This window comes from Pseudomonas sp. IT-196MI5, from assembly GCF_949767415.1.
Lineage (GTDB): Bacteria > Pseudomonadota > Gammaproteobacteria > Pseudomonadales > Pseudomonadaceae > Aquipseudomonas.
Window position 1 is genome coordinate 114862 of record NZ_CATKPZ010000084.1, and the last position, 55343, is coordinate 170204.

56 protein-coding genes, 1 tRNA gene and 1 pseudogene (2 of these 58 only partly in view) are annotated in these 55343 nt (G+C 58.0%); 27 read left to right on the forward strand and 31 right to left on the reverse strand.

The genetic code is table 11. The annotated features are described in order from the left end of the window. Positions 1 to 59, forward strand: the 3' portion of a protein-coding gene (gene hslO, locus ACM6IK_RS28665; RefSeq protein ID WP_414876978.1) for an Hsp33 family molecular chaperone HslO. 844 nt of this gene lie to the left of the window's left edge; the window shows 59 of its 903 coding nt (coding positions 845–903); its start codon lies off the left edge, out of view; its stop codon occupies positions 57 to 59. Between the two features lie 180 nt (positions 60 to 239). After that, positions 240 to 1781 carry a phosphoenolpyruvate carboxykinase gene (locus tag ACM6IK_RS28670; RefSeq protein WP_414876979.1) on the forward strand — a complete coding sequence of 514 codons (1542 nt, stop codon included), beginning with the start codon at positions 240 to 242 and terminating at the stop codon, positions 1779 to 1781. 96 nt (positions 1782 to 1877) lie between these two features. Here the strand turns inward: ACM6IK_RS28670 and ACM6IK_RS28675 are convergent, their stop codons facing one another. The 8 genes from ACM6IK_RS28675 to ACM6IK_RS28710 form a co-directional block, all read right to left on the reverse strand. Next, positions 1878 to 2231, reverse strand: coding sequence for a DUF1493 family protein (locus ACM6IK_RS28675; protein WP_414876980.1), 354 nt, complete (start codon positions 2229 to 2231; stop codon positions 1878 to 1880). Next, positions 2228 to 3505 (reverse strand): type II toxin-antitoxin system HipA family toxin, encoded by a 1278-nt coding sequence (locus ACM6IK_RS28680; protein WP_414876981.1) that lies wholly within the window; start codon positions 3503 to 3505, stop codon positions 2228 to 2230. Before ACM6IK_RS28680 ends, ACM6IK_RS28675 begins: the two co-directional genes overlap by 4 nt. Further along, positions 3502 to 3996: a helix-turn-helix domain-containing protein gene (locus ACM6IK_RS28685; RefSeq protein WP_414876982.1), complete on the reverse strand. Its 495-nt coding sequence runs from the start codon at positions 3994 to 3996 to the stop codon at positions 3502 to 3504. Before ACM6IK_RS28685 ends, ACM6IK_RS28680 begins: the two co-directional genes overlap by 4 nt. A 203-nt stretch (positions 3997 to 4199) precedes the next feature. Further along, a complete protein-coding gene (locus ACM6IK_RS28690) occupies positions 4200 to 4337 on the reverse strand; it encodes a hypothetical protein (protein ID WP_414877038.1) in 138 nt (45 codons plus the stop codon). Positions 4338 to 4870: 533 nt separating this feature from the next. Next, on the reverse strand, positions 4871 to 5542 hold the full coding sequence (locus tag ACM6IK_RS28695) for a DsbA family protein (protein ID WP_414876983.1): 672 nt from the start codon (positions 5540 to 5542) through the stop codon (positions 4871 to 4873). 335 nt (positions 5543 to 5877) lie between these two features. Beyond that, entirely contained in the window at positions 5878 to 6090 is a 213-nt protein-coding gene (locus tag ACM6IK_RS28700; protein WP_007972820.1) for a hypothetical protein, read from the reverse strand. Between the two features lie 242 nt (positions 6091 to 6332). Beyond that, entirely contained in the window at positions 6333 to 7439 is a 1107-nt protein-coding gene (gene aguA, locus ACM6IK_RS28705) for an agmatine deiminase (RefSeq protein WP_414876984.1), read from the reverse strand. Positions 7440 to 7714: 275 nt separating this feature from the next. Beyond that, positions 7715 to 10627 carry an aminotransferase gene (locus ACM6IK_RS28710; RefSeq protein WP_414876985.1) on the reverse strand — a complete coding sequence of 971 codons (2913 nt, stop codon included), beginning with the start codon at positions 10625 to 10627 and terminating at the stop codon, positions 7715 to 7717. A 189-nt stretch (positions 10628 to 10816) separates the two neighbouring features. Between ACM6IK_RS28710 and rfbC the strand changes: the two genes are divergently transcribed. From rfbC to ACM6IK_RS28730, 4 genes are all read left to right on the forward strand, one after another. Beyond that, positions 10817 to 11362, forward strand: coding sequence for a dTDP-4-dehydrorhamnose 3,5-epimerase (gene rfbC, locus ACM6IK_RS28715; RefSeq protein WP_090452547.1), 546 nt, complete (start codon positions 10817 to 10819; stop codon positions 11360 to 11362). A 93-nt stretch (positions 11363 to 11455) separates the two neighbouring features. After that, complete coding sequence (locus ACM6IK_RS28720; RefSeq protein WP_414876986.1) at positions 11456 to 13264, forward strand: sensor histidine kinase; 1809 nt, start codon at positions 11456 to 11458, stop codon at positions 13262 to 13264. Beyond that, entirely contained in the window at positions 13261 to 14655 is a 1395-nt protein-coding gene (locus ACM6IK_RS28725; protein WP_414876987.1) for a sigma-54-dependent transcriptional regulator, read from the forward strand. Before ACM6IK_RS28720 ends, ACM6IK_RS28725 begins: the two co-directional genes overlap by 4 nt. 41 nt (positions 14656 to 14696) lie before the next feature. Then, positions 14697 to 15152 (forward strand): YiiD C-terminal domain-containing protein, encoded by a 456-nt coding sequence (locus ACM6IK_RS28730; RefSeq protein ID WP_108216144.1) that lies wholly within the window; start codon positions 14697 to 14699, stop codon positions 15150 to 15152. A 139-nt stretch (positions 15153 to 15291) separates the two neighbouring features. Here the strand turns inward: ACM6IK_RS28730 and cysQ are convergent, their stop codons facing one another. Both cysQ and nudE read right to left on the reverse strand, forming a co-directional pair. After that, positions 15292 to 16119: a 3'(2'),5'-bisphosphate nucleotidase CysQ gene (cysQ, locus tag ACM6IK_RS28735; RefSeq protein WP_414876988.1), complete on the reverse strand. Its 828-nt coding sequence runs from the start codon at positions 16117 to 16119 to the stop codon at positions 15292 to 15294. Next, positions 16116 to 16682 (reverse strand): ADP compounds hydrolase NudE, encoded by a 567-nt coding sequence (gene nudE / locus ACM6IK_RS28740; RefSeq protein WP_108216146.1) that lies wholly within the window; start codon positions 16680 to 16682, stop codon positions 16116 to 16118. Before nudE ends, cysQ begins: the two co-directional genes overlap by 4 nt. Before the next feature lie 88 nt (positions 16683 to 16770). Between nudE and yrfG the strand changes: the two genes are divergently transcribed. Further along, the gene (gene yrfG / locus ACM6IK_RS28745; protein WP_414876989.1) at positions 16771 to 17433 is read left to right on the forward strand and encodes a GMP/IMP nucleotidase; all 663 of its coding nucleotides are present in this window, start codon (positions 16771 to 16773) and stop codon (positions 17431 to 17433) included. Positions 17434 to 17561: 128 nt separating this feature from the next. Here yrfG and lysM read toward each other — a convergent pair whose 3' ends face one another. Then, a complete protein-coding gene (gene lysM, locus ACM6IK_RS28750) occupies positions 17562 to 18002 on the reverse strand; it encodes a peptidoglycan-binding protein LysM (RefSeq protein ID WP_223544595.1) in 441 nt (146 codons plus the stop codon). A gap of 126 nt (positions 18003 to 18128) precedes the next feature. Between lysM and ACM6IK_RS28755 the strand changes: the two genes are divergently transcribed. The 4 genes from ACM6IK_RS28755 (at position 18129) to ACM6IK_RS28770 (ending at position 23135) form a co-directional block, all read left to right on the forward strand. Next, entirely contained in the window at positions 18129 to 19016 is an 888-nt protein-coding gene (locus ACM6IK_RS28755) for a LysR family transcriptional regulator (RefSeq protein ID WP_414876990.1), read from the forward strand. Between the two features lie 92 nt (positions 19017 to 19108). Further along, entirely contained in the window at positions 19109 to 19948 is an 840-nt protein-coding gene (gene fdhD, locus ACM6IK_RS28760) for a formate dehydrogenase accessory sulfurtransferase FdhD (RefSeq protein ID WP_218429609.1), read from the forward strand. Continuing rightward, entirely contained in the window at positions 19945 to 22293 is a 2349-nt protein-coding gene (locus tag ACM6IK_RS28765; protein WP_414876991.1) for an FdhF/YdeP family oxidoreductase, read from the forward strand. The genes fdhD and ACM6IK_RS28765 overlap by 4 nt, the downstream gene beginning before the upstream one ends. Positions 22294 to 22646: 353 nt before the next feature. Continuing rightward, a complete protein-coding gene (locus tag ACM6IK_RS28770; RefSeq protein WP_218429611.1) occupies positions 22647 to 23135 on the forward strand; it encodes a glycine zipper domain-containing protein in 489 nt (162 codons plus the stop codon). Positions 23136 to 23201: 66 nt separating this feature from the next. On the opposite strand, the gene ACM6IK_RS28775 is transcribed toward ACM6IK_RS28770, so the two are convergent. The 3 genes from ACM6IK_RS28775 to ACM6IK_RS28785 form a co-directional block, all read right to left on the reverse strand. Continuing rightward, a complete protein-coding gene (locus tag ACM6IK_RS28775) occupies positions 23202 to 23636 on the reverse strand; it encodes an acyl-CoA thioesterase (RefSeq protein ID WP_414876992.1) in 435 nt (144 codons plus the stop codon). A gap of 177 nt (positions 23637 to 23813) precedes the next feature. Beyond that, positions 23814 to 25040 carry a 3-hydroxyacyl-CoA dehydrogenase NAD-binding domain-containing protein gene (locus ACM6IK_RS28780; protein WP_414876993.1) on the reverse strand — a complete coding sequence of 409 codons (1227 nt, stop codon included), beginning with the start codon at positions 25038 to 25040 and terminating at the stop codon, positions 23814 to 23816. Between the two features lie 230 nt (positions 25041 to 25270). Further along, positions 25271 to 27205, reverse strand: a complete 1935-nt coding sequence (locus ACM6IK_RS28785) for an ATP-dependent DNA helicase RecQ (RefSeq protein ID WP_414876994.1) — start codon at positions 27203 to 27205, stop codon at positions 25271 to 25273. Positions 27206 to 27473: 268 nt separating this feature from the next. Between ACM6IK_RS28785 and ACM6IK_RS28790 the strand changes: the two genes are divergently transcribed. The 11 genes from ACM6IK_RS28790 to ACM6IK_RS28840 all read left to right on the forward strand — a co-directional run bounded on the left by ACM6IK_RS28790 (position 27474) and on the right by ACM6IK_RS28840 (position 36276). Continuing rightward, entirely contained in the window at positions 27474 to 28538 is a 1065-nt protein-coding gene (locus ACM6IK_RS28790; RefSeq protein ID WP_414876995.1) for a S8 family peptidase, read from the forward strand. 251 nt (positions 28539 to 28789) lie between these two features. Then, positions 28790 to 29080, forward strand: coding sequence for a hypothetical protein (locus tag ACM6IK_RS28795; protein WP_414876996.1), 291 nt, complete (start codon positions 28790 to 28792; stop codon positions 29078 to 29080). A 266-nt stretch (positions 29081 to 29346) separates the two neighbouring features. Continuing rightward, entirely contained in the window at positions 29347 to 29568 is a 222-nt protein-coding gene (locus tag ACM6IK_RS28800) for a tautomerase family protein (protein ID WP_007972813.1), read from the forward strand. After that, a complete protein-coding gene (locus ACM6IK_RS28805) occupies positions 29565 to 30221 on the forward strand; it encodes a DsbA family oxidoreductase (protein WP_414876997.1) in 657 nt (218 codons plus the stop codon). The genes ACM6IK_RS28800 and ACM6IK_RS28805 overlap by 4 nt, the downstream gene beginning before the upstream one ends. 43 nt (positions 30222 to 30264) lie before the next feature. Beyond that, positions 30265 to 30975 (forward strand): SDR family NAD(P)-dependent oxidoreductase, encoded by a 711-nt coding sequence (locus tag ACM6IK_RS28810; RefSeq protein ID WP_414876998.1) that lies wholly within the window; start codon positions 30265 to 30267, stop codon positions 30973 to 30975. 641 nt (positions 30976 to 31616) lie between these two features. Continuing rightward, positions 31617 to 31901 carry a His-Xaa-Ser repeat protein HxsA2 gene (gene hxsA2, locus ACM6IK_RS28815; RefSeq protein ID WP_223457899.1) on the forward strand — a complete coding sequence of 95 codons (285 nt, stop codon included), beginning with the start codon at positions 31617 to 31619 and terminating at the stop codon, positions 31899 to 31901. Further along, positions 31901 to 32203: a His-Xaa-Ser system protein HxsD gene (hxsD, locus tag ACM6IK_RS28820; protein WP_027605113.1), complete on the forward strand. Its 303-nt coding sequence runs from the start codon at positions 31901 to 31903 to the stop codon at positions 32201 to 32203. The genes hxsA2 and hxsD overlap by 1 nt, the downstream gene beginning before the upstream one ends. Further along, entirely contained in the window at positions 32196 to 33653 is a 1458-nt protein-coding gene (gene hxsB, locus ACM6IK_RS28825) for a His-Xaa-Ser system radical SAM maturase HxsB (RefSeq protein ID WP_027605112.1), read from the forward strand. The genes hxsD and hxsB overlap by 8 nt, the downstream gene beginning before the upstream one ends. Next, complete coding sequence (gene hxsC / locus ACM6IK_RS28830; RefSeq protein WP_027605111.1) at positions 33647 to 34813, forward strand: His-Xaa-Ser system radical SAM maturase HxsC; 1167 nt, start codon at positions 33647 to 33649, stop codon at positions 34811 to 34813. The genes hxsB and hxsC overlap by 7 nt, the downstream gene beginning before the upstream one ends. A gap of 118 nt (positions 34814 to 34931) precedes the next feature. Continuing rightward, the gene (locus ACM6IK_RS28835; protein WP_414876999.1) at positions 34932 to 35429 is read left to right on the forward strand and encodes a class I SAM-dependent methyltransferase; all 498 of its coding nucleotides are present in this window, start codon (positions 34932 to 34934) and stop codon (positions 35427 to 35429) included. Between the two features lie 205 nt (positions 35430 to 35634). Beyond that, a complete protein-coding gene (locus ACM6IK_RS28840) occupies positions 35635 to 36276 on the forward strand; it encodes a BRCT domain-containing protein (RefSeq protein ID WP_414877000.1) in 642 nt (213 codons plus the stop codon). 355 nt (positions 36277 to 36631) lie between these two features. Here ACM6IK_RS28840 and ACM6IK_RS28845 read toward each other — a convergent pair whose 3' ends face one another. From ACM6IK_RS28845 to xerC, 3 genes are all read right to left on the reverse strand, one after another. Then, positions 36632 to 37447 (reverse strand): hypothetical protein, encoded by an 816-nt coding sequence (locus ACM6IK_RS28845; protein WP_414877001.1) that lies wholly within the window; start codon positions 37445 to 37447, stop codon positions 36632 to 36634. A gap of 76 nt (positions 37448 to 37523) precedes the next feature. Further along, positions 37524 to 38120: a hypothetical protein gene (locus ACM6IK_RS28850; RefSeq protein ID WP_414877002.1), complete on the reverse strand. Its 597-nt coding sequence runs from the start codon at positions 38118 to 38120 to the stop codon at positions 37524 to 37526. A 74-nt stretch (positions 38121 to 38194) separates the two neighbouring features. After that, positions 38195 to 39151 (reverse strand): site-specific integrase, encoded by a 957-nt coding sequence (gene xerC, locus ACM6IK_RS28855; protein WP_414877035.1) that lies wholly within the window; start codon positions 39149 to 39151, stop codon positions 38195 to 38197. Here xerC and ACM6IK_RS28860 point away from each other — a divergent pair. The 3 genes from ACM6IK_RS28860 to ACM6IK_RS28870 all read left to right on the forward strand — a co-directional run bounded on the left by ACM6IK_RS28860 (position 39140) and on the right by ACM6IK_RS28870 (position 42805). Beyond that, a complete protein-coding gene (locus ACM6IK_RS28860; RefSeq protein WP_414877036.1) occupies positions 39140 to 40843 on the forward strand; it encodes a terminase ATPase subunit family protein in 1704 nt (567 codons plus the stop codon). The genes xerC and ACM6IK_RS28860 overlap by 12 nt on opposite strands. Next, positions 40843 to 41886, forward strand: a complete 1044-nt coding sequence (locus ACM6IK_RS28865) for a phage portal protein (protein ID WP_414877003.1) — start codon at positions 40843 to 40845, stop codon at positions 41884 to 41886. Before ACM6IK_RS28860 ends, ACM6IK_RS28865 begins: the two co-directional genes overlap by 1 nt. A 157-nt stretch (positions 41887 to 42043) precedes the next feature. Further along, entirely contained in the window at positions 42044 to 42805 is a 762-nt protein-coding gene (locus tag ACM6IK_RS28870) for a DNA adenine methylase (RefSeq protein WP_414877004.1), read from the forward strand. Positions 42806 to 42873: 68 nt separating this feature from the next. Here ACM6IK_RS28870 and ACM6IK_RS28875 read toward each other — a convergent pair whose 3' ends face one another. From ACM6IK_RS28875 to ACM6IK_RS28890, 4 genes are all read right to left on the reverse strand, one after another. Beyond that, a complete protein-coding gene (locus tag ACM6IK_RS28875; RefSeq protein ID WP_414877005.1) occupies positions 42874 to 43596 on the reverse strand; it encodes a DUF4145 domain-containing protein in 723 nt (240 codons plus the stop codon). A 171-nt stretch (positions 43597 to 43767) separates the two neighbouring features. After that, positions 43768 to 44025: a hypothetical protein gene (locus ACM6IK_RS28880; RefSeq protein WP_414877006.1), complete on the reverse strand. Its 258-nt coding sequence runs from the start codon at positions 44023 to 44025 to the stop codon at positions 43768 to 43770. Next, positions 44022 to 44339: a hypothetical protein gene (locus ACM6IK_RS28885; RefSeq protein WP_414877007.1), complete on the reverse strand. Its 318-nt coding sequence runs from the start codon at positions 44337 to 44339 to the stop codon at positions 44022 to 44024. The genes ACM6IK_RS28880 and ACM6IK_RS28885 overlap by 4 nt, the downstream gene beginning before the upstream one ends. Before the next feature lie 172 nt (positions 44340 to 44511). After that, entirely contained in the window at positions 44512 to 44745 is a 234-nt protein-coding gene (locus ACM6IK_RS28890; RefSeq protein ID WP_414877008.1) for a hypothetical protein, read from the reverse strand. 110 nt (positions 44746 to 44855) lie between these two features. Between ACM6IK_RS28890 and ACM6IK_RS28895 the strand changes: the two are divergent. After that, positions 44856 to 45018 (forward strand): annotated as a pseudogene (locus ACM6IK_RS28895) (Presumed portal vertex protein); the annotation flags it as partial. A gap of 72 nt (positions 45019 to 45090) precedes the next feature. Here the strand turns inward: ACM6IK_RS28895 and ACM6IK_RS28900 are convergent. From ACM6IK_RS28900 to ACM6IK_RS28940, 9 genes are all read right to left on the reverse strand, one after another. Next, a complete protein-coding gene (locus ACM6IK_RS28900) occupies positions 45091 to 45552 on the reverse strand; it encodes a DUF4145 domain-containing protein (RefSeq protein WP_414877009.1) in 462 nt (153 codons plus the stop codon). 1015 nt (positions 45553 to 46567) lie between these two features. Next, positions 46568 to 46993: a hypothetical protein gene (locus ACM6IK_RS28905; RefSeq protein WP_414877010.1), complete on the reverse strand. Its 426-nt coding sequence runs from the start codon at positions 46991 to 46993 to the stop codon at positions 46568 to 46570. Positions 46994 to 47439: 446 nt separating this feature from the next. Then, a tRNA-Thr gene (locus ACM6IK_RS28910) sits at positions 47440 to 47515 on the reverse strand. Between the two features lie 78 nt (positions 47516 to 47593). After that, entirely contained in the window at positions 47594 to 48418 is an 825-nt protein-coding gene (locus tag ACM6IK_RS28915) for an FkbM family methyltransferase (RefSeq protein WP_414877011.1), read from the reverse strand. A 344-nt stretch (positions 48419 to 48762) separates the two neighbouring features. After that, a complete protein-coding gene (locus ACM6IK_RS28920; RefSeq protein WP_414877012.1) occupies positions 48763 to 49992 on the reverse strand; it encodes a methyltransferase in 1230 nt (409 codons plus the stop codon). Further along, complete coding sequence (locus ACM6IK_RS28925; protein ID WP_108216169.1) at positions 49973 to 50662, reverse strand: ABC transporter permease; 690 nt, start codon at positions 50660 to 50662, stop codon at positions 49973 to 49975. Before ACM6IK_RS28925 ends, ACM6IK_RS28920 begins: the two co-directional genes overlap by 20 nt. Continuing rightward, positions 50659 to 51354 (reverse strand): ABC transporter permease, encoded by a 696-nt coding sequence (locus ACM6IK_RS28930; protein ID WP_108216170.1) that lies wholly within the window; start codon positions 51352 to 51354, stop codon positions 50659 to 50661. Before ACM6IK_RS28930 ends, ACM6IK_RS28925 begins: the two co-directional genes overlap by 4 nt. Positions 51355 to 51426: 72 nt before the next feature. Beyond that, positions 51427 to 52173, reverse strand: coding sequence for an ABC transporter substrate-binding protein (locus ACM6IK_RS28935; RefSeq protein ID WP_414877013.1), 747 nt, complete (start codon positions 52171 to 52173; stop codon positions 51427 to 51429). A gap of 13 nt (positions 52174 to 52186) precedes the next feature. Further along, positions 52187 to 52960: an ABC transporter ATP-binding protein gene (locus tag ACM6IK_RS28940; protein WP_007922616.1), complete on the reverse strand. Its 774-nt coding sequence runs from the start codon at positions 52958 to 52960 to the stop codon at positions 52187 to 52189. Between the two features lie 564 nt (positions 52961 to 53524). Here ACM6IK_RS28940 and gabP point away from each other — a divergent pair. Next, a complete protein-coding gene (gene gabP, locus ACM6IK_RS28945; RefSeq protein ID WP_414877014.1) occupies positions 53525 to 54916 on the forward strand; it encodes a GABA permease in 1392 nt (463 codons plus the stop codon). 77 nt (positions 54917 to 54993) lie between these two features. Here the strand turns inward: gabP and vapC are convergent, their stop codons facing one another. After that, a protein-coding gene (vapC, locus tag ACM6IK_RS28950) for a type II toxin-antitoxin system tRNA(fMet)-specific endonuclease VapC (RefSeq protein ID WP_414877015.1) crosses the window boundary here: on the reverse strand, positions 54994 to 55343 show its 3' portion. The gene runs 58 nt beyond the window's last position; the window shows 350 of its 408 coding nt (coding positions 59–408); its start codon lies beyond the right edge, outside the window — the gene reads right to left on this strand; the stop codon is at positions 54994 to 54996.

The window sequence follows — 55343 nt, forward strand, 5'->3', positions numbered from 1 at the left end:
ATGTCACTCAATTGTTCGCCGGTGCGGGCATCGAGACACCGTCAGATACTCGTCACTAAAACGGTTCAGCGCAGGTAAATTCACTGGCTGCCGCCGGATTAATGCCATTACGACAGGAGGGGCCTACTCTTTTTGGGCTTTTCTGGCATAATCCGGCCCACTTTTTTCGCGGTAGTAGTGCACGACTTTCTACTACAAAAACGTTTGGAGCACTCGGCCACTGGCCGACGGGGAACCTCATGACGCAAGCCAATAACGCCGTGTACACCGATCTGAGTGTTGATGATCTGGTTAAAGAAGCCCTCAACCGCGGTGAAGGCGAGCTTGCCGATACCGGCGCACTGGTTGTTCGTACCGGTCACCGTACCGGCCGTTCGCCAGTCGATCGTTTCATCGTTGAAGAGCCAAGCACCCAGGCCGCCATCGCCTGGGGCCCGATCAACCGCAAGTTCCCGGCCGACAAGTTCGACGCCCTGTGGGCTCGCGTCGAGGCGTTCAACAACGCGCAAGAGCATTTCGTTTCCCACGTGCATGTTGGTGCGGCTTCCGAGCACTACCTGGCCGTGAAGATGACCACCCAGACCGCCTGGCAGAACCTGTTCGGCCGTTGCCTGTTCATCAACCCGGCTCAGTACAACCCGGCGGGTCGTGACGAGTGGCAGGTGCTCAACGTTGCCAACTTCGAGTGTGTGCCAGAGCGTGACGGCACCAATTCCGACGGCTGCGTAATCCTCAACTTCGCCCAGAAGAAAGTGCTGATCGCCGGCATGCGTTACGCCGGTGAAATGAAAAAAGCCATGTTCTCGGTGCAGAACTTCCTGCTGCCGGCTGCCGACGTACTGCCAATGCACTGCGCCGCCAACATCGGCGAAGAGGGCGACGTGACCCTGTTCTTCGGTCTGTCCGGTACTGGTAAAACCACCCTGTCGGCCGACGAAAGCCGTTACCTGATCGGTGACGACGAGCACGCTTGGGGCGAAGGCGTGGTGTTCAACATCGAAGGCGGTTGCTATGCCAAGTGCATCGACCTGTCCGAGAAGAACGAGCCGGTTATCTGGAAAGCCATCAAGCACGGCGCGGTCCTGGAAAACGTCGTCATCGACGACGCCAAGCACGCCGACTACGCCGATGTCAGCCTGACCCAGAACAGCCGTGCCGCCTACCCGCTGGAGCACGTTGCCAAGCGTTCCGAGAAGAACCTCGGTGGCGAGCCGAACGCTGTGATCTTCCTGACTTGCGACCTGACCGGCGTGCTGCCGCCAGTGTCGATCCTCAACGAAGAACAAGCGGCCTACCACTTCCTGTCCGGTTACACCGCGCTGGTCGGTTCGACCGAAATGGGTTCGGGCAGCGGCATCAAGTCGACCTTCTCCACCTGCTTCGGCGCACCGTTCTTCCCGCGTCCGGCCGGCGAATACGCTGAGCTGCTGATCAAGCGCATCCGTGGCTTCGGCTCCAAGGTCTACCTGGTCAACACCGGCTGGACCGGCGGTGGCTACGGCGTCGGCAAGCGCTTCAACATCCCGACCACCCGCGCCGTGATCGCAGCGATCCAGAGCGGCGCCCTGATCGGTACCGAGACCGAGCACCTGGACACCATCAACCTCGACGTGCCAGTGGCCGTACCGGGCGTTGAGACCGGCCTGCTGAACCCACGCAACACCTGGGCCGACGTAGCCGCCTACGACGAAGCTGCCAAAGCACTGGCCGGCCTGTTCATCGAGAACTTCAAGAAGTTCGAAGTGAGCGACGCGATCAAGGCTGCTGGTCCTAAGTTGTAAGTGCTGGCTTGAGCTAACGAAAAAGCCGCCCCTCGGGGCGGCTTTTTTGTGCGCAAAATTCAGTTTTTCGCGGGCAAGTCAGAATGCGTCGGGCCGTTACAGGCCTTCGAGTTCATCCGTGTCCCAGCGTTGGGCCTTGATGGCCCGGTAGAGCATGCCGATGGTCAATGGCACCTTCTCGCCGCGACCCTTGGCTTTTCGTTTTAGATTCACATCGTGGCCATCGGGCTGGAAATAGCGATAACTGTCGAAATCCACGAAATCGATGGCGAAGTGGTCTTCCAGTGTTTCGATCAAATGCCGGGCGTCTGCACCGTTGCAGTCCAGGTCAAAGTTGATCGAGGTGCCGAGGCTGATGGTTTTGCGTTCGGGGAAGCCGAGTTCTTCATGCAGCAGTTGCATGAGTTGCTGCATCAAGTGGTCGTCAGGGAGGTTGGGGGCGAGGATCATTGCGTAGGCTCCGCTAATCGAAATGCAGGCGCCATATTATCCTGCTCGCGTTTCGATAGTCCCAAAGCCCCCGCTAGTGTTGGCCATTGGCTGACAACTTGTTTGAAGCTGTCGATGATGTTTTTTGCATCCGCACGACCGACCCGAAAATACTCTGCCACTTCCCGGGCCAGCTCCAGATCCAGTGCGTTATCGGTATCGGTGATGTTGAGCTTCAAGCCGTCGGCGTGGGCCACCGGGTTCATGTCATAGGCGGCAGACAATCGCCATCCACGATCCGGATCAAGGATGAAACCATGGTTGCGCAGGTGGTCGTCGGTGTTGGAGACCAGGATGTTGAAAACAATCCGAGACCACAACTCTCGAAGGTCAGCGTTGGTTTGCGAGCCATGTTCCATGAGCACTTCGGCTAACTCAAGATAGCTTGCGCCGACGGAGGCATCGTCACCGTCAACGCGATCAGTCATGGTCATGCCTGAGGCAAAGTGCAGTCGGCCACCCCGTTCAGTACGATCGAATCGCTTGACCATGAAGCAGTGATGATCGCTGGCGTAGCGTCGGGCGATGCCGGTCGCGACTCGCAGGCCACAATGATTGGCCAAGGCATTGACCACCAGTTCCCAGGCGCCAATGTCGTAGTCATCACGGGTGCTGGGGAACTTGGCAATCCACAAGTGACCGTGCTCGTCTGCAACGCTGGCCTTGGGGCGGGCGCCACCCAGTGAACCTCCAGGTGCGATCAGCATTCTCAGCCACTCGCGGCCATCGAGTGAGGTGTTGTCCGGATCGTTTTCCAGAGCGCGGCTTGCTTGTTCCAACGTCCGCAGCTCAATGAAGGGTGGGGCGGCCACGCCATCGCGATCATCGAGAAAGTTGCCTTGGTCATTGAGCTTGTAGCGGATTGCACCAACCCGATAGAGGTCATGTACGCCTAACAGGAAATCCGACTCGTGGAGCTTGCTGCCTTTGGCAGCCAGGCCTTCGCGGATATCGCGCTCCAGTCGCCGCTTCATCAACAGTTGACCCCACCGATCCGGGCTTGAATCAGCGAACACGCCAAATCGGCTTTGATGTTGCCCCGGGAACTGACGACCCTCATAGAGCCCGATTCGAGGGTCCAGGGGTGTGAAGTTCAACTCGGGATCAGCTAGCGCAGCGGCGTCGTATTCAAACTCGAAGACGTCCGTGGAACGGGTCTTTCGGGCATGCAAGAAACCGAGACGTCTGGGCCCATTCAAGGATTCCCAATCGGCATACACCGCAATCTGCGTCATTTTTCACCTGTCGCTGGCTTGGTTTTTTTCTTGGTCAACAGACTGGAAAGTGAGTGGGTGTTGAAGGGGAAGTCAGCGGATAGCTCTTCTGTGTGGGTGGTACTTTCAATCACTCCAGTGTCTTTTTCAGGTATTGGAGAGGCTTTTTTTACTGCACTTATTCGGCGTACTCGTCGGTTCGCGTCTTTGGCTGTGGTTGCCTTGGGTTTGAGTTGTGCGTCCTGCAGTTGCCGCCCCACCTCATCGGTTGCCGCGAGTTTGTTCAAGTCTTTTTCCAGACCCAGAACTTGCATGACAGACAGGTAGGCGCCGATGGTCACCCCTGAGCCACCTGATTCCAGAGAGCGCAAGGTTGTCAGTGACATGCCCGACCTCTCGGCGACTTGTTTAGCTGTGAGTTTGCGGCGTAGGCGAGCGAGTTTCAGTCGCTCACCGAACTCGGAAAGTAGTCTGGAAGCGGCGGGCAAGAGTGGAGCTGTCTTCTTGGCCATGTGCCAATATTCCTTCATCAAGACGCTATAACTGCCAGAATAATAGCACTTAAAGAAAAAAGTGAGCGGCGATTGGGTCATTGGAAAGACACCATTCTCGTGACGCTGATTTCCTTTAGGAAGACATGCTAACTGCCATTATTCCAGCTGTTTTAAGTTTAAACAGCCAGAATAATTCCACGTTAGTGTTCTGATGAACGGCGTCAGGCTGGGGCTTTCCAGTTCAGCATGCGTTGTTGGGCGACTTTGAGCAGGTCGCAGCCGTCCTGGGTCAGCAGGTAGAGGGCGTGGGTGATGTGCGGGTTGACACAAGCATCATCTGTGACAGGGACTTTGCCCAAGAGCGCGAAACCGACTGCCTTCAGGTGGCAATAGTCGGCGTTAGGAACCCCGTTGATGACCTGAAAATCAGCGCTCGGGTGAGACCTCTTCTCCCTTGCTTGAGGGAGCACAATATCAAGCAAGCTTCTCAAAAAAAGCAGCCTGCTCAGGCTGCTTTTTTTGTTTGGATAATGGGTAACGTTGATAAACCAACCCGCCGTGCCGGTGTTTGTTCAGCGCCTTTTTGTCACAATTCATGAAGTTCCAAAGTACATACCCACGATCAACATGGATCACTAGCTTTCCTTAATACGGTTGTTACGTGCTGTGTCGAACGGCCGAAACGGCGCTATCGCGCTCTTATTTCAATGCGAAAACAAAAAGGCCCGCCCACGATTCCTCGCGGCGGGCCTTTTATTGTTTTTCAGTCGTGGCGGTCGGCCACAGGCGTTGGGTCGAATCGTAGCTGCGCCCTCAACGATGTGTCAATTTCATGAATCGTCTTTAAATAGGCAAAAAACGTCTAAAAAATTGCTTTACGCGGCAGGAATATTCAATCAGCGCAGCCTTCGAGACCACAGACTGCTACGGAATTGGATGAGTCCTGATCGGGCAGCGACTGGCTCAGCCACTGCGCAAATGCCTGGGGTTTGCCCAGCCATGGCCCGATATCGATCAGGGTGAATTGGTCATTGTGCTCAAGCGCCAGGGTCGGAAAGCCCTGTCCGCCGACCTTGGCCAAAAGAGCCCGGCTGTTCCTGATGTGGCCATCGGTGTCGGCCGCCCTGAAGGCGCTTTCGAAGGCCTGACGGTCCAGCCCCATACCATGGGCCAGTTCAAACAGTACCGACTCATCGGCGATGCGACGCCCCTCCACGTAGTGAGCACTTTGCAAACGTCCCAGGAGCTCCAGTCCGCGATCACCCATTTTCTCAGCAGCCAGCACTGCAGCGATGGGTGGCGCCGAGTCGAACACGGCGCTGTGATCACGCAGCAAACCTTCGAAATAGGCTTCACCGAACGGCTGCCCGCTGTATTCGGCGATACGCCGATCGTGGGGCATCACGTAATTGCGCAGTTGTGGCGAAACCTTTTGCCGATTGGCACCCGTCATCATGCCGCCGCCGTGGGCAATCACGGGCAGTACAGCCTGGGCGGCCTGCACCAGCGGTTTGGCACCGTAGCACCAGCCGCACAAGGGGTCGTAGATGTAGTGGAGGATCATGGCAAGGCTCCGGCAAAAATCGATGCCGGCAGATTAGTCCTGAGTTCATGACTGAAAAACACTGGAACGGCTTTCAGTCTGTTTCAGGAATCGGTCGAATGCTCCCCCAGGAACGAGCCGGGTGCCGCGTAGCCTGGGGGACCGTGACCTGAACATCGCAAAACTTGTAGGAGCTGGCTTGCCAGCGAAGAGGTTTGCACATTCAACATTGATGGTGCATGACCGATGGCCCTCGCTGGCAAGCCAGCTCCTACAGTCGTTCATACAAAACACGTGCAAAAAAAAGCGCTGCCATCCCGGCAGCGCTTTTTTTGATCAATCCGTTGTTGTTCTTCTTATCCTTCCATTACATCCCACAACGCATCCAGTTCCGCCTCGCTGAATAAACCAGCAGGGTAACGCTCGATCATTGTCCGGCGCGGATCAGTTTCGCTGATCTGACGCATTCCATTGGACTTGAACCAGTGCGCCAGGATCTGGAGCGATTCGCTGTTTACTGCCAGGGGATGCAACGCCTTGTCGCTCACTACGTTCACTTCGGCGTTCATTTCAGCGCTCTCTCCCGGTTTGTGAGCGGCTAACTTATCCAAGGTTTATGACAGAACATCGAAGTCCTCCCCACCCCGAGTACAACAGCAGAGATACAAGAGCTGTGCCAAGGTTTCTGAAGTGTGGCCAAGCGGATACAAAAAAGCCCGCAGGCCTGTAGGGCCGCGGGCTCCGTGCAACGCTGGTGGCTAATCGACAGCCTGAGGGATTTCGCAATCAACTCAAGCTGTTACGACCTCACTCACTCCTTGTGCGGTGCGGGTTGTTGCTGGGTAAGGCAGTGAATATTGCCGCCACCCAGTAACAGTTCGCGACCAGGCACCATCACCACTTCATGCTGTGGGAACAGGTTCTGCAAGATTTCTTTCGCCGGGCCATCCTGCGGGTCGTCAAAGCTCGGCGCGATGATGCCGCCGTTGACGATCAGGAAGTTCACGTAGGAACCGGCCAGACGAACAGTCGGGTTACGCTCCTGAGTACCGTCCACCGGATCGACACCGGCGCACTCTTGCTCGGTCGCAAACAGCGGACCCGGGATCGGCATTTTGTGCACCGTGAACGGGCGACCCTTGGCGTCGGTGCTGCTTTGCAGCACGTTCATCGCCGCCTGGCAGCGCGGGTAGTTAGGGTCCTGTGGGTCATCGGTCCAGGCCAACAGCACTTCACCCGGACGCACGTAGCAGCAGAAGTTATCCACATGGCCGTCGGTTTCGTCGTTGAACAAGCCATCCGGTAGCCAGATGATTTTATCCACAGCCAGGTTCGCACTCAGGACCGCTTCGATTTGCGCGCGACTCATGTGCGGGTTGCGATTGCGATTGAGCAGGCATTCTTCGGTGGTGATCAGGGTGCCTTCGCCGTCGACGTGAATCGAGCCGCCTTCCAGCACGAAGCCTTCGGTGCGGTAGCGCGGGCTGCGCTCGATCTCGAGGATCTTGCCGCCGACCTGCGAGTCACGGTTCCACGGCGAATACAGGCCGCCGTCGAAACCGCCCCACGAATTGAAGTCCCAGTTCACACCACGAACTTCGCCACTGTTGTTGATGACGAAGGTCGGGCCGGTGTCGCGGACCCAGGCATCGTCACTGGACATTTCCACTACACGAATATTCGGCATGTCCAGACGGGCACGGGCGTTTTCGTACTGGCCGGCGGAAACCGCCACGGTCACCGGTTCGAAACGCGAGATGGCCTTGGCCACTGCCACATGCGCGGCTTGCGCCGGTTTGCCACCCAGGCGCCAGTTGTCCGGGCGCTCGGGCCAGATCATCCAGGTCTGGGTTTGGGGGGCCCATTCGGCTGGCATGTAGAAGCCGTCGGCGCGAGGGGTGCTGTTCAACGTGGTCATGGCTCAGGACTCCGGAGTGGCATTGATGCCTGACAGAAATGGAAGCGCATTGGTACACGCCGTGGACTGCGTCACTTTATATCCGATAAATATCGGCTTTTAAAGCGTCTTAAATCCACCGTTACAAAAAAAACCGATTAAAAGCCGATATCAATCGAACCAAGACTACCACCCCTGTGGGAGCGAGCTTGCTCGCGATGAAGCCATTCCAGTCACAGACTTTTCGACTGAAAGACCGCTATCGCGAGCAAGCTCGCTCCCACAGATGTAGGTGTTTACAGGCCTTCTGCGAGCACCTTCGACAGCATGTCCACGAAGAAATCCACGCTCTGGCGCGAAGTGACCATCGGCGGCTTGATCTTGAGGATGTTCAGGTAGTCGCCGGTCGGCTGCATGAAAATCCCCAGCTCACGCAAGCGATCGCACAGTGCGGTGGTTTCTTCGGTGGCCGGCTCCAGGGTTTCGCGGTTGCGGATCAGTTCGACGCCCAGGTAGAAACCGGAACCGTGTACCGCGCCCACTAACGGATGAATATCGATCAACGCTTCGAGGCGCTTCTTGAAGTGCCCGCCAACGACCTGGGCGTTCTCCCAGAGTTTTTCTTCTTCCATCACATCCAGCACGGCCATGCCGACCTGGCAACTGACCGGGCTGCCGCCGGCGGACGAGAAGAAGTAACCCTCGGCCTCCAGCGCTTCGGCGATTTCCCGGCGGGTGATGACCGCGCCCAGTGGCTGGCCGTTACCCATGCCCTTGGCCATGGTAATGATGTCCGGTACCACGCCTTGCTCTTCGAAGCCCCAGAAGAAATCCCCCATGCGCCCGTAGCCGACCTGCACTTCGTCGGCGATGCACACGCCGCCCCGGGCGCGCACCATTGCATAAACCTGTTGCAGGTAACCCGGAGGCAGCGAGATGCCGCCGGCATTGCCATACACCGGCTCGCAAATGAAACCGGCCAATTGGCGATTCTGCTCGGCGATTTTCGCCAGGTTGTGTTCGACGCTGCGCACATAATCCGGCGCGCTGTCGGGGCCACGGAATTCGCCGCGATAGGTGTTTGGCGCCGTCACCGGGTGCACCCAGTCCGGGCGGCTGCTCAAGGCCTTGGGGTTGTCGGCGATCGAGGTCGACACCGAGTCGGCTCCCACCGTCCAGCCGTGGTAGGCCTCCAGCACGCTGAGCATGTCGCGGCCGCCGCTGTAGGCCCACGCCAGGCGAATCGCCAGGTCGTTGGCCTCGCTGCCGCTGTTGACCAGGAACACGCGGTCCATACCGTCAGGGGACAGCTTCAGCAAACGTTCGGAGAACTCGGCCACGGCCGCGTAGTTGAAGCGCGAGTTGGTGTTGAGCAACGACCACTGGCGGCTGGCGACGGCGGCCATGCGTGGATGGCCGTGGCCCAGCACCGCCACGTTGTTGAGCATGTCGAGGTAGGAGCGGCCCTGCATGTCGATCAGATGGTTGCGCCAGCCGCGCTCGATGCGCGGCGGGTCGACGTAATAATGTTTTTGCGTACGGGCGAAACTGGCGTCGCGCCGGGCCAGCAAGGTCGGTCCGTCGAGCTCGGCTTCGGCATCACAGGCCAGCCCCAGCAGTGCTGCCGGCGAAGGGCACAACGCTTGCCAGGCCGCCGCGCGCGAAGGTGCACAGAACAACGGCGCATCGATCGACGCGCCACGGCACAGTTGCACGATCAACGGCCCGTTGACCGAGCCCAGTACCTGGCCTTTGACCAGTGCCGCGCCGCTGTGTAGCGACGGCGTGACGCCCCAAAGCCGCACGCTCAATTGCGGGCCGTCCAGTTGCAGCACGCCCGCCGATGGGTGATGCACCACCCCGGCAAACGGTGCTTCGACCGCCGTGCCCTGAGGCACGCGCAATTCGACGTGCAACGGGCAAGTGTCCGGTTCAGCGGCGCTGTCCGGGCGGGTGTGGGACAGGCGGTATTGCCCGTAACGACTGGCCGCCAGGCCATGTGCCGCAGCGGCTTCATCCAGCAGGTGCTGATCGACGCCTTCCTGCTCCCAGTTCCCGGCCTCGAAATGCGGACTGAGCACACCCAGGTCGATCAGCGCGAACTCACGCCCCACCAGGGTCGGCAACAGCGGCGCGAAGCCTTCGCTGCCGATGCTGGGCAGGTTCTGGCCGACGGCGGTGAGGATCGCCGCTTCCATCAACGCCAACGGCACCGACGTGGCCACTCGGAAGATTTCCCATTCATGGACCAGGTTATCGCGGCTGTAGGCATTCCCCGGATCGATGCTGACCTGCTGTTCGCCGCTGAGCACCAACACCGCCGCGCGGGCGACGATCAGCGGCCACAGCGCCAGCAGTTCTTCGTGCTGCAACGGATTGACCGCGTGATACGCCTGTACCGCCGGCAAAATGCAGAACGGATCGCCCTCGCCATGATGCAGCAGCGCGGCGCAGGTCACCGACAGATCGGTAATGCGCCAGGTGCGCACCAGGTCACCGAAATCGATCACGCCTTGCAGCTGCCAATGGCGCTGCGCATCGCGCTGCCACACTACATTGTCATCGGTGATGTCCATGTGAATGGCCTGCACCGGCAGTCTGTCTTGCAGTGGCTGCAAATGCCGTTCGGCTTGCGCGGACGCTTCGACGATCAGTTTGCGTTGAGCCTCATCCTTGATCACCGGCAGCAAGTGCGCGATCAGGGCGTGCGCATGGCGAGCGTCCCATTGCAGGGTTCGCACCAGACCCGGATGGTCGAAATTCGCCAGGGCCAGGTCCATTTCACCGCACAGACGACCGAAGCCAGACACCACCGTCGGATTGAAATGACTGAGGCTCGTCAGTGGCTGGCCTTCGATGTAGTCGAGCAGGCGAACGTGCACGGCCTGGCCACCCACGTCCAGCGACAGCAGGTCTGCACCGTTTTTCGCCGCGATGACACGCGGGACATGCACATCGGGGTGCTCGCCCAGATGCTTGAGCCCGGCGTGTTGCGCCTGAAGCTCAAGTACCGAGTAGTCGCCACGGCAGATTTTCAGGACGAAACGCCCCCGCTCGCTATCGACGCGGTAGTTCAGGTCTTGCTGGCTGCCAAGGGCCTGCAACCTGCCGCTGACCCCGTAATGTTCCTCCAGCAGCTCTAGCGCTTGCTCCGCAGACACCTGCGGGCTGGGCAAACTGGCGCGATGAATCAACGTGGCGAGCGGCATACAACGACCCCTGAAGTTTTATTAGGCGCCTATATCGCCACTGCTTCGGGCGATACGCAACCCCCGGAAGCGGCATGGGATCATTTGTGGGAGCAAGCCCGCTCACACAGGTTTCGTTCTGGTACTCGCCTCGGTCGGCGCTTTGCGCAAGAATGGCGGCCATTCAACGCACACTGCTGGAGAGCCGCCATGAATGTAGTGACCACCGACCTGCCCGGTGTTCTGATCCTCGAACCCAAGGTCTTTGGTGACGAGCGTGGTTTCTTCTACGAGAGTTTCAACGCCCGGGCCTTCAAAGAGGCCACCGGACTGGACACTGAATTCGTTCAAGACAATCACTCCCGTTCGCAGAAGGGCGTGCTGCGCGGTCTGCATTACCAACTGGAAAATACCCAGGGAAAACTGGTTCGCGTCACGGTCGGTGAGGTGCTGGACGTGGCCGTAGACATCCGTCGCAGCTCACCGCACTTCGGTAAATGGGTCGCTGTGCGCCTGTCTGCCGACAACCATCGTCAGCTCTGGGTCCCGGAAGGTTTCGCCCACGGGTTCGTGGTATTGAGCGAGTTTGCCGAGTTCCTTTACAAAACCACCGACTACTACACGCCCTCCGCCGAGCGCAGCATTCGCTGGGACGACCCGGACCTGGCCATCGACTGGCAACTGCAGGGCACGCCGCAGCTGTCGGCGAAAGATCAGGCCGGCGTATTTTTCAAGGACGCCGACGTTTTTGCCTGAAAGACCGGCTGAAGCTCGCCTATCAAGATGCACCTGACCCAAGGCGGGCAAGCCTAGGCATAATGCGCCTGTACCCACAGGCGCATGCTGCTCATGAAACCGACTCTCCCTCCCAGACCCCGTTGGCGCAGCCTGGCCCTGCTGGCGCTGTGCCTTGCACCGTTGCTGTGGCCGCTGCAGCATCTCGCCGAGCGTTACTACCGCAGCGAGCTGGCCAGTCAGAATCGTCAGACCCTCGATCTCTACGTCGCCAACCTGCTGGGTACCCTGCATCGCTATGAAGTGTTGCCACAGATCCTCGGCGACCTGCCGGCCTTGCGCGCCGTGCTCGGTGCGCCGGACGATGGCGTCACCCAGGGCAACGCCAACCGCCTGCTGAAAAATATCGCCACCCAGACCGGCGCCGAGGTCATGTACCTGATGGACGCCAATGGCAAGACCCTGGCCGCCTCCAACTGGGACAAGCACGACAGTTTCGTCGGGCGCAATTTTTCCTTCCGGCCGTATTTCAGCGAAGCCATGGCCGGGCGGCTCGGGCGCTTTTTCGGCCTGGGCACCACCTCCGCCAAGCGCGGCTACTTCTTCGCCGCCGGCGTGCGTGATGGCGAAAAAATCGTCGGCGTACTGGTGGTCAAGGTCGACCTCGACCACACCGAAAGCCTCTGGGGCAATACCCCGGAGCAACTGCTGCTGACCGACCACAACGGCGTGGTCATTCTCACCTCGCGACCGGAGTGGCGATTCCGCTCGACCCGCCCGTTGAACGAGGAGGAAGGCAAAGCCATCACCGCGATTCAACCCTATCCAACCCGCGAGCCAAAACCGCTGAAACTCAATCCCAATGCCTGGCTGACCCAGACCCAGCAGATCGCCGAAACCGGCTGGGACGTCAGCATCCTCGCCCCGCGCACCTTGATCGACCGCCCGGTGCGCACGGTGGTGGCCATCGGTGGTGCAACGTTGCTGGTGTTGATGTTGCTGCTCGGCCTGATGATGCAGCGCCGCCGCCATTACCTCGAACGCATTGCTTTCGAAGCCAAGGCCCGGCGCGAGCTGGAAGGTCGGGTCGCCGAGCGCACCAGCGATCTCGAAGGCCTGAACCGGCGCCTGAAACAGGAAGTGCTGGAGCGCGAACAGGCTCAGCAGGAGCTGGTACGCGCCCAGGACGATCTGGTGCAGGCCGGCAAATTGTCGGCACTGGGCACCATGTCGGCGAGCATCAGTCACGAACTCAATCAGCCGCTGGCAGCGATTCGCAGCTACGCGGAAAACGCCGAGGTGCTGCTCGATCACCAGCGCACCGACGATGCCCGCGGCAACCTCAAGCTGATCAGCGAATTGACCGGCCGCATGGCCTCGATCATCGCCCACTTGCGCGCCTTTGCCCGGCGCGACCGGCATGCCCCGGAAAGCGTCGCCCTGCAACCGGCGCTGGACGATGCCCTGGCCTTGTTGGCCAAGCGTCGACGCAGCATGGAAGTCGAGCTGATCCGCGACTTGCCCGCCGCCACCCTGTGGGTCGAGGCTGGGGAAACCCGCCTGCGCCAGGTACTCGGCAATCTGCTGGCCAACGCCCTGGATGCCCTGACGGAAAAAGGCCCGCCACGTAAACTCTGGCTAAGTGCCCAATCCACGGCCGATGGCGTCAACCTGTACATTCGCGACAACGGCCCCGGCTTTTGCATGGAAGCCCTTGGGCGCGCCAGCGAGCCGTTCTACACCACCAAGACCCGAACCCAGGGCCTCGGTCTGGGTCTGGCGATTTGCGAAACCCTGATGCGCGCCTTCGGCGGTGAACTGTCGTTCGCCAATCACAAGGAGGGCGGCGCCCTGATTACCCTGAAGCTGCGCCCAGGCGCACCGGGCGTGAGCCTGCAACCGTCCGAGGACCGAAGTGCATGACCATCGACAACCGCATTCAGGTCGTGTTGATCGACGACGATCCCCACTTGCGCCAGGCCCTGAGCCAGACACTGGATCTGGCGGGCCTGAAAATCCTGCCGCTGGCCGAAGCCAAGGGCCTGGCCGCGCAACTGGAGCGCGACTGGCCGGGTGTGGTGGTCAGCGACATCCGCATGCCCGGCATGGACGGTCTCGAACTCCTGACCGAACTGCATGCCCAGGACCCTGAGCTACCGGTGCTGCTGATCACCGGCCACGGCGATGTGCCACTGGCGGTGCAAGCCATGCGCGCCGGGGCCTATGACTTTCTGGAAAAACCCTTCGCCAGCGACGCCCTGCTCGACAGCGTGCGCCGCGCATTGGCCCTGCGCCGGCTGGTGCTGGACAACCGTAGCCTGCGGTTGGCCTTGAGCGACCGCAATGAGCTGAGCGCCCGCCTGGTTGGCCACTCACCTTCGATGCTGCGCCTGCGCGAGCAGATCGGCGCCCTGGCGGCGACCAAGGCCGATGTGCTGATCCTCGGCGAAACCGGCGCTGGCAAAGAAGTCGTGGCCCGGGCGCTGCACGATTTATCAAGCCGTCGCAACGGTCCGTTCGTGGCGATCAACGCCGGTGCCCTGGCCGAATCAGTGGTCGAAAGCGAGCTGTTCGGCCACGAGCCCGGTGCCTTCACCGGTGCGCAGAAACGCCGCATCGGCAAGTTCGAATTCGCCAATGGCGGCACGTTGTTCCTCGATGAAATCGAAAGCATGAGCCTGGATGTGCAGGTCAAATTGCTGCGCTTGCTGCAAGAACGGGTAGTCGAACGCCTGGGCGGCAATCAACTGATCCCGCTGGACATCCGCATCATCGCCGCCACCAAGGAAGACCTGCGCCAGGCGGCGGATCAAGGACGTTTTCGTGCCGACCTGTATTACCGCCTGAATGTCGCGCCATTGCGGATTCCACCATTGCGCGAGCGGGGCGAAGATGCGCTGATGCTGTTCCAGCATTTCGCCGATGAAGCCAGTGCCCGCCACGGCTTGCCGCCCCATGAACTGCAACCGGGACAACGTGCCTTGCTGCTGCGCCACACCTGGCCGGGCAACGTGCGCGAGCTGCAAAATGCGGCCGAGCGTTTTGCCCTCGGACTGGAACTGGCCCTCGACGACAACACGCCGCAAGGCGGTGCTGGCAACAGGGTCGAAGTCGTCAGCGGCGGTTTGAGCGAGCAAGTGGAGAACTTCGAAAAAACCCTCATCGCTGCTGAACTGGCACGTTCGCACAGCTCCGTGCGCAGCGTCGCCGAAGCCCTCGGCATTCCGCGCAAGACCCTGCATGACAAACTGCGTAAACACGGTCTGAGTTTTGCCGACAGTGGCGCCTCGGCCCATCCTGACGACCTCGACTGAGCTACCGTCCAATCATCCACTTCAAGCAAGAGGCCCCCTGAATGAGCCGCGACAGTCGACAACTGGAATCAGTCCTCCATCACGACATTCCCCTCACCCGGGACATGGGCCTCAAAGTGCTCGACTGGCATGACCAGCAACTGCGCCTGCACTTGCCGCTGGAAGCCAACGTCAACCACAAGAGCACCATGTTCGGCGGCAGCCTGTATTGCGGCGCGGTCCTGGCCGGTTGGGGCTGGTTGCATTTGCGTCTCAAGGAAGAAGGCATTACCGACGGGCACATCGTGATTCAAGAAGGGCAGATCAGCTATCCGCTGCCGGTGACGGGCGATGCCAACGCCATTTGCCAGGCGCCGGATCCGGTGATCTGGAAGAAATTCCTGACCACCTTCCAGCGATACAGCCGAGCGCGGTTGACGCTGCATACGCGGGTCGTCAATGAAGGCCGTGATGAGGATGCGGTGAGGTTTATCGGGCAGTACGTGTTGCACCGGTAAATCAGGACCGCCGCAAAACCTGTGGGAGCGAGCTTGCTCGCGATGGGGCCGTCCAAGCCAACATTGTAGTTGCCTGACACACTGCCATCGCGAGCAAGCTCGCTCCCACAAGGATTTGCATCAACGCGTGAAAACGATCTTATGCGCGCGCCAATTCCAGCAGCTTCTCCCGCCAGGCCGCCTTCGCCGGCAACGCCAGAAAGAATGGGTTCAACAGCGACTCCCGCGCCGGATAGCTGAACGGCTCACCGCTCAACTCCAGCACCTCACCGCCCGCGCCTTCCAGCACACCTTGCGCTGCCGCCGTGTCCCACTGCGAAGTCGGTGCCAGGCGCGGATAGCAATCCGCCGCCCCTTCGGCCAGCAGGCAAAACTTCAGCGAGCTGCCGACATTGGCCAGTTGCAGCTCGCCAAGGCTGGCGCTCAACCCGGCCAGCAAACGCTCTTGCTCCGGGCTCGAATGGCGACGGCTGGCCACCACGGTGAACGACTCGCCGGGCGCTAATGCATCACGCACCTTGATCGCCACCGGCGTGCCACCTTTATCGCCGCGCCAGGCACCGAGGCCGGCGCCACCGACGTAAAAACGCCCGTTGGTCGGCATCGACACCACGCCGAACACCACTCGACCGTTTTCGATCAGGGCAATGTTGACGGTGAACTCTTCGCTGCCGCTGATGAACTCCTTGGTGCCATCCAGCGGATCAACCAGCCACCAGCGCTGCCATCCGGCCCGCACGCTTTGGGGGATGTTGGCGTCCTCTTCGGAGAGCACCGCAATGCTCGGGTCCAGTTTCGTCAGCCCGGCCAGAATCAGGTGGTGTGCGGCCAGGTCAGCAGCGGTCACCGGCGAATCATCAGCCTTCGCCGTGACGGCCGTGCCTGTGCGCCAGAACGGCAGGATCGCCTCACCGGCCTGCAAGGCCAGCTCGATGACCGGTGCCATCAACGGATGCGGAAAGTTCATGGCTGGAACGCTCCGCGCTGAGTCAACAGGTCTCGGGCCAGGTACAGCGCCGCCAAGGCTCGGCCTTCAGTAAATTGCGGGTTTTGCGCCAGCGCCGAGAGTTCACGCAGATTGATCTTGTCCACCCGCATCGGCTCGGGCTCGTCGCCTTCCAGACGCTCTTCGTAGAGGTCGGTGGCCAGCACCACCTGAATCTTCTGGCTCATGTAGCCGGGGGACAGCGACAGCTCGGTCAGGTGCTCCAGTTGCCGCGCACCGAAACCGGCCTCTTCCTTGAGCTCACGCTCGGCCGCCGCCAGCACGTCTTCACCCGGCTCGATCAATCCCTTGGGCAACGACATTTCATATTCATCGGTGCCACCGCAATACTCCTCGACCAGTACCGCATGCTCGGCATCGAGCATCGCCACGATCATCACCGCGCCGTACCCGGCACCCTTGCCGACCAGGCGTTCATAGGTGCGCTCCACGCCGTTGGAAAAGCGCAACTTCAGCTCTTCCACGCAGAATAATCGACTGGTGGCGACAATTTCGCGGGCGAGTATGGTGGGTTTCTGGCGCATGCAAAGCTCCTAGGCGTGAACGCGCTACTATAACGCGGCTTTCCCGATTGTTTACGCCAGAAATCTTTCTACTGCCCGAGACGTTGCCATGCCTTCATTACCCTGGTCCGACATCGATACCGTTCTGCTGGACATGGACGGCACGCTGCTGGACCTGCATTTCGACAACCACTTCTGGATGGAGCACCTGCCCCAGCGTTACGCCGAACTGCACGGGGTCAGCCGGGCCATGGCCAAGATGGAATTGCAGCCGTTGTTCGAGCGCAATGCCGGCCAGTTGCAGTGGTACTGCCTGGATTTCTGGAGCGCCGAACTGAAGCTGTCGGTGCGCGACCTGAAACTGGAAACCGCGCACCTGATCGCCCTGCGCCCGGATGCCGACACCTTTCTGGCGGCGATCAAACGGGCCGGCAAGCGCGTGGTGCTGATCACCAATGCCCATCGGGATGCGCTGTCGTTGAAGCTGGAAAAAGTCGAACTGGCGCCGTACTTCGAGCGCTTGATCAGCTCCCATGACTACGGCTTCCCCAAGGAAAACCCGCAGTTCTGGGATGCGTTGCAAGCCGACATCGATTTCGATCCGGCGCGCAGCCTGTTCATTGATGACACCTTGCCGATTTTGCGCAGTGCACGGGACTTTGGCGTGGCGCATTTGCTGGCGGTGCGTGAGCCAGACAGCCGCAAGGGGCCGAAGGATACGGCGGAGTTTGCGGCGGTCGGGGATTATCGGGATTTGATTGCTGGGCTTTGATACCGAGGCGCCTGCTTCGCGGGCAAGCCACGCTCCCACAGGATCTGCGTCGTTCGCATCCTTCGTGAACGGCTCAGATCCTGTGGGAGCGTGGCTTGCCCGCGATGGCCATCACGCGGTTTGACGACTTACTCAGGAATCCGCAACGACTGCCCCGGATAGATCTTGTCCGGGTGCGACAGCATTGGTTTGTTGGCCTCGAAGATTTTGTTGTACTTGTTGGCATCGCCGTACACACGCTTGGAAATCGCGCTGAGGGTGTCGCCCTTCACCACGGTGACAAACACTGCGGCAGCAACGACAGGCCCGGTCACGGTAATCTGATCATCCACACTGCCAACCCCGGCAATATTGCCCACGGCCAACAGGATCTTTTCCTTCTCTTCCTGGCTCGCCACTTCGCCCGTCACCGTGACCTTGTCACCCTCGACCGTCGCGTGCACATTCGGGTTGCCCAGGCCGACCTTGCCGATGTGTTCCTTCAACTGCTCACTGGCATTGGCGTTGCCTGGCGTCAGCAGATCCAGCAGCTTTTCGCCTGCCTCCTTCACAAAGCTCAAAAGACTCATGGTGCATCTCCTTGGGTTTGGGGTCCAGACGACAAAGCCTAGACCACGACCATCACTTGCGAATCCAGCCCGACCAATGACCCCGCTTGCGATAGAATCGGCCCCTTCCCGCGCCCAGGAGCGAAGATGGACATCAAGCAGCTGAAATTCCTCATCGCGCTCGACGAAACCCGCCATTTCGGTCAGGCCGCCGCGCGCTGTCACATTACTCAACCGACACTGTCGATGCGCCTGCGCAGCCTCGAAGAAGAACTCGACCTGCCGCTGGTCAATCGTGGTCAGCGCTTCGAAGGTTTTACGGCGCCGGGCGAGCGAGTGCTGGCCTGGGCGCGCACGGTGCTGGCGGCGTACGACGGCTTGTACGCCGAGGCGGCCGCCTGTCGCGGCAATCTGGTCGGTACGTTGCGTCTGGGCGTGGTGCCGCTGTCGAGTTTTGATCCGCTGCCGCTGCTGCAACGCCTGCACGGGGAGCACCCGAACCTGCGCTTCGAGCTTTCGGCGCTGAGTTCGGAGCAAATACTCGAACAACTGGCGAACAATCGCCTGGACCTCGGTGTTTCCTACCTGGAGCGCCTGGACACCGAACATTTCGACTCCCTGGCCTTCAGCGAAACCCGCATGGGTCTGCTCTACGACCAACGCTTTTTCAGCTTTGGCGAGGCGCCGCTGAGTTGGGAATCATTGATCGAACTGCCACTGGGCATGCTCTCCAGCGGCATGCATTTTCGCCAATCCATCGACCACAACTTCCACAGCCGCGGGCTCACCCCGCAGCCGCTGTTGCAAACGGATGCCGTGCATCAACTTTTACAAACTGTGCACGGTGGCTTGTGCTGCGCTGTGATGCCGTTGGACGGAGGTCTGGAAGAGCTGACCGATCATCTGCGCCTGCAACCGATCGAAAACGCCCAGACCGTAGGCCGGCTGGGGCTGATCATGCGTCGTAGCGCGCCACGCTCGGCCTTGGCGGAGGCCTGTTTCGCGATTTATCGACAATCGTTGCCCAGTGCTTGATCGACAGTATCTATCGGTACATCAGTACTAACGATTAGACGTGACAAGTTGTCACGCCTAGTCTTAAAGCTGATCAAACCGTCGGTGATGCCATGAACACCAAGCGCCCAGCCTGCGCGGCGCCTGCCCTCGAAACGCCCGCGCCCGCCGCCAGCCAGACGTACAGCTACAGCAACCTTGAAGACACGGAGTCGACCAGCACCGCGCTGGCCGAGGAGGTCGCGCTGGCGATTGCCTACAACGGCATCAGCCAGGCCGTCATGTTGGTGACACCCACGGACCTCGAAGACTTCATTGTCGGTTTCAGCCTGGGCAGCGGGATCATCGAGGACGCCACTGATATTTATGACCTGCAACTGACCGGCTCTGGTTCGGCGCAATACGCGCAAGTGACCATCGCCAACCGCGCCTTCTGGAACCTCAAGCAGCAGCGTCGGCAACTGGCCGGCACCAGCGGTTGCGGGCTGTGCGGCGTGGAAGCCGTAGAGCAGGCACTGCCCGAGCTCCAGGTGTTGCCCGGCGCACCCTTGCCGCCTGCCGAATGGCTCGACGGCCTGCGCCAGCGCATCGGCGCGTTCCAGCCCCTTGGCCAGCACAGTGGTGCGGTACATGCCGCGGTGTTCATGAATGATCAGGGCGAGTTGCTGCTGGGTCGCGAAGACATCGGCCGGCACAACGCCCTCGACAAACTGATCGGCGGATTGATCCGTCAAAAGATCCCGACTGCTGGCGGGCTGGCGATTGTCACCAGCCGCTGCAGTCTCGAATTGATCCAGAAAGTCTTGCGCGCCGGCATCCAGACCCTGGTCAGCCTGTCGTCGCCCACGGGCCTTGCCGTGCAATGGGCCCGTCGCCACAACCTCAACCTTATCCATCTGCCACAGAAGAATGCACCGCGGGTCTACAGCCCAACGTTGGAGAAACAAGCGTGAGTCAACACCGTCAAGCCGACCAGACACCTGTCCCTCGCTACAAGCCCTACAAAGGCCCGGCCGGTGGTTGGGGCGCACTGATCAGCGTCGCCCAGGCCTGGTTGACCAGCGACAACGCGCTGAAAAACCTGCGCATGATGCTCAAGACCAACAAGAACGGCGGCTTCGACTGCCCTGGTTGCGCCTGGGGTGATTCCAAGGAAGGCGGCATGGTGATGTTCTGCGAGAACGGCGCCAAAGCAGTGAACTGGGAAGCGACCAAGCGCCGGGTCGATGCAAAGTTCTTCGCCAAACACAGCGTCACTGCGCTGCTGGAGCAAAGCGACTACTGGCTCGAGTATCAGGGCCGCCTGACCGAGCCGATGAGCTACGACGCCGAAACCGACCGCTACAAGCCGATCAGCTGGGACGACGCGTTCGCGCTGATCGCCAAACACCTGAACGGCTTGTCGAGCCCGGATCAGGCCGAGTTCTACACCTCGGGTCGGGCCAGCAATGAAGCGGCCTTTCTCTATCAGCTGTTTGTGCGCGCCTATGGCACCAACAACTTCCCTGACTGCTCGAACATGTGTCACGAGGCCAGCGGTGTCGCGTTGTCGCAAAGCATCGGTGTCGGCAAAGGCACTGTGACCTTCGACGATTTCGAGCACGCCGACGCGATTTTCGTCTGGGGCCAGAACCCTGGCACCAACCACCCACGGATGCTCGAGCCGTTGCGCGAAGCGGTGAAGCGCGGCGCTCAGGTGGTGTGTATCAATCCGCTCAAGGAGCGTGGCCTGGAACGTTTTCAGCATCCGCAGCACGCGATCGAAATGCTCACCAACGGCGACAGGCCAACCAACACCGCATTCTTCCGCCCGGCCCTGGGCGGCGACATGGCGATCATGCGCGGTATGGCGAAATTCCTCCTGCTGTGGGAACGCGATGCGCAGAAAACCGGCGCCCCGGCAGTGTTCGACCACGACTTCCTCAATGAACACTGCGTCAATGTGCTGGAGTACCTGGCGGTCATCGACGACACCTCGTGGGAGCAAATCGTCGAGCAGTCGGGCCTGACGCTGATAGAAATCGAACAAGCGGCGCGTATGTACGCCAAGGGCAAGAACGTCATCATGTGCTGGGCCATGGGCATCACCCAGCACCGGCATTCGGTGGCGACCATCCAGGAAATCGCCAACCTGATGCTGCTGCGCGGCAACATCGGCCGGCCCGGTGCCGGTCTATGTCCGGTGCGGGGTCACAGCAACGTGCAGGGCGACCGCACCATGGGCATCAACGAGTGTCCGCCAGTGGCGTTCCTCGATGCCTTGGAGCGTCGCTTCCAGTTCAAGGTGCCGCGCCACAACGGCCACAATGTGGTCGAGGCGATTCATGCGATGGCTGAAGGCCGGGCGAAAGTCTTTATCGGTCTGGGTGGCAATTTCGCCCAAGCGACGCCGGACAGCCCACGCACGTTCCAGGCCCTGCAGAACTGCGACCTGACCGTGCAGATCAGCACCAAGCTCAACCGCAGCCATTTGATCCACGGCAAGGACGCGCTGATCCTGCCGTGCCTGGGCCGCACCGACATCGATATCCAGACCGAAGGCCCGCAAGCGGTGACGGTGGAAGATTCATTCAGCATGGTCCACGCCTCCAATGGTCAACTGCAGCCGCTGTCGAACCAGATGCGTTCGGAACCGGCGATCCTGGCCGGCATCGCCGCCGCGACCCTGGGCAGCCACCCGGTGGACTGGAACTGGCTGGTGGCCGATTACCGTCGTATCCGTGACCTGATTGCCGAGACCATTCCAGACTTCAAGGACTTCAACGAGAAGGTCAGGAATCCGGGCGGTTTCTACCTGGGCAGCAGTGCCGGTGCGCGCAAGTGGAACACTGCATCGGGCCGGGCCAATTTCAAGCCAAGCATCCTGCCCGGGGATCTGGTGCACGAACGCACCCGCGCCACCGGAGTGCTGCCGGATCTGATCATGCAATCGATGCGTTCCCACGATCAGTACAACACCACGATCTATGGACTCAACGACCGTTATCGCGGCGTGAAGGGACAGCGCGACGTGTTGTTCGTCAACGAAGCCGACATCATCCGCCTGGGCTTCAAGCCGGGGCAGAAGGCGGACATCGTTTCGCTCTGGGACGATGGTGTTGAACGTCGGGTGAAAGGCTTCACGCTGCTGGCGTTTGATATCCCGGCCGGGCAGGCGGCGGCCTACTATCCGGAAGTGAACCCGTTGGTGCCGCTGGAAAGCACCGGCGATGGCAGCCATACGCCGACGTCGAAGTTTGTGGCGATCCAGTTGAAAGCGGCGAGTGAGACCGGGTTGATCATGGCCAGGTCTGCGTAATGTGTTGTCTGAACTGGCCCCATCGCGAGCAAGCTCGCTCCCACAGGGATTTCAGTCGAACGCAGATTTTGTGAACAACAGAAAAACCTGTGGGAGCGAGCTTGCTCGCGATGGGGCCAGACCAATCACCAAAAACTCCGGACCCTGCGCTTTCCTTTCGCCCACAAAAAAGGCCGTTCTCTCACGAAAACGGCCTTTGCGAAGTAGTAAAAGACCGGCAAAAAAACGTTAAGTTCCGCCCGAAAAACAGTAACTTGCAATATTGTATACAGGTCGTGTTATTCGTCGGATTTCGATTGTCACGCCCATTCCAGAGCCTCAGGATCGCGCCGTCATCCCCTTGAGGTTCCTCCATGAAGTTCTCCTCCATTCTCTTGTTGTCCCTTGGCCTGGTCAGCGGTATCGCGTCTGCTGGCGGTACCACCGAAGCCGGTGTAGGCGGCGCATTGGGCGGGGTTCTAGGCTCGGTCGTCGGTCAGTCGTTAGGCGGCAGTACAGGTTCCACCATCGGCGCAGCCCTGGGTGGCGCGGGTGGTAGCGCCGTCGGCGCAAACAAACACAGCCGTGGCGAAGCAGCCCTTGGCGGTGCGTTGGGCGCAGCAGGCGGTAACGTGGTCGGCCGCAGCATGGGCGGCACCACCGGCAGTCTGATCGGTGCCGCAGCAGGCGGCGGTGCCGGTGGCGCGCTGGGTAACCACATGGGCAAAGATTACGATGATGAAGACGGCGGTGGTCGTTCGTATCGCGACCATGACGATCGTCGTTACTACCGTGACGACCATCCGGGCCGCGGCCATGCCTATGGCCATCGCAAGCACCACCACAGGTATTACCGCGACTAAGGCCTCGAGCGCCTCGCTGGTGAGCACAACAAAAATCGCAGCCCAAGGGCTGCGATTTTTTTTGCCTTACTGAACCACCAGACGCTCCAGCGCCCCGCGCAACCCTGCCGGAATCGCCACGGGTTGATTCGACGCACGATCGACAAACACATGCACGAAGCGCCCCGCCGCACAGGCTTCATCTTCCCCTTGCTTGAACACGGCCAGCTCGTATTGCACCGAACTGTTGCCCAGCTTGCCCACCCGCAGACCGATCTCGATGCGGTCCGGGAAGGCAATGGAAGCAAAGTAATCACAGGCCGAACTCACCACGAATCCCACCACCTCGCCGGCATGGATATCCAGGCCGCCGGATTCGATCAGGTAGGTGTTCACCGCCGTATCGAAGAAGCTGTAATAGGTAACGTTGTTGACGTGACCGTAGGCGTCGTTGTCGTGCCAGCGGGTGGTGATGGGTTGGAAGTGCGGGTAGTCGGTGCGTTGGATTGCCGGGTTGGACATCAGTGTCAGTTCCTGGAGTGAGTCCTGCAGTCTAAGGTGAAACCGCGTTATCGTTCTTCGCGAGCAGGCTCGCTCCCACATTATTTGATCTTCGGTGAACACAGATTTTGTGTATGACCGATATCCAATGTGGGAGCGAGCCTGCTCGCGAAGGCGCCCTCACAGGCGCAACATCAATCACTTGTCAGCAAAGCCCTTGCCAGCCGCCGCCAGCTCACCAATCAACCGCGCCGGTTGCCACTGATCGCCCTGACGCGTCTCAAGGTCGATCAAGCGCCGGTGAATGTCCGCCAGTCCCTGCTGATCCGCCCAGGCCATCGGCCCGCCCTTGTCCGCCGGGAATCCGTAACCATTGAGGTAGACCAGATCGATGTCGTGAGCCGATCCGGCAATGCCTTCCTGCAGGATCTTCGCGCCTTCATTGACCAGTGCCAGCAAGCAGCGCTCGAGAATTTCTTCCGGGCCGACTTCGCGGCGATGGAACCCCAACCCTTCGCTGACTTCCAGCACCAGCGCATCCACCTGTGGATCGTGTTCGGCCTGGCGACTGCCCGGCTCATAGTGGTAATAGCCATTGCCACTCTTCTGGCCAAAGCGCTCCATTTCGCACAGTCGGTTATCCACCTGAACCTCTGGAGCGTCCTGCCCGACACCGGACAGTTGCCGGGCGCGCCACTGCAGGTCGACACCCACCACGTCGAACATGCGGAACGGCCCCATGGCGAAACCGAACCCTTGCAGCGCTGCGTCCACCTGGTAGGGATAAGCGCCTTCCAGCAGCATTTTTCGCGCTTCGAGCACGTAGGTATTGAGCATGCGGTTGCCAATGAAGCCGTCGCAATTGCCCGCCACCACACTGACCTTGCCCATGCGCTGGCCGAGCGCCAGTGCTGCGTCGAGAACGGCCGGTGCAGTCTGTGCGCCACGGACGATTTCCAGCAGCTTCATGATGTGCGCCGGACTGAAAAAGTGCAGGCCCAGGACCTGCTGCGGGCGCCCCGTAACCGCAGCAATGGCGTCGATGTCCAGCGCCGAAGTATTGCTCGCCAGAATCGCTTCGGGTTTGAGCAGGCCATCGAGCGCGCGGAAAATTTTCTGCTTGAGCTCAAGGTTTTCGTACACCGCTTCGATGACCAGGTCGACATCGCGGATGGCCGTATAACCATCCGCCGCCGTAACGCGCGCCACACGGGCATCGGCTTCGCTCTGGTCAATGCGGCCCTGGCGCACGTTGCGGGCATAGGTGTCCGCCACGGTGGCCAGCGCCTGCTCCAGCATCTGCGGGTTATTGTCGAGCCACTGCACGGCCACTCCGGCGTTGGCCAGGCACATGACAATGCCACGGCCCATGGTGCCCGCGCCGATGACGGCGGAGCGCTGAATATCCAACGGTGTCCGGCTCATGTTTTGTTCTCTTGTTGGCGATCCGAAGACAGCCATCACCATAGTCAGGCACCGCGATTTTTTGAAATTTATTCCTGTGATGAGCAACATTCAGCGGATGGATGTGCCCCTGCCAGGCACTGAGATCCTTGTAGGAGCGAGCCTGCTCGCGATGGCGGTATGTCAGTCACCATCACTGTTGAATGTTCCGGCCTCATCGCGAGCAGGCTCGCTCCCCCATTGACCGTGTTTCAGCCTGCCAGATGTTGCTCGGCCCACTCCCGCACCCCGGCATACGGATAATCTTCCAGCGCCGCAAACCCGGGAATCGACCGCGCCTTGAGCTTGGTGAACAGCGGCACGCTGATCCCGCACAGAAACCGTGTTACGCGTTCAGCCGAGGGCACGTTGCCCGTGTGCTGCTTGTGCCTGTGGATAAAATCGCCACACAGCACCTCGAAATTTTTATCCACAAGCGCTGGCAACACCGGTGGTGCGGGCAACCGCGCCACTTGCCCGTGACACACCGAACAATGCCCGCATTGCTGCGGTGCATTGTGGTCACCGAAATACTCGGCCAGGCGATAACCCAGGCAACGGTCGGTGGCGAACAGATCCAGCATCGCGTGAATCCGCGCGACTTCGGTGCGCTCATGCCGAGTGAAATAGCCGTGCAGTTCCTCGCTCAGCGCGACGTTGTCGAACCCGCTTTGCAGCACGCTGTAGACCTCGGTCATCTGCTTGCTTTCGAGCTCCACCCAGCCCTTCTCCTGGAAGTAATCCAGCGCCTTGACCACCCGACTGCGCTCGGCCTGGTGCTGCTCGTACAACGCCTCGAAATTCACCGTGGCCCAGGTCCGGGCGCGGCTGGAAGTCTGGATGATCGCAGCGACAAAATCCCTGCGCTCGCCTTCGAAACGCGCCAATAGCGCCTCGGGCTCCAGCAAATATTTGAAGCGGTACTCGGCGTAGTATGCGTAACGCGGGGCGATCAACCCGCGCAACTCGAGTTGCACCAGCAAGGTCTTGAGCGGCAACTGGCGAATATTGCTCTGATCGGCCAACGGTCCCAGCAGAAACTCCCACTGGCCTTCGGGTGCGGCGGCATGCATCTCGTCAAGCACGCAACGGATACCATCCAGCTCGGGCGTGTCGCCGTAGACGAAATTCTCCAGCACGTTGAGGCTGTCGCGGTTGGCCAACACCAGGCAGTCCGACGGCTGCCCGTCACGCCCGGCGCGGCCGATTTCCTGGCTGTAGTTTTCGATGGATTTTGGCAGGTCGAAATGCACCACGTTGCGGATGTCACTCTTGTCGATGCCCATGCCAAAAGCGATGGTGGCGACGATGCAATTGGACTGCCCGCCCATGAAGCGACGCTGGATCGCTTCCCGTTGCTCATGGGGCAACCCGGCGTGATAAGCCTCGGCCTGAATGCCGTTGCGGTTCAGGTGTTCGGCGATGTGCTCGGCGGTTTTTTGCAAGGTGACATAGACGATGCCCGGCTGGTCCGGACGCTGGCTCATCCACTCGACCAGGCGCCTGCGCTTGTCCGCTCCGCGAACCGGCTCCACCAGCAAATTCAGGTTCGGGCGATAGAAACCGGTGGTCACCACGTCGGCGGCGGCGATGGCGAATTTCGCCTGCATGTCGGCGATGACCTTGGGCGTCGCCGTTGCGGTCAGCAGCAGCACCTGCGGGATGTTGAACTGGCGTTGATAATCGGGAAGCTTGAGGTAGTCCGGGCGAAAGTTATGACCCCATTCGGAAATGCAATGTGCCTCGTCCACCACCAACAGCGAGATCGGTACTTGCTGCAAAAAATGCCGGAAGCGCTCGTTCTTCAGGCGCTCCACGGAGATCATCAAAATCTTCAGCTCGCCGGATTTAGCCCGAGCCATGACGTCGCTGGCGTCGTCGCGGCTCTGGGCCGAATCGATACTGCCCGCCGAGATACCGTGGCGTTGCAGGAACGCCAGCTGATCCTGCATCAACGCCAGCAACGGCGAGACCACCAGCGTCAGGTGCGGCAGCAACAGCGCCGGCAATTGGTAGCAAAGGGATTTGCCGGAACCGGTGGGGAAAATCGCCGCCGCCGAACGCCCGGCCAGCACGGCACTGACGGCCGTCTCCTGACCGGGTCGAAATTGTGGATAACCGAAAACCTGTTCCAGGGTGTTGTGCATAAGCTGTCACTCCGTTGACCACTGCAGAGCCAAAAGACTAGTCGGCGATCGCAGCGAATCGAGAAAAGGTCGGGGCATAAACGATACGGGATGATACAGCCTCAACGCAGCCCTGCTGGCGCCACAGATTGAAACACACAGAGCACTTTGCCACCTGACGCCCCGTCTCCCCCCACAGGTATGGTTCACCCCCACACCCGTAACGCTGCGCGAAGTCTTCATGACAACAGGAGGTCTGATGTGCGCGGCCCCTGCCGAAGGACCGACCATGTTTCAACGAATTGTTTTTCCATTTGCTCTGTTACTGCCAGTGCCGCTGCTGCTCAGTGGATGTCTGACCACGCCCGAAAAGCCCGGAATCAAACCAGACACATTCGAAACGGCCGAGTATCACGCTCAAAAGGGGTTGGCGGTCGTCCAGGCATCAAGCCTGTACGCACGTGGCGGCACCGGCCAAGGCGTCCCCGTCGCATTGATTGACTCAGGCCTGAACGCCGAACTGCCAGAATTTCAAGGCAGGGTCCGCGACCCGGGCTTTGACTATGTCGAGAATCGTCCCGGCACCCATGATCGCGTTGGCCACGGCACTCAAATGGCCGGCATTCTGGCCGCCAACAAAGACGACCGGGGTATGCACGGCGTTGCGTTCAACGCTCAACTGATCCCCTACCGTTTCGGTGACGACAACGAACCCTTCTTCTTCGACAGTGAAATTTCCCGCTCCTGGCAAGCCGGGTTCGATCTCGGTGCGCGCATATTCAACAACTCGTGGGCCAATGCCATTCCAGCAACGGAAATCACCGAGGCACGTTACAAACAGATCATGCCCGAGTCGCTGACGAGCGCGCGAAAACTGGTTCAGCAAGGCGCGGTATTTGTGTTTCCGACCGGTAATGAACTCAAACGAGAGCCGCTTGCAGAGCCGGGTTTACCCCTTGCCATCCCTGAGTTGGAAAAGGGCTGGATCGCCGTCGTTGCATTGAAAAACGACGGCAGTGCCATCAATGGCAAATCTAATTATTGTGGTGTCGCAGCAGGCTGGTGCATCGCTGTCCCTGGTGGGGACTCAGGCGCAGACCAGGGATTGCTGACCACTGGCAAGGACGGCAAATACGTCCAGACTGCCGGTACGTCCCCCGCCGCCGCATTGGTCAGTGGCGCGTTGGCGGCAGTCCAGAGCCTGTACCCCGAAATGAGTGCACAGCAAGTGCGCAACCACTTGCTTGAAACCGCAAACCGGACCGGCCTCTACGCCAACAGTGAAGCCTACGGCCGAGGATTGCTCGACCTTGATGCGGCGTCGCGACGTCCTCCCGCACCGGCAGTCGATTGAGTCCGGCCCATCGAGCACCCTACATATCTTTCTGCGCAGCTTTGTAGGAATCATCTCCTGTAGAAGCATTCCTCGATAAAACCCGGGGGGGAGCGTAGGAGCATTCCTCCCCGGGCAGTAAACGCCCTACAGAACCTGTCCATTGCGGCTGTATTGCTCTGCTTCGCCACACTCTTCATAGTTTTAGCGCGGCTGAAACACTGTGGCGGCCTGCCGGATCACCTCCGATCTCTTACAGGACTGAGACATCAATGCCCTCGCTAAAGACATCTACTGAACGCTATCAGTCGCTTAAATCCAGCTACAGCGAAACCCCGGTGCTGGTCATCGATACCGAGGCCGATCCCGTCGAGATCCTCGACGCCGCCCGACAACGCATCCGCGCCGCCAGCGACCTGCTCGAAACGCTTTATTGCACGTGTTTCAAACAGGCCGAAGCGAGTGACATCCCCAAGATCATCAGCGCCCTGTACCTGCTAACCCAGGACGGCAACGACATGCTCGACATCGCCCGGCAACGCTTGCCGAAACTCAGCGGCTGAAGCACCACCACAATCCCTTGTAGGAGCTGGCTTGCCAGCGAAAAACGATAACGCGGTGCAGCGCGGATATTTATGCTCTCGCAGTGCATTGTCATGGCGGCTGTGTGCGGGACGCCTTCGGGCGAGCCGGGAGTCCTGCAGCACTAATTACACCACGTAACGAATGAAGTTCCCGCCCCCACCTTTATCCCCTCCCGCCAACCCCCTACATTCACCTCCAACGCCTCTCCCATCATCCCGACGGGAAGGTCACTGGAGTTTCCCTCATGCCTTTCGTAACCGTACGCATCACCCGCGATGGCGTTACCACTGAGCAGAAAGCTCAGGTGATTGCCGAAATCACTGAAACACTGGAGCGCGTCCTCAATAAACGCCCTGACCTGACCCACATCGTGATCGAGGAAGTCGATACCGATAACTGGGGTTACGCGGGCATCACCACCACCCAGTACCGCAAGCAACTGGCCGAGGCAGAGGGGAAATCATGACGCCCTCCGTCACCATCGATTTCATCTCCGATGTGGTGTGCCCCTGGTGCGCATTGGGGGCGACGGCGCTGGACCTGGCGATCGAGAACCTGGCCGGGGAGGTCTCGGTCGAGCTGACCTACAAGCCGTTCGAGTTGAACCCGGACATGCCGGCCGAAGGTGAGCAAGCGGTCGAGCACCTGATGCGCAAGTACGGGAGAACGGCCGACGACATCGCCGCCGGCAAGGCCATGCAAATCGCACGCGGCGAGGCCATCGGCTTCAAGTTCGATCTGGAGAAGCGCACGCACTTCTACAACACCTTCGATGCGCACCGTTTGTTGCTGTGGGCGTTGCAGGAAGGCCGGCAAGTCGAGCTGAAGAGGGCGCTGCTACGGGGCTATTTCAGCGAAGGCCAGAACCCGAGCGATCACCAGGCGCTGGTGCGTCTAGCGACCGAAGCGGGGCTGGATGAGGCAAGTGCGCAAGAGGTGCTGGCGTCCGGCGCGTTCGCCGATGAGGTGCGAGAGCTTGAAGCGTACTACCGGCAGCACGGCATCAATTCGGTCCCGGCCATGGTGCTGAACGGTCGACACCTGGTGTCCGGCTCGCAATCGGTCGAGTACTACGAACAGATGTTGCGACAAATGGCGAACGCCCCGGCCGAAGCCTGATTACAGATTTCTACCCCACTTTTAATTGTCAGAGGTCTTCATCATGAGCAGTTCGAAAAAAGTCATCGTAATCACCGGCGCGTCCCAAGGTCTTGGCGACGGCATGGTCCAGGCCTTCCGTGAGCTCGGTTACCGGATCGTCGCCACATCACGCTCGATCAAACCGTCCACCGATCCGGACATTCACACCGTGGCCGGTGACATCGGCGAGCCGGAAACCGCCCAGCGCGTCATCCGTGAAGCGATTTCCCGTTTCGGTCGCATCGACACCCTGGTCAACAACGCCGGGATCTTCATCGCCAAACCGTTCACCGCATACACCACAGAAGACTACGCCAATGTGCTGTCGGTGAACCTCAATGGCTTCTTCTACATCACCCAACTCGCCATCGCCGAGATGGAAAAGCAGGGCAGTGGCCACGTCGTCAACATCACCACCAGCCTGGTGGACCACGCCATCGACGGAGTGCCATCAGTGTTGGCATCGCTGACCAAGGGCGGCCTCAACGCAGCAACCAAATCCCTGGCCATCGAATACGCCAAGCGCGGGATTCGGGTGAACGCAGTCAGCCCGGGCATTATCAAGACCCCGATGCACGGCGAAGAAACCCACGCCGCACTGGGCAACCTGCACCCGGTCGGGCGCATGGGGGAGATCGATGATATTGCGCAAGCGGTGGTGTATCTGGATGGCGCGAAGTTCGTTACCGGCGAAATCCTGCATGTGGATGGTGGTCAGAGCGCGGGGCACTGAAAGCGCTTTTTTAAAGCTCGGAAACAACAAAGCCCCTGCATTGCTGTAGGGGCTTTGTTTTGTATGGGCACCAGACGAACGGTAGTGACCGACGGGGCTAGGTTTTCCGGGCGTCTGGATTTCGGTGGAAAATTCGGCGTACCCCAACTAGTAACTATTAATAAATCAGCTGGTTATGGTGTTCGGTGGAATCGAACTCGGGACTTTTAAGATGTCACCACGCTGTCGGTCTGCAAGTAAACCATTCAGAGCCGCATACGGAATGGTAAACCTCCTGAGATCGAACGTTGTCGATCATCCCCTCCGTTAAAAATAGGCAGGAGTCTTCCAGAACCTACCCGTGGCGACAGGCAGCAGACGGCCGATTGTGTTGAAAAAGTCGGCTTCGGTTTCCACGGCAGAAAAGTATTCCTCGCCCAATGTCGCCTGGAATTTATGGCTCTGCATTATCTGTCGGGAAGCTCGCTGAAGAACTCAAGGAGGTGCTTAAGGCATAAATCCAGCGGAAGAAGCCATACGCTGCTAGCCTTCGAGGATGCCTGATATCGGAAAAAGGCTGCATCAATCGATTGCACATTGACATCATAGAGAAACGCGCCGAAACTCAAAAATAACCCCATCAGCGATAGGGATATCTCATAATGAAAAAGCGTCCTTTTCTGCTTCCTCTGGCTACTCTGGCCGCAGCCATTGTCACAGAACAAGCTTCAGCGATAGCTACCCATGAGGTTGTCGAGCCCAGTACCGACGCCACGAACACGCTCCAGGCCGATGCCCAAGGCGAAAACCTTTTGGTACGCAGTGGCAATGATCAATTCACCTTTGTTCTCAAACGCGGGGACCAAGGTCAGATGATGGCTTACCACAGTTCTCACAGCTCTCACGCCTCTCACGTTTCTCATGCCTCCCATACCTCGGGCTCCTGATGGCACTCTCGGATATGCTTGTCTTTGACGAGCGGCTTTATGACGCGCAGGTTCTGCAAAAAGCCGCTTATCGCTCAATCAATTCGCTGACGGTTGATATCACATCAACAGGGGGGCAATTTTTCTGTGCCTTATCCTCGAACATTGGTGTTGACGAGACTTCCTTTCTGACTGCCGTTCAAGAGTTCAAGAAGGACGTACTCGACTACCAACTGCGCCACCAGCTGAATGCTGAGACGCAGCCGATCAAGAACCTGATCCTTGGGCTGGCTTTTTCAAAAACCGGGCTGACTAGTGAGTAAATTCCAGAAGCTGGAGTTCTACGCGCAGCAACACACCTATGAGTTGCTGCCCTTCAAGTTTGACCGCCTGAATGACGATGAGTACGTCATCACCAACATGGTAGGCGAGTTTCACGTCATACCGGCACCGATGCTTGAGCCGATCATAAGCAAGTCGCTTGCACTTTCATCAGAACTGATCGCTACGCTGCGGTCCAAACAGTTCATTCGCTTCACCAACGAGCAGGCGCCACTTCAGCTTCTGGCTCTCAAGATTCGCACGCGCTTGTCCAGACTGGCCCAGTTCACCAGTCTACATATCTTTGTTGTGACCCTTCGCTGCGACCATAGCTGCCCATATTGCCAGGTATCGAGACAGTCGGAGAACAAAGGCGAATTCGACATGACCACGGAGATGGCAGACAAGTCGTTAGATTTCGTTTTCAGATCTCCGAATTCGGCCATCAAAATTGAATTTCAGGGGGGCGAGCCGCTGCTGAACTTCGAGATGGTGAAGTACGTCGTTCTTGAGGCAAAAAAACGTAACCTCAAGGAAGGACGTGACCTGCGGTTCGTCATTGCGACTACTTTATCGTTACTGACGGATGACATGCTCGATTTCTGTAAGCAGCACAACATCGTGCTTTCATCTTCTCTCGATGGGCCAATGGATTTGCATAATGCAAATCGCCCACGCCCAGGTCGAGATAGTCACCAGCGTTTCGAGGAAGGCTTGAAGAAAGCCCGTGCGGCCCTCGGCTATGACCAAGTGTCAGCCCTGATGACAACCACAGATAAGAGCCTGCCACGAGCACGTGAGATCATTGATGAATACTTGCGCCTAGGCTTTGATGGCATCTTCCTGCGCACGCTTTCCCCTTACGGCTTTGCTATCAAGACCAAGAAATTCATGTCGTATGACACGGAGCGCTGGCTGGAATTTTACAAGGAAGGTCTTGAGTACATCATTGAGCTAAACAAGTCGGGCATACGATTTGTTGAGCAGTATTCCGCGATCGTGCTGACAAAAATGCTGACATCAGGGGACCCCGGGTTTGTTGATTTAATGAACCCTGCCGGTGCTGGTATCGCAGCCATCGTGTTCAACTATGACGGATCGGTCTACGCCTCAGATGAAAGCCGTATGCTTGCCGAAATGGGTGATCATACGTTCCGGTTGGGGAGCATTCTTGAGCATTCATATGAGGAGATCATCCTCTCGGATCAGCTTCTGGATGCACTGGAAAACTCCTTCACTTTAAGTGCCCCCATGTGTTCTGACTGTGCATTCGAACCTTACTGTGGCGCTGAGCCTGTCTACCATCACGCAATACACAAGGATGTGGTGGCAAGAAAGCCTGAGTCTGCTTTCTGCAAACGGAATATGTCGATCTTCAAACACCTCATAGAACTGATGGGAAGCGATGAGCAAACGAAACGGATTTTTATGGGGTGGGCCAACCGATGCTGAAGCTCGGCGGAAAGATTATCCGAATACATGCGGTTGATGTTGATAAGACCATCGCCTTGGCCAAAGTATCAACCAGTCGGAATTTGCCTGAAGTTTTGCGACGAGAAATGGCCTACCTGGTTTCCGATAACCAGATCCCCCAAGGATTCGCGCACTATCTGCTGGTTGAGAAACATCGGTATCTGGTTGATGCGCTCCCTTTGAACTCTGATTTTTCAATTCTGCCGAATGACTACAGCTATATCGGTGATGGCGACGTTATCCGGCTTTCAGCGGATCGTCAGAGCATCCGAGTGTTGTTTCGTGCATCGTCGCCCCACAACAGTATCCTGGTCACAGAGCAGTGTAATCATTACTGCCTCATGTGTTCCCAACCGCCGAAAGCCGCTGATGACTCATGGATACTCGACGAAATCGAGAGCCTGATTCCGCTGATTCCAAAAGATACCCGCGAGCTGGTGTTTACCGGAGGCGAGCCGACGACCAGCCGGGAGCGTTTCCTTAATATTATCAACCTGACAAAAAGTTATCTTCCAAGAACCGCGATTCATATACTCTCGAACGGGCGCAGTTTCAAGGACCCAGCGTTCGCTGAACGGTATGCGCAGATTGAATTGCCCGACGCTATGATCGGAATCCCTGTCTATTCAGACGATCCAACTCTGCATGACTACATTGTCCAGGCTCAAGGCGCGTTCGATGAAACCATTCAGGGCATTCTCAATTTGAAGCGCTTGGGCCAGAAGGTTGAGATCCGAGTCGTCATTCACAAGCTATCGATACAACGCCTTCCTGAACTATGTGAGTTCATCGCACGCAATCTTTTGTTTGTTGACCATGTCGCGCTGATGGGCCTTGAGATGATGGGTTTTACCAGAGCCAATCTTGATGAGCTGTGGATCGACCCATTCGAGTACAAAGACACGCTCAGCAAATCGGTTGGCATTCTGGCCAAGTATGGCATGCATATCTCGGTCTACAATCATCAACTCTGTCTAGTGAACTCAGACATTTATCCCTATTACCGCAAATCAATCAGTGACTGGAAGAATGAATACGCCACCGAGTGCGAGGTATGCACTCGCAAGTCGGACTGCGGAGGATTTTTTTCGTCAGGGATCAAGCATGGCTACAGTAAGAGCCTAATACCTTTTTGTTAATCTACGTTAAAGGTCAGCATCAAGATTATTCTGTAATTTATTGCGCTGCGGAGTAAATATAATTATAGAAAAATACAGTCGACATAAAAAGCCAATATCCAATGAGCCATCAAGTTTTTTGGCGAGAGAGATATCAGGGCTGAATTTACCTGAAGGGTCTCTTGCTCTTGATTTGGGGTGCGGCTATGGTCGTAATTCCATCTTATTATCAAGGCATTTTGCGAATGTAATAGCCGCTGATTTTTCTTATAAAGGTTTCAGCGACTTATGGTATTTAAGTTGCAAAAACATACACCCGGTGATCCTAGATTGTAGGCAATTGCTGCCGTTTTTAAATAATGCATTCTCAGCTGTCATAGTTGTTCATTTATATCATGAAAATTTAATTGCTAATTTGATTGATGTAATCCAGCCGGACGGTTTTTTTATTTATGAAAGCATTGCTGGCAATGGCGAAAACTGGCGAGAGCTGAGTCTTTCCGGAGAAGTGAAAAGGCTTTTAGAAAAACAGTTTATTATCAAGCATTACTTAGAGCGACCTGTAGGTCCTGATAAAAAAAATGCCACCGTGAAAGTGGTTGCCCAGAAAAAACATGAATCGCTCGTAGCTTTATAGGCGCGTCTGATCGTTGGCTTCGGATTCAGACTGTGTGAAAACGCCGAGGATTGACTGAGCAGGAAAGGGGACGAAAGGGGACGGATCTATTTTCCTGATTAAAAATGGGGTGTCTGCGCGCAGTGGTGCTAGCTTTGAACACAACATCTACTTGCTTGCTAATGCTTCGGTATCGAGCTAGTACCCACCTCAAGGAAAACCCGTAATGGATCTACACCACGAGTTTGAGAGTAGCAAATTCTTCAACCGCGCCCGAATCGATCGACGTGCCGCCGATGCCTTGGTCGGGTTGGCCGCTGGGATTACGGCTGACAGTGTTGTGAACATCACGGAAGCGGTTTTTCTAAAGCAATGGTTGGAAAACAATATCGCGCATCTGAACGATCCGGTGATCAATCTGCTGTATTCGCGTTTGGCGTGCATGCTTCAGGACAATGCTCTAGACATGGATGAGTCCCTGGAGCTGCTTAACATTCTGCGTGGTTTTTCTGGAGTGGGCATTGAGAGACCAAAGGTTGGCGGTGCTGTTGCTGTTACTCCTACGGACCTTCCTTTCAATTCACCGATCCCTGATTTGGTGTGGGACGGCCGGATGTTTGTATTTACTGGTGTCATGGCCTTTGGGCCGCGTAAGGATTGTCAGGCGCTGGTCGAAGAACGAGGTGGTTTGATTGGGGGCAGTGTGAGTAAGAAGGTGCATTACCTGGTGGTTGGTAGCGTGGGTAATGAGCAGTGGCGCCACAGTACTTATGGAACGAAGATCATGAAGGCAGTGGAGTTGCGTGAGGCGGGAGCTTCGATTGCCATTGTGGGTGAGGATCATTGGCAAAAGATGCTGTTTGGTTGAGGTTGCTTCGTTGTTGGTGTTTTGGGAAAGGCACCCTTTTGTCTTGGCCCGCAGATCGTCGGTGGGTTTGACGGCCTCATCGCGAGCAGGCTCGCTCCCACAGATTCCGGTGTGTGGACAAAAAAGTGGACGCTCCAGAAACAACAAAGCCCTCGTATTTCTACGAGGGCTTCGTTTTGTATGGTGCCGGCACCAGGAATCGAACCCGGGACCTACTGATTACAAGTAAGGGCAACTTTACTTATAAATCAGAGCGTTGCGCCAATTCATTTTACGTAGGCGGCCCGCTGCAAGCCTTGTATGGCGCGGGGCCATGCGTTTGATTTACGTAGGTTTTTTTGCCCAGGAACTTACGTCATTGCTCCACGCCTGAGCCGTCCTCATCGAATAGGGTGGTCTCTGCAACCCGCGCTTTCAAAGTATGTGCGTGACCGGTTGCGGCGTTCACAAACCCATGAGCCTTATCTGCGTCAGGGAACGTTCGACCGAAAACGCCGACAGCAAAAATCCCCGTTTCAATCACGAATTTTGCTGTCATCACGGCAAGGGTGCCCCATGGGTGGAGGACGTTCCATCGAAGGACGGAGCTACCATCTGCGCAGTCGGAATTAGCCAAATTTGAGTAGAGCGCCTGTTTGTTTGGATGTGCACCAAAATCGATTGATGTTTGATGAAGGTGCTTCGCCCATTTGGCAGGGCCTTCGAATGTTTCCGAAAACACTGAATTAATCGATGAAAATTGGAATTCCCTACCCCACTTTCTCCGCTCAGTTGGCTCTGTAGGTTTATCGTGCCAGCGCTTAGCTGCGTCCGGAGTTACCGCCAGATACCAGCCATACAATGCTGACTCCATTGTTGCCCGACTAGTTGAAAATGCGGACAAGCACTGCCCCGAGGCCGCCAGGCGCGCTGAAGCCAAAAAATGGCTATTAGCTGTCAAGAACAGGAGTAGAGCCGATGGATCTTCAACTTTTACGATGTGTCCGCTCGCGTAATCGCAGCATCTCGAAAGGTCAGCGGCAATTGCGCTCATCAGTTCGTGCCATACCGAAGCCTGGTCGATTGTTGCTATTTCGTTCTGAATCGCAACTGACTGAAAACTGGCTAAGAAATCCTCAGTCGAGCCTGGCGGAGTTTTGAAGTCGGAGGGGTTTGATTCTTTCACCAGCATGTCCTATTCAAATTCTACGGTTACGGTGGGGTGCTTTTCGGCGGGGGGACTCCAGTCAGTTTCTCCTCTACACGTGTTAATGAGAAAAACAGGAAACAGACCATGCGCAGTAAATTGCGGCGAACAGACAACCGAGGCCGGCAAAGGTTATAGCTCCAAGGCCCCAAGCTTTAAACATGGTGAGATTTTCTGCTGCTGCCTCACCAGTCAGATTTGCAACCAGTAATTTTGCCATCGCTAGGTTGTCGTCGATCATTCCTATGCACCGTTCGATCATCGCACTAACCCACTCCGGGGGCATGTCCTGGTGATGCTTTGAAAGCGAGTGAAACGATGTTTGGAATGCTGTTATCTGCCCGTAAACGTATGCGACATCCCGCGCTAAATCTGGCTTAAGTAAACCGATTTTTGCGGTGTTAGCGTCAAATATGGGGTTTGAGGATTGTGGAAACTCGGGAAAGGGCAGTTGGCCACCCTCTCTGACGATGGAGAGCATTCCTTTTAGTCCTATGTGTAACTCTGGTATGGATTTCAGTATTGAATCAAGCTCTCCTGCCAGTGCTCCTGCGACAGATTGACGGTCCCTATAGCGGCGAAAGTCTTCCCCCCCGATGGCACTAATTGCTGCGCCTATTATGGTTCCCACCAATCCGCTCAATACCACTTCCATCATCACTAAAGATCCTTTTTTTCTGAACTCTAATGGCTCGTATTCTGCACTGTGTCAGGCTTTTTGGTGTGCATAGATTAATCGGCTGAGGGATTTACGATTGGTACGCTAAGGTCATAGATATCCATCATCGCTTCGTCGCGGTGACCCGATGCTTCCTGCTTATCGGCTCTGTTCCCGACGGTATCGGTGATTCCCCTGCGTTTAAAGTCATGCATCCCAAAGCGCTGATCGGCGGTGATAATCTCAGCTTTAATTGCTTGGGTGATGAAACGTTGCCAAGCAGTATCTAGGCTGGATTTTTGCAAAGCACCTCCATGGGCTGCTGTGATGATCGGGCGCTGTTCTGCGGCGATCGGCACCGGAACACGCTTCTTGTTCCAAATATCGGAGCGGGTTTTCTTGGCGCTGTCCCAGGCTGCGCGGAGGCGTGGTGTCCAGCGAACGATGTTGTCTCGGCTACCTTTGCGTCTATTGGTCAAGATCCCTTCGGGGGTTTCGTTTGCGTCGGTCAGAGTCACCGTCTCGATGCCACGCAAACGACACAGGTAGCTGATTTCCATCACATACCAAAGGTATGGCGCACACGCGCCGAGCTGGCCGCGTGTGAGCTGGCCCTGTTGCAGGGCGTATTTCATAAGCGCTTTCATGGCTGTCGTATCAGGGAGACGGCGCTGCTTGCGTTCTTTCGGTGCTTCTATGCCCTGAGCAGGGTTCGTCTCGACGTAGCCACGATTTTTCCCCCACTGCATTATTCGGCGTAGATAGCGAAGAGCGTGCGCAGCTTTTGACGGCGTTCCTGCTTCGGCGATTCGGTCGATGACCCGCTGCACCAACGGCGCGGTGAATTTGCGTACTGCCAGTTCCCCGAGCGGTTTTTTCAGTTTGGTGGGAAATTTCAGCAGTACATTTCGTGAGTACTCGTAGTCTGCCTGGGTCTTGGGTTTTAGGATCTTGAACTGGTCGCTCTTGTGGAACTGTTCGCATAGGTAACGCAGGCAGTCCCGGTCAATGCCAAGCACCTGTATTGGCAGGGATACCGTGTGTGCGAGATTGCTGAGCTGATCGGCGAGAAGGAAAAGACCCTTCACAGTTGGAAAGCTCGCGACGAATGGGATCGGGCTACACCGCTCGAGCGTATCCAGGCAGCCACTGAGGCCCGTCTGGTGCAACTGATCCTCAAAGACCCCAAGTCCGGTTCGGACTACAAGGAAATCGACCTGCTCCACCGGCAATTGGAGCGGCAGTCCAGAATTCAGCGCTACCAGGACGGCGGTACCGAGACAGACCTCAACCCTGAACTGGCCAAGCGAAACGCCGGGGAGAAGCGTAAGCCCAAGCGCAACGACATCCCAGAGGAAGCGGTCGAGAAGTTGATCGAGGCGTTTCTTGATGGTTGCTTTGATTACCAGAAGGACTGGTACCGCGCGGGCAATCAGCGTACCCGAGCTATTCTGAAAAGCCGTCAGATCGGCGCGACCTACTACTTCGCCCGGGAGGCGTTGATCGATGCGCTGACCACCGGTCGCAACCAGATCTTCCTGTCAGCCAGCAAGGCGCAGGCCCACATTTTCAAGGCCTACATCCAAGCCTTCGCCCGAGAAGTGGTGGAGGTTGATCTCACCGGTGACCCGATCATTCTGCCGAACGGCGCCGAGCTGCATTTCCTCGGTACCAACGCCCGGACCGCCCAGGGCTATCACGGCAACTTCTACTTCGACGAATTCTTCTGGACCTTCAAGTTCAACGAGCTGAACAAGGTCGCCTCCGGCATGGCGATGCAGAAGCAATACCGCCGGACGTACTTCTCGACGCCAAGTTCGATGGCGCATGAGGCCTATACCTTCTGGACCGGGGAGCGCTTCAATAAGGGCAAGCCGACCGCCCAGCAACTGAAACTGGATGTCAGCCACGATGCGCTGCAGCAGGGCAAGCTCTGTGACGACCGGATCTGGCGTCAGATCGTCACCATCCTGGACGCAGAGGAACGGGGCTGCGACCTGTTCGATATCGACGAGCTGCGGCTCGAGTACGACGCGGCGGCGTTCCAGAATCTGCTGATGTGTCAGTTTGTCGACGACGGCGCGAGCATCTTCCCTCTGAATATGCTGCAGCCGTGCATGGTCGACAGTTGGTCGATCTGGACGGACTACCAGCCCTTTGCTGCCAGGCCCTTCGCTGACCGGCAGGTCTGGGTTGGGTATGACCCGGCAGAGTCGGGTGACACCGCCGGCCTGATCGTGGTTGCGCCGCCATTGGTACCAGGTGGCAAGTTCCGCGTGCTGGAGCGGCACCAGTTCCGTGGGATGGACTTCGCCGCTCAGGCGGAGACGATTCGCCAAGTCACGCGCCGCTATTGGGTCACCTACATCGGTATCGACACCACCGGCCTCGGCAGCGCCGTGGCGCAGCTGGTGCGCCAATTCTTCCCCGCGTTGCGGACGTTCTCCTACAGCCCCGAGGTCAAGACCCGTCTGGTGATGAAGGCTTGGGACGTGATCAGCAAGGGGCGGCTGGAGTTTGATGCCGGTTGGACAGACCTGGCCCAGTCGCTGATGGCCATCCGCAAGACCGTCACCGCCGGCGGGCGTCAGTTCACCTACACCGCCGGCCGAACTGACAACACCGGCCACGCCGATCTGGCGTGGGCGCTCTTTCACGCCTTGCACAACGAGCCGCTGGAGGGCCAGACCGTGGCCAACACCGGCTTCATGGAGATTTTCTGATGAGCAGCCCCCAGGAACAGCCGACCACGTCGCAACCAACCGAAGGTGAACTCCTGGTCAAAGCCGGGGGCGGCCAGTCGATGGCATTCACCTTCGGCGATCCGGTACCGGTGCTCGATGGCAGGGAGATTCTCGACTACCTGGAGTGCTGGTCCAACGGCCGCTGGTACGAGCCACCGGTTTCGCTGGATGGCTTGGCGAAGTCCTCGAAAGCGAGCGTGTATCTGCAGTCGGGCCTGATCTTCAAGCGCAACGCCTTGGCACGCACGTTCATTCCGCACCGATTGCTGAGCCGCCAGGCCTTCGAGCAGATCGTCATGGATTGGGGCTGGTCGGGAAACCTCTACCTGGAGAAGCGCGACAACATGCTCCGGCAGGCCATTGGCTTGAAGCCCTGTCTGGCGAAGTACATCCGCCGAGGCGTTGACCTGGACACTTACTACCAGGTGCAGGGCTGGAAGGACGAGCACGAATTCAAGCCAGGAAGTGTGTGCCATCTGCGGGTGGCGGACATCAACCAGGAAATCTACGGGCTACCCGAATGGCTCCCGGCTTTGCAGAGCGCGTTGCTCAATGAGAGCGCCACGCTGTTCCGTCGCAAGTATTACCAGAATGGCAGCCATGCGGGCTTCATCATGTACATGACCGACGCCGCCCAGAATGAGGACTTCGTCACCGATTTACGAACGGCGATGAAGAACAGCAAAGGCCCGGGCAACTTCCGCAACCTATTCATGTACGCACCTGGTGGCAAGAAGGACGGCCTGCAGCTGATCCCGATTAGCGAGGTGGCGGCCAAGGATGACTTCGGTGCGATCAAGAACATCAGCCGCGACGATCAGCTCGCCATGCTGCGGATTCCACCACAGCTGATGGGCGTGGTTCCGCAAAACGCTGGGGGGTTTGGATCGATCCGCGATGCGGCTCAGGTTTGGGCTGTCAACGAGCTGGAGCCGGAGCAAGCCAGGCTGCTGCAGATCAATGATTGGCTGGGAGAGGAGGTGGTGAGCTTCCGGCCATATGAGGTACCGGCGCAAGGGTGAAACCCCCGGCGCAGTGAACGAGGCGACGGGCTGGTGCGTCAACACCAGCCCGACGTCGAAACGCTCGAGCTAGCCGAGTGATCCAACCGAGGCCTCGCCCCTCTGCGCAGGGGGTGCGAAGCCTAAGCGAATCCATAGACAGAGACAAGGATCACTTATGTCGCAACCTATTTTCCCGTGGATGGGCGGCAAGCGCCGCATGGCAAAACACATTCTCCCTGAGTTCCCCGAGCACGAATGCTACGTCGAGCCCTTCTGCGGTGGCGCAGCGTTGTTCTTCATGAAAGAGCAGAGTCATGTGGAAGTTATCAACGACTTCGATGGTGAGGTAGTCAACCTGTACCGGGTGGTGGCGCATCACCTGGAGGAGTTGGTCCGGCATTTTCGCTGGTCGCTGGTCAGCCGAAAGATGTTCGAGTGGAGCAACATGCAGATCCCGGAAACGCTGACTGACATCCAGCGGGCTGCGCGGTTTTTCTATCTGCAGCAGCAATGCTTTGGTGCCAAGCCCACGGGCCGCACCTTCGGGACAGCGACCACTTCGCCGCCCAGGCTGAATCTGTTGCGTATCGAGGAAAAGCTCAGCGAGGCGCACTTGCGGCTGGCTCGGACCACTATTGAGCACCTGGACTGGAAAGAGTGCATCCGCCGGTACGATCGCCCGCACACTTTGTTCTACCTCGATCCGCCTTATTGGGAAACCGCGGGGTACGCACCTGGAGGCTTCAACTTTGACCAGTACCAGGTCATGGCTGAACTGGCAGTATCGATCAAGGGCCGCATGGTCATTTCAATCAACGACCATCCACAGATCCGGGAGGTGTTCTCGGGACTCCGCCTTAAGGAAGTGCCGTTCCGGCATATGGTTGGGGGGCAGGGTGGTAAGCAGGCCAATGAGCTGATCTACTTCAACTGGTAAACATTTTGCTGTGATTGACTTTGACTAAGGCCGCTATCCTGCGGCCTTAGTCGTCTTGTATTGGCATTTTATTTTGAAGGGGTATGTCTTGATGTAAGTTTAGCGGCCAGGTGTGCGACTCGCGCTGATCGCTCATTTATAATTTCGTCTAGGGTGTGTTCAAGAATTTCGAATGCATCAAGCAGATCCTGTAAGACGACATCTCCGTCGTGACTACCTGCATTGCCTAGCCATTTTAGTGCCATCAATTGCGCCCCAACAGCGGGGTTTGCTTCAGTGAAAATCTCGACGCGTCGGTGGAGCTTTAGATCGTACCGTTTGCCGTCTTTGGTATCAGCTTGTTTAGGGACTTTTACATGGTCCATCAGTAACTCTAGAGCAACCCTGATCCGACCAGCGCACGACTCTCGGCTGGTCCACAATAAAGAAAATGCTGAAGTAAGTTCTTTTTTTACTAATTCTGGGCACTTTGTGGGTAAGTCAAAAACTTCTGGCATTGGAATGCACATTTTCGGGTAGTAGCGCTCGTCCCAATCGCGGCCTTCCTCATCATTCCAAAACTCCTCTAAACCACCTGTTCCCGAAATGGAAAAGTCCTGTCCGCATCTTTCGTTCGAGCATTTTCCCCACGCAACGAAAATTAATTCGATCCAGTCAGGATCCCAGGCTTCGTGCCCTCGCGAGTTTTTTGAAGTTGTCGACTCATGAGAAACCAAGCTGTCTCGTACTAAAACTGTGTGGCCCGACTTGCATATAGGGCATTTCCACGCTGGCATCCAGTGACTAGACATCGAGCGATTCCAAAGTGATCGATCCATTTTTTGGCCCTAGTTATTTCCGCCATTATTCGTCAAATCTCGACGTCAAGCCCGGCCTGCCGGTGACCTTGGCCAAGAGGCATTCGCGCACGACGTTTTCTTACATCAGGGCGCGAAACATTTTTTCCTGAATGCCTTCGCCGATCACTGCTCCAGCACCACCAGGCGCACCGTCGCCGCCTGCTCAAACACCAGATACAGCCCTTCCAGGCTCGCCGCGTTCAACGCCCGGACCGTTTCCAGGCCAAGGGCAAAGCCTTCGGCGCGGTCCGCCGCGCGCGTGCAGTCGGCCACCGTGCGCGCCTGGACGATGGCGCTCAGCAGTTTCAGCGCCCGGGCGCGCACCGCTGACGGCAGGTTCAGCGCGGCCAGCGGGTCGCTGATTGGATTGCCGTTGCTCATGCGTAGATCGCTTCGGCTTGCGCCGTAAACGCCGCCGCTTGCTCGGCGCTCAAGGCGCCGTCTTTGACAAACTGACTCAGCCAGCCATTCAGGCCGGGCAAACCGCCCGCCGCTTTATGCGACAGCTTATAGCCCAGCGCAATGACCATGCCGCGTACCTGTAACTCGTTACGGATAGCGGTTTTCTGGTAGTCCAGCGCCTGCAAGATGTCCGCTGTGAGTGCCGCCTCGCCCGGATGGGTTTGGTGCAAATCGGCCACGCGCTGCTTGAGGAAATTGGCTTCGAAGTCGGGATCAATATTGTCGACAGTCACGGCGCATACCTTTTTCGAATGAGTGGCCCCCAGTGTGTAAAAACACAAGGCCGGGGTCTGGCCCTCCAGTCTAGGAGGCGCTGGTTTCCTCGGCCACAAAAAAAAGCCCCCACGCTTCTCTCAAGTGTGGGGGCCGATTCAACATAAACGGCGTTATTCGTAAAGGATTGCTCTACCCTTTCATCGGCACCTTGCCCACCGTCGGTATATATCCAACCGCTGGTGTCGGCACACTTTCCTTTTCTGGGCCCTGCTCAGACTTGCCCAGCACATAGGCCACATGCGCCAGGCCGGAGTTATTGGCACTGGGCACCACGGCCAGCAGCGTCCAGCCTGCCTTCAGCTTCTTGTTGGCCTCCCCTGCGCCGGCCACCTGCACCACTTCTGCCGCTTCACTCATTTGCATCGGTGTCGCTCCTTTTGATGGGATAGCTACTGGCAGTGTAGCCGCTGGTCGAGGATTCCTTTCGGGCAGAAAAGCTTGACCGGTTATCAGTGATCAGGTTTGACCCGGCGCGCGCCGTGGTTCCGCAAAACGCTGGGGGGATCGATCCCTGATGCGGCTCAGGTTTGGGCGGTCAACGAACTGGAGCCGGAGCAAGCCAGGCTGTTACAGATCAATGACTGGCTGGGAGAGGAGGTGGTGAGCTTCCGGCCGTATGAGATTCCTGCACCCTAAGTAAAATCAGTTCGCTGGGTATATGTCACCCAATCTTTGAAGTGTCAAAACGCTCAGCGAACGATCAATAATTCAGTTGCTTGTGCGCCCTGCAGCATCCTTTTTTTCTGCGGCCGCGCGGGCTCCCTCAGGAGTGATTTTGTATAGAGCATCCAACTCCCTCGGCTCGGTTATACCTTTCACCACGATAAGGTTGATCATGAGGAACATCTTAGAGGCGACCAAATCGACATCCTCTGCAGCCATTTCTCCTGGATGGACCGCGTTGTTTCCTGTGATCCTAACGGTATCGGCCACGTTGATGAGCCGCTGCGGCAAAACATGCTTCTTGGCCAGCTCCCTAATATCCACGTCAATTTTATCGCCTTTTTCCCCCAGGTGAATGCACAGCTTCTGGAGCGCCAAGCGTAAAAGAGCTGCTGCTGCCCTAGGCGATCGCGTGAAGATAGCCGCAGCTTCAACATAGTCCGCTTTGACATCCTCAGGCATGTCTGGCGTTGGTAATGGCGCACAAGTCGAATCCGGATAGATCATGTTTTCTGTCGTATTACGCCAGACCGATGACTCATTGCACCTCGCGCAGGTAGATACATGGAGGTACACGTCGTTTCGATGGTGGTCGATCAGTGAACGCCAATGCATATGCGAATAGGTACCGCATAGCGGACAGTGAAAGGCTTTTGAGCCAAATTCAGGGGGGACTATCTCCACGCTTAACTCCTGGTTGAGCCATTAAAAACCAGATCCTTGCACATCGGTGCGTTCCTTGCGAAATATCGTCCAGTGTGGGGCTCAGCGTTTAGCAGTTTGCCCAGCGCGGCCGCGGTCGGCAACTCGGTCAGCACCTGGCGCGCGCAGTCGTCCCCCCGCCACGCCTGCGGGCTAAATGTGTCGTTTTTTCTGCATACCTGCCCCCAGCCCAAGCCGGTCCAGGCTGGGGGCTGTGTACGCGAATGTGGGGCGGAAAAAGCCTGCAGATCCCTGCAAGGGTGGGGTAAATGCAAAGGGTGGCGAGGACGAAGCTCGGCGGCGATTTTGAGAAGTGGCTCGGGAAAAGGGTTAGTTTTTGAAAATGGGGTGAGAGGTGTGTCGCAGGCCCCGTATTTACTGGGGCTGAGAGCTAACTTTGGGGGGTTAGTTATGGTTAGGTTGAAAGTTAGTAAAATGCAACGTGTTGATTTATAAGGATTTTATTTATTGGTTTTTTAACATCTATAAAGGTTAGGAAATTACTCTGTACTAACCAGAACCTAACCTAGAGCAGTCGCCGCAAAGCCGCGCCAATCAAGGCCTTCAGGCCGATAAGAAAAAAACTAACCTTCCTAACCGTTTTCCGAGGGGTCAACATGAAATCGGGTGGCGAGTATGGGAAGAGGGGATTTGATCAATCCTGCACTGGCGAAATTAAATGTCACCAATGCAGGCATTCAGCGTGTTGTCGTTGCTTGCGAGTGCCGCTGGTGGATTTGTAATGCGTGGAGGTGGCGTATGGAATTGAGTCCATAACCAGATTTAGAGGTGCTACCAGGTGATGAGGGACCCGATTGGGTCATTCCTCTTCTTTTTCGCCTGGACGCAGGAGGTAAGCGGGTTTTGGGAGCTCGAAGGGTGGATGGAAATCCCAATCGACGATTGTGGTGTATTCCGGCGTGTGACGACGAAGATGCAGATACCAGCGTGACGTGTAGTCCCCGTGGCCATTTGTAGTGTCGTAGGTAGGCAGGCCGATGTGGTAGTGCCAGAGATTCCATTTCTGAACGAACTGGACCTTCTCGCGCCACTGTGGGTCGTCGGTAGGGATGTCGCAGGAGGATTTGAGACGACCTTGCATATTGTCAAGGCCGTTCGTTTCAACGGCGGTAACGAAGTCTGAAATGAAACGTGCGTCGTTAGCCGGAAGCATAATGAAGATACGGGAAAAATGGACGCTAAAATCTACTTCGTGTCGATCTCGCGGAGTTTTTCCCGAATCCATTCTATGCGCTCTTCGTGGGTCTGACCGCGCGGGAACGAAATCGTACCTCCCTCGAGTGCGGCGGTCATACGCTGCAGATCGAAGTTGAATTTCCCCGCGTTTTTACGTGATGTATCCATTTGGCTTCTATGCATGTTATGGCCCTTCTGTGGGTCCACAGGCGCTGACCGATTCTCATCGTCAGTACGGTCTTGCTAGTGCCCTAGGTTTGACAGCGAGCGCTGTTGGAGTTCACCAGATCGCACGTAACAACCCTAGTTATTGCAAGGCTAACCACTTCCCAGCGGTTGAGTAAACTTAAGCACACCAGAAGATTTTTGGCTACTGAGTAATTAATAGCTACAAAGGCAAGGTGCATTGCCCGGTGTCCGACCGCTTATTACGTCTCTTGTTACGTGCGGAGGACAAACAAAAGGCCTGCATCGCTGCAAGCCTTTGTTTTTAAATGGTGCCGGCACCAGGAATCGAACCCGGGACCTACTGATTACAAGTCAGTTGCTCTACCATCTGAGCTATACCGGCGTGTCAGGGCGACGATTATAGCGATTGGTTGGCTTCTGTAAACCCCTGAATTCTGACTATTTTTGTTCGGGCTTCAGGTCAGGCGCGCAGCAGGGTTTTCTTGAGTTTCTGAATGGCTTGCCAGGTTCGACTGTTTTGCATTGCGCGCAGCTGTGCTTCGGCCTGTTCGGCGCGTTGCAGGGCGGCGGCGAGTTGGTGTTCGGTGTCGCCGAGGGGGTGGCTGAAGTTGTGGCCTTTGCAGAACTGGAATTCGTCCAGGTTGCACGGCGGGATGTCGAAGGCGGGTTTGAGGTTCAGGTGTTCTTCGGCGAGGTAGTAGGTGTTGATGCCGTCGAACAGGATGGATTGGTAGCCGGCGTCAATGACGAGGTTTTCCCAGGTCTGGTCGCGGGCCCAGGGGGTTTCGATGAGGATTACCCATGGTCGCCATTGGCTGAAGTCCATGCCGCGCAGGACGGTTTCTTCGTGGCCTTCGACATCGATTTTGAGGAAGTGAATGGCGCGGCCCCGGGCATGTTCTTCGCAGATGGAGGTCAGGGTGCGGGACTTGATCGTTTGGCTGCGCACGTCCATGCCGGCGTCTTTGTGCATTTTGGCCATGGCCGGGTCGAGGGTCGAGAGGCCGGTGCCGGCGATGCCGTAGAAGGTCAGGTCGTCAGCACTTTCCCCGGCCGCGCACTGCAGGTTGGTGTCTTTGGGGCGTTGCTGGCACAGGGCCTCGTAGTAGTTGGGCATCGGTTCGACGTTGATGCCGGTCCAGCCGTGGTCGTAGAACGCCTTGGTGACCGAGTCGTGGGTGGGATGGTTCGCCCCCACATCGATGTAGAAGCCGTTCTCGACAGTCTTGAGGGCGCGCCACAGGCGTATGTCTTCGAAATTCTGTGCGTAGGAAATGAAAGTCACTGGCGCATCCTGTCGGAAGAATGTTCTTGTTCGTGGCCGCGCATGCTGGCGCCCTGGCGTTTGTGTATATCAAGAGAAGTGCAGCGGTGCAATTTCCCCTGTCAGCGGTCCGGGATTAGGCATTTATGTCGTTTTCATTAAATGCTTATGCACAATGCCATCGGCAGCGCACTGGGTTTAGGTCGAATTTGTGGATCCGTTCTCATTTGTCCGCAAATACCTGTTTTTTCGATTTTTTATCCGGGTGTACGAAAAATGAACAGTCAGGTTTAAGCCCTGAAACAGGCATGGATATTGGATCCACGATAATTCCATCAACAGAGTTATCCACAGGAAGGATGGGTTTAAGTGCGTTCGGCCAGGAGCAGGAAATTACGCGGCGTGAGCGGGGTGTCGCAGAAGGTGCCGACGCGGACGCTGTAACCCTGTTCGGCGAGGAAAAGTGCCCGGTCAAGGACCAGCCAAAGTTCCAGCGGGCGTCGGAAAAGTCCGCGTAGTAGTTCAAGGTTGCGCACTTCGGCCAGACGCTGCCATCCGGCGGCCTCGAGGGTTGACCAATCTTGCGCGCCGATTGTGGATAACTCTTTTAGCGCGGCCAGGTGATGGCAGTAATCGGCGAAGGGTTTGTCCAGCCAGGCGCTGGGCAGGGAAGGGGTTGGCAGGTACTCGTCCATGCCGCGCAGTTGCCGTTGCAGCAAGTCGAAGCCCAGACGCCGGGCCATGGAGGTGTCGCGTTGACGTCGCACGCGGGCACCGGCGGTAACGGTTTCGCTCATGGGCAACGCGAGGTCGTCGAGGGACAGCTGTAAGCCGGAGCCTTTGGCGGCCGAGGAAATCGGCGAGTATTGGGCAAGACCGATCCGGTTGTAGCAGCACGGCGCAATGGCTATTTGTTTGCAGCCTGTTGCGCTGGCGAGTTGAATCAGTCGCACATGCAAATCACCGCAGGCGTGAAGCGCGACGGGCGTGTGATACGCACTCAGTAAAGAAGCTGCGTCTGCCACGAGCACATCCTGTTCGATATGCAGTGCGTGCAGGTGATGACGTTGGCTGAGTGCCTGGCCGCTGGTGACCAGTGCCGGGTCGTATTCCAGGCATGTCAGTTGTTGCCCCGCTTGCAGCAGGCGGCGCCCCAGATGTCCCTTGCCCGAGCACCAGTCCAGCCAATGCTGCGGTGCCTCGGAAAACTGCAATCGACTGGCGAAGGCTTCGATCTGTTGCCATTTGCGCCCCGGCACATCGACGTTCAGCCGATGGCCGGCCGCTTCGAGTGTGCGTGCAGGCAATTCATCCACGGCACTCAAGACAACGGACATCGTTGCCAGGCAAGCAAAGGGTTCCGGTGCATCTAGAAGGGCAGGTTGGTTGTGAGCGTTTTCCGCGTCTTCCAGCGTTCGCTCACGTAACCAGGAGGCCAAGGCAGGGTAGGACGCTTCCCAGGGTAGCTGCAGATGAGTGAAGGGGCGAGGTTTCCACAGGCCCTGATGCGCTGTCAGAAAAGCATCCAGCGCGGCGAAACGGGCGAGCAGGGCCTCGCCCGTCAACACGCCGGTATCAGCGCCCTTGGCAGGCATCGACGCGCAGCCAGCGCTCCAGCAGCTTGAAGCCGCGCACCAGCACATAGGCCATCACCAGGTAGAACATGCCGGCGGCGAAGAAGATCTCCACCGGCAGGTAGGTCCGGGCAATGATGGTGCGGGCCATGCCAGTCAGTTCCAGCAAGGTCACGGTGCTGGCCAGGGCGCTGGCCTTGAGCATCAGGATCACTTCGTTGCTGTAGGCCGGCAGGCCGATGCGTGCGGCACGCGGCAGGATGATGTAGAGCAGTGCTTTGGGTTTGGACATGCCCAGCGCCCGCGCCGCTTCGATCTCGCCCGGTGGAATGGCCTGTATGGCGCCGCGCAGGATCTCGGCGATGTAGGCCGCTGTGTGCAGGGTCATGGTCGCCGTGGCGCACCAGAATGGATCGCGCAGGTACGGCCACATCGAGCTGTTTCGAACCGCGTCGAACTGCGCCAGGCCGTAGTAGACCAGGAACAGCTGAACCAGTAACGGCGTGCCACGGAAAAAGAAGATGTAGCCGTAGGGAAATGCCCGCACCCACCACAAGCGCGATGAGCGGGCGATACCCAGTGGAATGGCCAGCAGCAAACCGGCGATCACGGCGATGGCCACCAGTTCCAGGGTCAGGGTCGCGCCCTGGGCCAGTCTCGGCAGCCACTTGATGATGACTTCCCAGTTCATTGGGTGCTCCTCGCGAAGCCGCGAGCGGCGCGTTTTTCCAGGAAGTGCATGCCGGTCATCGCCAGAACCGTCAGGCCCAGGTACATGAACGCGGCCACCATAAAGAAGGTGAACGGCTGTTTGGAGACGGTCACGCCGATTTGCGCATGACGCATGATTTCTTCCAGGCCGATCACCGACACCAGCGCGGTGTCTTTCATCAGGATCATGAACAGGTTGCCAAGGCCCGGCAGAGCGATGCGCCACATCTGCGGCATGATCAGCCTGGTGAAGATGCGCCACTTCGACAGGCCCAGGGCCACGCCGGCTTCGCGATGGCCTTTGGGGATGGCGAGGATCGCGCCGCGAAACACTTCCGTGGCGTAGGCGCCGAAGCACAGGCCCAGTGCAATCACGCCGGCGGCGAAGGCGTTGAGTTCGAGGTCGGGGTTGCCGAAGAACTCGCCCAGGGCGCGCATCAGGTTGACCGTGCCGAAGTAGATCAACAGCACCCAGAGCAATTCAGGGATGCCGCGAACCAGGGTCGAATAAGTGCCGCCAAGCCATTGCAGCGGCTTGTACGGGGAAGTCTTGGCCAAGGCGCCGAGCAGACCGAGTACCAGCCCCAGGCACAGGGCCGAGAGTGCCAGTTTCACAGTCATCAGCGCGCCAGCGGCGAGCGCCGGGCCGAATCCGTAGAGGTCGATAATCATGGATTTCTTTTCAAATCGCGGCAGGCAAGGCCGAGAACCGGCGCCATCGGGCGCCGGTCTGGCAGGTCAGAATCAATAGATGCTGAACGGGAAGTACTTGTCGTTGATCTTTTTGTAGGTGCCGTCCGCGACGATTTCTTTCAGCGCGGTGTTCAGCTTCGCGCGGATCGGGTCGTTTTTACGAACTGCGATACCGATCTTGTCGCTTTCTTCCACTGGGTCGCCCTTGAACTCGTAGCCACGGCCCGCGTCGCTTTTGAGCCACTCGTAGTTGACGTACTTGTCGGCCAGGATGCCGTCCAGGCGGCCGGAAGTCAGGTCGAGATAAGCGTTTTCCTGAGTGTCGTAGAGTTTGACTTCAACGCCCGGCATGTTGTCTTCCATGAAGGTGCCTGCCAGGGTCGAGCGCTGGGCGCCGATCACTTTGCCTTTCAAGGAGTCCTTGTCGGTTTTGAAGTCGACGTCTTTCTTGGCGATGAATTGCAGCTTGTTGGAGTAGTACGGGTCGGTGAAGTCCACCGCGCCCTTGCGCTCGTCGGTGATCGACATCGAGGAAATCAGGAAGTCGAACTTCTTGGCGTTCAGGGCCGGGATGATGCCGTCCCAGTCGGAGGTCACGACGGTGCACTCGACTTTCATCTTGGCGCACAGGGCGTCGCCGATCTCTTTGTCGAAGCCGACGACATTGCCACTGGCATCTTTATTGTTGAACGGCGGGTAGGCCGCTTCGATGCCCATCTTCAGGGTTTCGGCCATGGCACCGGCGCTGAACACCAGGGTGGCGGCGGCGGCCAGGAAGACCTTTTTGTAGTTCTGCATGTGGGTAGCTCCGTTAGCGGTTGCTGGACATGAATTGTTTGCAGCGCGCCGAAAGCGGGTTTTCAAACACCTGCTGTGGCGATCCTTGCTCTTCTACCAGGCCCTGGTGGAGGAACACCACTTCACTGGAGACTTGACGTGCGAAGCCCATTTCGTGGGTCACGAGCAGCATGGTGCGGCCTTCTTCGGCCAGCGCGCGGATGACATTAAGTACTTCCTGGACCATTTCCGGGTCAAGCGCCGAGGTGGGCTCGTCGAACAGGATGACCTTGGGCTGCATGGCCAGGGTGCGGGCGATGGCCGCGCGTTGTTGCTGGCCGCCGGACAGTTGCGCGGGATAGGCATGGCGCTTGTCGGCGATGCCAACCTTGGCCAGCAGGGCTTCGGCCACTTCGATGGCTTCGGCCTTGCTCTGGCCGAGCACGCGGCGCGGGGCTTCGATGATGTTGTCGAGCACGCTCATGTGCGGCCACAGGTTAAAGTTTTGAAACACAAAACCGATTTCGCTGCGCAGGCGGTTGATCTGCTTGCCGTCGGCGGCTACCAGTTCGCCGTTCTTCGCGGCCTTGAGCTTGAGTTCTTCGCCGGCGACCAGGATCTGGCCCTGGTGCGGATTTTCCAGCAGGTTGATGCACCGCAGGAACGTGGACTTGCCGGAGCCGGAGGAACCCAGGATCGAGATCACATCGCCGTCGCGGGCGGTCAGCGAGACGCCTTTGAGCACCTCCAGCGAACCGTAGCGTTTGTGCAAGTTGCGGATTTCAAGCGCGGGCGTGGCCTCAGCCATGTGCGTTCCTCATATATGTTGCGCTCCTGCTGTTGGTGGCCTTCCTGGCGAGGCGGCCAACCTAGCATAGCGTTTCAATGGCAGCCAACAGCCCTACGGACAGTAAACGGCTGGCGTGTGGCAGGTTGTCGCATCGGCGCAGCAGACTGTCGCCCCATCTACAACCGAACAGCCGTTTGAACCTTGCCTGTCGATAAAAAGCGCGGTGGCTGCTGCAAAAAAAGGCGCGATGTTGCCAGCTTTGACAGGGTGTTGGAAGCGCTATCCGGCCAAATGCACTGCTTGCGCACTTTTAATGTGCACAGAGCCATTTTCAGGTGTGTTTCCGGTGCACTGACTCGCCACACAATGTGGGTCGCAGGGTAACGCTCTGGCGAAGTGCCATTAAATTCAATGGGTTGCGATGACCGTCCGGTCTGGTTGGAATCACCGGATTAGAAGGATTTGAAATATTTTGGCGCAATTATTGCGTGCAGAATACAGAACGCCCTGTTGGCTTCTTTTTACGAGAAGGCTCGCCGAACGGGATGCATGCATTCGCTTCTCCTTACAAAGGTAGTTTTAATGAGCAGTACCCAAAGCTCTAATGGCCTCGAACAGGGGCTCAAACCGCGCCACGTGACCATGCTGTCGATTGCCGGGGTTATCGGCGCCGGCTTGTTCGTTGGCTCGGGTCACGCCATCGCCGCTGCAGGTCCGGCTGTTCTGTTGGCTTATGCTGCCGCTGGCATGTTGGTGGTGTTGGTGATGCGCATGCTCGGCGAAATGGCCGTTGCCTCGCCGGACACTGGTTCGTTTTCGACTTACGCCGACCGCGCGATCGGTCACTGGGCCGGTTTCACCATCGGCTGGTTGTACTGGTGGTTCTGGGTGCTGGTGATTCCGCTGGAGGCCAACGCCGCCGCGACCATCCTGCATGCCTGGTTCCCTGGCGTGGACATCTGGGCCTTCGCCCTGGTCATCACGATGCTGTTGACCGTGACCAACCTGTTCAGCGTGAAGAACTACGGTGAATTCGAGTTCTGGTTCGCCCTGATCAAAGTGTTGGCCATCATCGGTTTCATTGTTCTGGGCCTCATGGCGATCTTCGGCTTTCTGCCGGGCAGCCAGGTCAGCGGCGTTTCACACCTGTTCGACACCCAAGGCTTCCTGCCAAACGGCATGGGCGCGGTGCTGGGTGCGATCCTGACCACCATGTTCTCCTTCATGGGCACCGAGATCGTGACCATCGCGGCCGCGGAATCGAAAGATCCAGGCAAGCAAATCTCCAAGGCCACCAACTCGGTGATCTGGCGGATCGGCTTGTTCTACCTCGTGTCGATCTTCATCGTTGTGGCGCTGGTGCCTTGGAACGACCCGGTACTGGCAAGCCTGGGTTCCTACCAGACCGTGCTTGAGCGCATGGGCATCCCGAACGCCAAGATGATCGTCGACATCGTGGTGTTGGTTGCTGTAACCAGCTGCCTGAACTCGGCGCTCTATACGTCGTCGCGCATGATGTTCTCCCTGGGCAAACGCGGCGATGCGCCGGCGATGTCCACCCGCACCAACAAAAGTGGCACGCCTTACTGGGCTGTGATGTTGTCCACTGGCGCAGCGTTCCTGGCAACATTCGCCAACTACGTGGCCCCGGCTGCCGTGTTCGAGTTCCTGTTGGCCAGCTCCGGCGCCATCGCATTGCTGGTGTACCTGGTGATCGCGATTTCGCAACTGCGCATGCGTAAGCAGCGTATAGCGCGCGGGGAAAAAATCGCCTTCAGCATGTGGCTGTTCCCGGGCCTGACCTACGCGGTGATCATCTTCATCGTCGCGGCTCTGACCATCATGCTGTTCCAGGAAGCCCACCGCGTGGAAATTCTCGCGACCGGCTTGCTCAGTGCCTTGGTGGTAGCGGCCGGCTTGCTGGTGGCTCGCCGTCGCAATCTGGAAAAGCGTGGCGCGGTGGTGCTGAACTGATCCATACCGCGTAACGCAAAACGGCCGCTGTCAGTGATGACGAGCGGCCGTTTTTGTTTCTGTCGATTGTTCCGTATTCAGTCGACATGAACCCAGTCTTCTACGCGTAACCCCGGAACGCGCTCGAACTCCCGCAGGTTGTTGGTGACCACGATAAACCCGCGTGAGCGTGCGTGCCCGGCAATCATCTGGTCGTACGGGCCTATGGGTTTGCCTGCCTTTGCCAACTCGGATCGGATCATCCCGGTATGTGCTGCTGCTTCATTGTCGAAGGGCAGGACTTCAAGTCGCGCGGCGAAACCCTCGATGACCTCCAGGTTTTTTTCGGGTGCTGCCGATTTTTCCGCGCCGTAAATCAGCTCCATCAGCGTGACCGCACTGATGCACAGTTGGCCGTGATGACGATTGAACGCCTCCCGTACCACTT

What these genes read in the sequence shown, in the direction of transcription:
- ACM6IK_RS28805 (WP_414876997.1), top strand. Translation starts at nt 29,565, where the DNA reads ATGACGCCCTCCGTCACCATCGATTTCATCTCCGATGTGGTGTGCCCC.
- ACM6IK_RS28785 (WP_414876994.1), bottom strand. Translation starts at nt 27,205, where the DNA reads ATGCACAACACCCTGGAACAGGTTTTCGGTTATCCACAATTTCGACCC.
- yrfG (WP_414876989.1), top strand. Translation starts at nt 16,771, where the DNA reads ATGCCTTCATTACCCTGGTCCGACATCGATACCGTTCTGCTGGACATG.
- ACM6IK_RS28890 (WP_414877008.1), bottom strand. Translation starts at nt 44,745, where the DNA reads ATGCAAATGAGTGAAGCGGCAGAAGTGGTGCAGGTGGCCGGCGCAGGG.
- ACM6IK_RS28775 (WP_414876992.1), bottom strand. Translation starts at nt 23,636, where the DNA reads ATGTCCAACCCGGCAATCCAACGCACCGACTACCCGCACTTCCAACCC.
- ACM6IK_RS28670 (WP_414876979.1), top strand. Translation starts at nt 240, where the DNA reads ATGACGCAAGCCAATAACGCCGTGTACACCGATCTGAGTGTTGATGAT.
- ACM6IK_RS28840 (WP_414877000.1), top strand. Translation starts at nt 35,635, where the DNA reads ATGGATCTACACCACGAGTTTGAGAGTAGCAAATTCTTCAACCGCGCC.
- ACM6IK_RS28795 (WP_414876996.1), top strand. Translation starts at nt 28,790, where the DNA reads ATGCCCTCGCTAAAGACATCTACTGAACGCTATCAGTCGCTTAAATCC.
- ACM6IK_RS28695 (WP_414876983.1), bottom strand. Translation starts at nt 5,542, where the DNA reads ATGATCCTCCACTACATCTACGACCCCTTGTGCGGCTGGTGCTACGGT.
- gabP (WP_414877014.1), top strand. Translation starts at nt 53,525, where the DNA reads ATGAGCAGTACCCAAAGCTCTAATGGCCTCGAACAGGGGCTCAAACCG.
- ACM6IK_RS28730 (WP_108216144.1), top strand. Translation starts at nt 14,697, where the DNA reads ATGAGCCGCGACAGTCGACAACTGGAATCAGTCCTCCATCACGACATT.
- ACM6IK_RS28875 (WP_414877005.1), bottom strand. Translation starts at nt 43,596, where the DNA reads ATGTCTAGTCACTGGATGCCAGCGTGGAAATGCCCTATATGCAAGTCG.
- rfbC (WP_090452547.1), top strand. Translation starts at nt 10,817, where the DNA reads ATGAATGTAGTGACCACCGACCTGCCCGGTGTTCTGATCCTCGAACCC.
- ACM6IK_RS28920 (WP_414877012.1), bottom strand. Translation starts at nt 49,992, where the DNA reads ATGCCTGCCAAGGGCGCTGATACCGGCGTGTTGACGGGCGAGGCCCTG.
- ACM6IK_RS28900 (WP_414877009.1), bottom strand. Translation starts at nt 45,552, where the DNA reads ATGATCTATCCGGATTCGACTTGTGCGCCATTACCAACGCCAGACATG.
- ACM6IK_RS28720 (WP_414876986.1), top strand. Translation starts at nt 11,456, where the DNA reads ATGAAACCGACTCTCCCTCCCAGACCCCGTTGGCGCAGCCTGGCCCTG.
- ACM6IK_RS28725 (WP_414876987.1), top strand. Translation starts at nt 13,261, where the DNA reads ATGACCATCGACAACCGCATTCAGGTCGTGTTGATCGACGACGATCCC.
- ACM6IK_RS28780 (WP_414876993.1), bottom strand. Translation starts at nt 25,040, where the DNA reads ATGAGCCGGACACCGTTGGATATTCAGCGCTCCGCCGTCATCGGCGCG.
- ACM6IK_RS28790 (WP_414876995.1), top strand. Translation starts at nt 27,474, where the DNA reads ATGTTTCAACGAATTGTTTTTCCATTTGCTCTGTTACTGCCAGTGCCG.
- hxsD (WP_027605113.1), top strand. Translation starts at nt 31,901, where the DNA reads ATGGCACTCTCGGATATGCTTGTCTTTGACGAGCGGCTTTATGACGCG.
- ACM6IK_RS28770 (WP_218429611.1), top strand. Translation starts at nt 22,647, where the DNA reads ATGAAGTTCTCCTCCATTCTCTTGTTGTCCCTTGGCCTGGTCAGCGGT.
- cysQ (WP_414876988.1), bottom strand. Translation starts at nt 16,119, where the DNA reads ATGAACTTTCCGCATCCGTTGATGGCACCGGTCATCGAGCTGGCCTTG.
- ACM6IK_RS28685 (WP_414876982.1), bottom strand. Translation starts at nt 3,996, where the DNA reads ATGGCCAAGAAGACAGCTCCACTCTTGCCCGCCGCTTCCAGACTACTT.
- ACM6IK_RS28810 (WP_414876998.1), top strand. Translation starts at nt 30,265, where the DNA reads ATGAGCAGTTCGAAAAAAGTCATCGTAATCACCGGCGCGTCCCAAGGT.
- ACM6IK_RS28755 (WP_414876990.1), top strand. Translation starts at nt 18,129, where the DNA reads ATGGACATCAAGCAGCTGAAATTCCTCATCGCGCTCGACGAAACCCGC.
- ACM6IK_RS28700 (WP_007972820.1), bottom strand. Translation starts at nt 6,090, where the DNA reads ATGAACGCCGAAGTGAACGTAGTGAGCGACAAGGCGTTGCATCCCCTG.
- lysM (WP_223544595.1), bottom strand. Translation starts at nt 18,002, where the DNA reads ATGAGTCTTTTGAGCTTTGTGAAGGAGGCAGGCGAAAAGCTGCTGGAT.
- ACM6IK_RS28925 (WP_108216169.1), bottom strand. Translation starts at nt 50,662, where the DNA reads ATGAACTGGGAAGTCATCATCAAGTGGCTGCCGAGACTGGCCCAGGGC.
- ACM6IK_RS28865 (WP_414877003.1), top strand. Translation starts at nt 40,843, where the DNA reads ATGAGCAGCCCCCAGGAACAGCCGACCACGTCGCAACCAACCGAAGGT.
- ACM6IK_RS28905 (WP_414877010.1), bottom strand. Translation starts at nt 46,993, where the DNA reads ATGGATTCGGGAAAAACTCCGCGAGATCGACACGAAGTAGATTTTAGC.
- ACM6IK_RS28845 (WP_414877001.1), bottom strand. Translation starts at nt 37,447, where the DNA reads ATGCTGGTGAAAGAATCAAACCCCTCCGACTTCAAAACTCCGCCAGGC.
- ACM6IK_RS28935 (WP_414877013.1), bottom strand. Translation starts at nt 52,173, where the DNA reads ATGCAGAACTACAAAAAGGTCTTCCTGGCCGCCGCCGCCACCCTGGTG.
- ACM6IK_RS28710 (WP_414876985.1), bottom strand. Translation starts at nt 10,627, where the DNA reads ATGCCGCTCGCCACGTTGATTCATCGCGCCAGTTTGCCCAGCCCGCAG.
- ACM6IK_RS28940 (WP_007922616.1), bottom strand. Translation starts at nt 52,960, where the DNA reads ATGGCTGAGGCCACGCCCGCGCTTGAAATCCGCAACTTGCACAAACGC.
- nudE (WP_108216146.1), bottom strand. Translation starts at nt 16,682, where the DNA reads ATGCGCCAGAAACCCACCATACTCGCCCGCGAAATTGTCGCCACCAGT.
- hxsA2 (WP_223457899.1), top strand. Translation starts at nt 31,617, where the DNA reads ATGAAAAAGCGTCCTTTTCTGCTTCCTCTGGCTACTCTGGCCGCAGCC.
- aguA (WP_414876984.1), bottom strand. Translation starts at nt 7,439, where the DNA reads ATGACCACGTTGAACAGCACCCCTCGCGCCGACGGCTTCTACATGCCA.
- hxsC (WP_027605111.1), top strand. Translation starts at nt 33,647, where the DNA reads ATGCTGAAGCTCGGCGGAAAGATTATCCGAATACATGCGGTTGATGTT.
- ACM6IK_RS28850 (WP_414877002.1), bottom strand. Translation starts at nt 38,120, where the DNA reads ATGATGGAAGTGGTATTGAGCGGATTGGTGGGAACCATAATAGGCGCA.
- ACM6IK_RS28680 (WP_414876981.1), bottom strand. Translation starts at nt 3,505, where the DNA reads ATGACGCAGATTGCGGTGTATGCCGATTGGGAATCCTTGAATGGGCCC.
- ACM6IK_RS28930 (WP_108216170.1), bottom strand. Translation starts at nt 51,354, where the DNA reads ATGATTATCGACCTCTACGGATTCGGCCCGGCGCTCGCCGCTGGCGCG.
- ACM6IK_RS28870 (WP_414877004.1), top strand. Translation starts at nt 42,044, where the DNA reads ATGTCGCAACCTATTTTCCCGTGGATGGGCGGCAAGCGCCGCATGGCA.
- fdhD (WP_218429609.1), top strand. Translation starts at nt 19,109, where the DNA reads ATGAACACCAAGCGCCCAGCCTGCGCGGCGCCTGCCCTCGAAACGCCC.
- ACM6IK_RS28880 (WP_414877006.1), bottom strand. Translation starts at nt 44,025, where the DNA reads ATGAGCAACGGCAATCCAATCAGCGACCCGCTGGCCGCGCTGAACCTG.
- ACM6IK_RS28675 (WP_414876980.1), bottom strand. Translation starts at nt 2,231, where the DNA reads ATGATCCTCGCCCCCAACCTCCCTGACGACCACTTGATGCAGCAACTC.
- ACM6IK_RS28800 (WP_007972813.1), top strand. Translation starts at nt 29,347, where the DNA reads ATGCCTTTCGTAACCGTACGCATCACCCGCGATGGCGTTACCACTGAG.